The sequence below is a fragment of the Microbacterium tumbae genome (assembly GCF_054780175.1).
This window is the reverse complement of the sequence record NZ_BAAGWV010000006.1, coordinates 1-49,061: the sequence shown is the minus strand read 5'-3', so window position 1 is coordinate 49,061 and position 49,061 is coordinate 1. Positions and strand designations below refer to the sequence as shown.

Annotated in this window: 46 protein-coding genes, 1 tRNA gene and 1 rRNA gene; 31 read left to right on the top strand and 17 right to left on the bottom strand. The window is 69.3% G+C overall.

Translation table 11 applies throughout. The annotated features are described in order from the left end of the window. Nucleotides 1-5 precede the first annotated feature (5 nt). The 19 genes from rrf to ACYVGQ_RS18585 all read left to right on the top strand — a co-directional run bounded on the left by rrf (nt 6) and on the right by ACYVGQ_RS18585 (nt 18,536). Nucleotides 6-122: ribosomal RNA gene (gene rrf, locus ACYVGQ_RS18675) — 5S ribosomal RNA — on the top strand. Between the two features lie 80 nt (nt 123-202). Next, complete coding sequence (locus tag ACYVGQ_RS18670; protein WP_460786194.1) at nt 203-1,243, top strand: hypothetical protein; 1,041 nt, start codon at nt 203-205, stop codon at nt 1,241-1,243. Then, nucleotides 1,129-2,079 (top strand): hypothetical protein, encoded by a 951-nt coding sequence (locus ACYVGQ_RS18665; RefSeq protein WP_460786193.1) that lies wholly within the window; start codon nt 1,129-1,131, stop codon nt 2,077-2,079. Before ACYVGQ_RS18670 ends, ACYVGQ_RS18665 begins: the two co-directional genes overlap by 115 nt. Then, nucleotides 2,079-3,110, top strand: a complete 1,032-nt coding sequence (locus ACYVGQ_RS18660) for an HAD-IIA family hydrolase (protein WP_460786192.1) — start codon at nt 2,079-2,081, stop codon at nt 3,108-3,110. Before ACYVGQ_RS18665 ends, ACYVGQ_RS18660 begins: the two co-directional genes overlap by 1 nt. A 9-nt stretch (nt 3,111-3,119) precedes the next feature. Next, on the top strand, nt 3,120-3,296 hold the full coding sequence (locus ACYVGQ_RS18655) for a hypothetical protein (RefSeq protein WP_460786191.1): 177 nt from the start codon (nt 3,120-3,122) through the stop codon (nt 3,294-3,296). Continuing rightward, entirely contained in the window at nt 3,293-4,090 is a 798-nt protein-coding gene (locus ACYVGQ_RS18650) for a TlyA family RNA methyltransferase (RefSeq protein WP_460786190.1), read from the top strand. The genes ACYVGQ_RS18655 and ACYVGQ_RS18650 overlap by 4 nt, the downstream gene beginning before the upstream one ends. Next, nucleotides 4,087-5,007: an NAD kinase gene (locus tag ACYVGQ_RS18645; RefSeq protein WP_460786189.1), complete on the top strand. Its 921-nt coding sequence runs from the start codon at nt 4,087-4,089 to the stop codon at nt 5,005-5,007. Before ACYVGQ_RS18650 ends, ACYVGQ_RS18645 begins: the two co-directional genes overlap by 4 nt. Beyond that, nucleotides 5,004-6,695, top strand: coding sequence for a DNA repair protein RecN (recN, locus tag ACYVGQ_RS18640; protein WP_460786188.1), 1,692 nt, complete (start codon nt 5,004-5,006; stop codon nt 6,693-6,695). The genes ACYVGQ_RS18645 and recN overlap by 4 nt, the downstream gene beginning before the upstream one ends. A gap of 17 nt (nt 6,696-6,712) precedes the next feature. Beyond that, on the top strand, nt 6,713-8,407 hold the full coding sequence (locus ACYVGQ_RS18635; protein WP_460786196.1) for a CTP synthase: 1,695 nt from the start codon (nt 6,713-6,715) through the stop codon (nt 8,405-8,407). Next, nucleotides 8,400-8,996 carry an NUDIX domain-containing protein gene (locus tag ACYVGQ_RS18630; protein WP_460786187.1) on the top strand — a complete coding sequence of 199 codons (597 nt, stop codon included), beginning with the start codon at nt 8,400-8,402 and terminating at the stop codon, nt 8,994-8,996. The genes ACYVGQ_RS18635 and ACYVGQ_RS18630 overlap by 8 nt, the downstream gene beginning before the upstream one ends. Nucleotides 8,997-8,998: 2 nt before the next feature. After that, complete coding sequence (gene xerD, locus ACYVGQ_RS18625) at nt 8,999-9,901, top strand: site-specific tyrosine recombinase XerD (RefSeq protein ID WP_460786186.1); 903 nt, start codon at nt 8,999-9,001, stop codon at nt 9,899-9,901. Nucleotides 9,902-9,980: 79 nt separating this feature from the next. Further along, a complete protein-coding gene (locus ACYVGQ_RS18620; RefSeq protein WP_460786185.1) occupies nt 9,981-10,871 on the top strand; it encodes a ParA family protein in 891 nt (296 codons plus the stop codon). A gap of 283 nt (nt 10,872-11,154) precedes the next feature. Continuing rightward, nucleotides 11,155-11,916: a segregation and condensation protein A gene (locus ACYVGQ_RS18615; protein WP_460786195.1), complete on the top strand. Its 762-nt coding sequence runs from the start codon at nt 11,155-11,157 to the stop codon at nt 11,914-11,916. Beyond that, nucleotides 11,906-12,523, top strand: a complete 618-nt coding sequence (gene scpB, locus ACYVGQ_RS18610) for an SMC-Scp complex subunit ScpB (protein ID WP_460786184.1) — start codon at nt 11,906-11,908, stop codon at nt 12,521-12,523. The genes ACYVGQ_RS18615 and scpB overlap by 11 nt, the downstream gene beginning before the upstream one ends. An 81-nt stretch (nt 12,524-12,604) precedes the next feature. Beyond that, nucleotides 12,605-13,384: a pseudouridine synthase gene (locus tag ACYVGQ_RS18605; protein ID WP_460786183.1), complete on the top strand. Its 780-nt coding sequence runs from the start codon at nt 12,605-12,607 to the stop codon at nt 13,382-13,384. After that, on the top strand, nt 13,381-14,499 hold the full coding sequence (locus ACYVGQ_RS18600; protein WP_460786182.1) for a prephenate dehydrogenase: 1,119 nt from the start codon (nt 13,381-13,383) through the stop codon (nt 14,497-14,499). The genes ACYVGQ_RS18605 and ACYVGQ_RS18600 overlap by 4 nt, the downstream gene beginning before the upstream one ends. Next, nucleotides 14,492-15,178: a (d)CMP kinase gene (cmk, locus tag ACYVGQ_RS18595; protein WP_460786181.1), complete on the top strand. Its 687-nt coding sequence runs from the start codon at nt 14,492-14,494 to the stop codon at nt 15,176-15,178. Before ACYVGQ_RS18600 ends, cmk begins: the two co-directional genes overlap by 8 nt. Next, a complete protein-coding gene (gene der, locus ACYVGQ_RS18590; protein ID WP_460786180.1) occupies nt 15,168-16,691 on the top strand; it encodes a ribosome biogenesis GTPase Der in 1,524 nt (507 codons plus the stop codon). Before cmk ends, der begins: the two co-directional genes overlap by 11 nt. A gap of 267 nt (nt 16,692-16,958) precedes the next feature. After that, complete coding sequence (locus tag ACYVGQ_RS18585; RefSeq protein ID WP_460786179.1) at nt 16,959-18,536, top strand: stealth family protein; 1,578 nt, start codon at nt 16,959-16,961, stop codon at nt 18,534-18,536. On the opposite strand, the gene ACYVGQ_RS18580 is transcribed toward ACYVGQ_RS18585, so the two are convergent. Beyond that, nucleotides 18,499-19,413, bottom strand: a complete 915-nt coding sequence (locus ACYVGQ_RS18580) for a phosphodiesterase (RefSeq protein WP_460786178.1) — start codon at nt 19,411-19,413, stop codon at nt 18,499-18,501. The genes ACYVGQ_RS18585 and ACYVGQ_RS18580 overlap by 38 nt on opposite strands. A 250-nt stretch (nt 19,414-19,663) precedes the next feature. Between ACYVGQ_RS18580 and ACYVGQ_RS18575 the strand changes: the two genes are divergently transcribed. After that, nucleotides 19,664-20,740: a Glu/Leu/Phe/Val dehydrogenase family protein gene (locus ACYVGQ_RS18575; protein WP_460786177.1), complete on the top strand. Its 1,077-nt coding sequence runs from the start codon at nt 19,664-19,666 to the stop codon at nt 20,738-20,740. Here ACYVGQ_RS18575 and ACYVGQ_RS18570 read toward each other — a convergent pair. Beyond that, complete coding sequence (locus ACYVGQ_RS18570) at nt 20,737-21,294, bottom strand: phosphorylase family protein (RefSeq protein WP_460786176.1); 558 nt, start codon at nt 21,292-21,294, stop codon at nt 20,737-20,739. The two genes, ACYVGQ_RS18575 and ACYVGQ_RS18570, sit on opposite strands and share 4 nt — an antisense overlap. Nucleotides 21,295-21,372: 78 nt before the next feature. Here ACYVGQ_RS18570 and ACYVGQ_RS18565 point away from each other — a divergent pair, with 78 nt between their 5' ends. Beyond that, entirely contained in the window at nt 21,373-22,266 is an 894-nt protein-coding gene (locus ACYVGQ_RS18565; protein ID WP_460786175.1) for an NUDIX domain-containing protein, read from the top strand. Between the two features lie 379 nt (nt 22,267-22,645). On the opposite strand, the gene ACYVGQ_RS18560 is transcribed toward ACYVGQ_RS18565, so the two are convergent. Continuing rightward, nucleotides 22,646-23,023, bottom strand: coding sequence for an RNA-binding S4 domain-containing protein (locus tag ACYVGQ_RS18560; protein WP_460786174.1), 378 nt, complete (start codon nt 23,021-23,023; stop codon nt 22,646-22,648). Continuing rightward, nucleotides 23,020-23,682 (bottom strand): lysoplasmalogenase family protein, encoded by a 663-nt coding sequence (locus ACYVGQ_RS18555; protein WP_460786173.1) that lies wholly within the window; start codon nt 23,680-23,682, stop codon nt 23,020-23,022. Before ACYVGQ_RS18555 ends, ACYVGQ_RS18560 begins: the two co-directional genes overlap by 4 nt. Nucleotides 23,683-23,736: 54 nt before the next feature. Between ACYVGQ_RS18555 and ACYVGQ_RS18550 the strand changes: the two genes are divergently transcribed. Further along, nucleotides 23,737-24,984 (top strand): cytochrome P450, encoded by a 1,248-nt coding sequence (locus ACYVGQ_RS18550; RefSeq protein ID WP_460786172.1) that lies wholly within the window; start codon nt 23,737-23,739, stop codon nt 24,982-24,984. 4 nt (nt 24,985-24,988) lie between these two features. Here the strand turns inward: ACYVGQ_RS18550 and ACYVGQ_RS18545 are convergent, their stop codons facing one another. The 10 genes from ACYVGQ_RS18545 to ACYVGQ_RS18500 all read right to left on the bottom strand — a co-directional run bounded on the left by ACYVGQ_RS18545 (nt 24,989) and on the right by ACYVGQ_RS18500 (nt 37,284). Further along, a complete protein-coding gene (locus ACYVGQ_RS18545; RefSeq protein ID WP_460786171.1) occupies nt 24,989-25,891 on the bottom strand; it encodes an NAD-dependent epimerase/dehydratase family protein in 903 nt (300 codons plus the stop codon). Continuing rightward, entirely contained in the window at nt 25,888-27,453 is a 1,566-nt protein-coding gene (locus ACYVGQ_RS18540; RefSeq protein ID WP_460786170.1) for a class I adenylate-forming enzyme family protein, read from the bottom strand. Before ACYVGQ_RS18540 ends, ACYVGQ_RS18545 begins: the two co-directional genes overlap by 4 nt. Beyond that, nucleotides 27,450-29,402, bottom strand: a complete 1,953-nt coding sequence (locus ACYVGQ_RS18535) for a cytochrome P450 (protein ID WP_460786169.1) — start codon at nt 29,400-29,402, stop codon at nt 27,450-27,452. The genes ACYVGQ_RS18540 and ACYVGQ_RS18535 overlap by 4 nt, the downstream gene beginning before the upstream one ends. Continuing rightward, on the bottom strand, nt 29,399-30,400 hold the full coding sequence (locus ACYVGQ_RS18530; protein ID WP_460786168.1) for a 3-oxoacyl-ACP synthase III family protein: 1,002 nt from the start codon (nt 30,398-30,400) through the stop codon (nt 29,399-29,401). Before ACYVGQ_RS18530 ends, ACYVGQ_RS18535 begins: the two co-directional genes overlap by 4 nt. Nucleotides 30,401-30,502: 102 nt before the next feature. Then, nucleotides 30,503-31,561 carry an aldo/keto reductase gene (locus ACYVGQ_RS18525; RefSeq protein WP_460786167.1) on the bottom strand — a complete coding sequence of 353 codons (1,059 nt, stop codon included), beginning with the start codon at nt 31,559-31,561 and terminating at the stop codon, nt 30,503-30,505. 1 nt (nt 31,562) lies between these two features. Further along, nucleotides 31,563-33,599, bottom strand: coding sequence for a transketolase (tkt, locus tag ACYVGQ_RS18520; protein WP_460786166.1), 2,037 nt, complete (start codon nt 33,597-33,599; stop codon nt 31,563-31,565). Nucleotides 33,600-33,634: 35 nt separating this feature from the next. After that, nucleotides 33,635-34,459, bottom strand: coding sequence for an alpha/beta fold hydrolase (locus ACYVGQ_RS18515; protein ID WP_460786165.1), 825 nt, complete (start codon nt 34,457-34,459; stop codon nt 33,635-33,637). Beyond that, nucleotides 34,456-35,292, bottom strand: coding sequence for a sugar phosphate isomerase/epimerase family protein (locus tag ACYVGQ_RS18510; protein WP_460786164.1), 837 nt, complete (start codon nt 35,290-35,292; stop codon nt 34,456-34,458). Before ACYVGQ_RS18510 ends, ACYVGQ_RS18515 begins: the two co-directional genes overlap by 4 nt. Continuing rightward, on the bottom strand, nt 35,289-36,329 hold the full coding sequence (locus tag ACYVGQ_RS18505) for a Gfo/Idh/MocA family protein (protein WP_460786163.1): 1,041 nt from the start codon (nt 36,327-36,329) through the stop codon (nt 35,289-35,291). Before ACYVGQ_RS18505 ends, ACYVGQ_RS18510 begins: the two co-directional genes overlap by 4 nt. Beyond that, nucleotides 36,322-37,284 (bottom strand): ROK family protein, encoded by a 963-nt coding sequence (locus ACYVGQ_RS18500; RefSeq protein ID WP_460786162.1) that lies wholly within the window; start codon nt 37,282-37,284, stop codon nt 36,322-36,324. The genes ACYVGQ_RS18505 and ACYVGQ_RS18500 overlap by 8 nt, the downstream gene beginning before the upstream one ends. A gap of 122 nt (nt 37,285-37,406) precedes the next feature. Between ACYVGQ_RS18500 and ACYVGQ_RS18495 the strand changes: the two genes are divergently transcribed. Continuing rightward, entirely contained in the window at nt 37,407-38,171 is a 765-nt protein-coding gene (locus ACYVGQ_RS18495; RefSeq protein ID WP_460786161.1) for an SDR family NAD(P)-dependent oxidoreductase, read from the top strand. Nucleotides 38,172-38,240: 69 nt separating this feature from the next. Here ACYVGQ_RS18495 and ACYVGQ_RS18490 read toward each other — a convergent pair whose 3' ends face one another. Together ACYVGQ_RS18490 and ACYVGQ_RS18485 are read right to left on the bottom strand one after the other, a co-directional pair. Then, nucleotides 38,241-39,032: an SDR family NAD(P)-dependent oxidoreductase gene (locus ACYVGQ_RS18490; protein ID WP_460786160.1), complete on the bottom strand. Its 792-nt coding sequence runs from the start codon at nt 39,030-39,032 to the stop codon at nt 38,241-38,243. A 35-nt stretch (nt 39,033-39,067) separates the two neighbouring features. Beyond that, nucleotides 39,068-39,871 carry a DeoR/GlpR family DNA-binding transcription regulator gene (locus ACYVGQ_RS18485; RefSeq protein WP_460786159.1) on the bottom strand — a complete coding sequence of 268 codons (804 nt, stop codon included), beginning with the start codon at nt 39,869-39,871 and terminating at the stop codon, nt 39,068-39,070. Nucleotides 39,872-40,213: 342 nt separating this feature from the next. On the opposite strand from ACYVGQ_RS18485, the gene ACYVGQ_RS18480 reads away from it, so the two are divergent. The 7 genes from ACYVGQ_RS18480 to ACYVGQ_RS18450 all read left to right on the top strand — a co-directional run bounded on the left by ACYVGQ_RS18480 (nt 40,214) and on the right by ACYVGQ_RS18450 (nt 48,130). Next, a complete protein-coding gene (locus ACYVGQ_RS18480) occupies nt 40,214-41,584 on the top strand; it encodes an ABC transporter substrate-binding protein (RefSeq protein WP_460786158.1) in 1,371 nt (456 codons plus the stop codon). A gap of 81 nt (nt 41,585-41,665) precedes the next feature. Further along, nucleotides 41,666-42,589, top strand: a complete 924-nt coding sequence (locus ACYVGQ_RS18475) for a carbohydrate ABC transporter permease (RefSeq protein WP_460786157.1) — start codon at nt 41,666-41,668, stop codon at nt 42,587-42,589. Beyond that, the gene (locus ACYVGQ_RS18470) at nt 42,586-43,416 is read left to right on the top strand and encodes a carbohydrate ABC transporter permease (protein ID WP_460786156.1); all 831 of its coding nucleotides are present in this window, start codon (nt 42,586-42,588) and stop codon (nt 43,414-43,416) included. The genes ACYVGQ_RS18475 and ACYVGQ_RS18470 overlap by 4 nt, the downstream gene beginning before the upstream one ends. 22 nt (nt 43,417-43,438) lie before the next feature. Continuing rightward, on the top strand, nt 43,439-44,497 hold the full coding sequence (locus tag ACYVGQ_RS18465; protein WP_460786155.1) for an NAD(P)-dependent alcohol dehydrogenase: 1,059 nt from the start codon (nt 43,439-43,441) through the stop codon (nt 44,495-44,497). Then, a complete protein-coding gene (locus ACYVGQ_RS18460; RefSeq protein WP_460786154.1) occupies nt 44,494-46,146 on the top strand; it encodes a ribulokinase in 1,653 nt (550 codons plus the stop codon). The genes ACYVGQ_RS18465 and ACYVGQ_RS18460 overlap by 4 nt, the downstream gene beginning before the upstream one ends. After that, the gene (locus tag ACYVGQ_RS18455; protein WP_460786153.1) at nt 46,143-47,381 is read left to right on the top strand and encodes an ROK family protein; all 1,239 of its coding nucleotides are present in this window, start codon (nt 46,143-46,145) and stop codon (nt 47,379-47,381) included. Before ACYVGQ_RS18460 ends, ACYVGQ_RS18455 begins: the two co-directional genes overlap by 4 nt. Then, nucleotides 47,378-48,130, top strand: coding sequence for an SDR family oxidoreductase (locus ACYVGQ_RS18450; protein ID WP_460786152.1), 753 nt, complete (start codon nt 47,378-47,380; stop codon nt 48,128-48,130). The genes ACYVGQ_RS18455 and ACYVGQ_RS18450 overlap by 4 nt, the downstream gene beginning before the upstream one ends. Before the next feature lie 188 nt (nt 48,131-48,318). Here the strand turns inward: ACYVGQ_RS18450 and ACYVGQ_RS18445 are convergent, their stop codons facing one another. Beyond that, entirely contained in the window at nt 48,319-48,537 is a 219-nt protein-coding gene (locus tag ACYVGQ_RS18445; protein WP_460786151.1) for a hypothetical protein, read from the bottom strand. 260 nt (nt 48,538-48,797) lie between these two features. Between ACYVGQ_RS18445 and ACYVGQ_RS18440 the strand changes: the two genes are divergently transcribed. Then, a tRNA-Pro gene (locus ACYVGQ_RS18440) sits at nt 48,798-48,871 on the top strand. The last annotated feature ends 190 nt before the right edge of the window (nt 48,872-49,061 follow it).

Below are 49,061 nucleotides of genomic sequence, written 5' to 3'. Positions count from 1 at the left end.
AGTGTTTCGGCGGCCATAGCGTGAGGGAAACGCCCGGTCACATTCCGAACCCGGAAGCTAAGCCTCACAGCGCCGATGGTACTGCAGGGGGGACCCTGTGGGAGAGTAGGACACCGCCGGACTTCTTCTGTGAAATGGCCACCCAAGGTTGGGTGGCCATTTCGCGTTAACGAGAAGTTGAAGAGAGCAGGGATCATGCCGGATGAGGAAGAGCGTCGACCACGGCGCCATGACGACGATCGTTCGAGCCCGCGGGACGGCCGTCCGGACCGCCCGCGCCCTGATCGCTCTGCTTCTTCGGATCGCTCTCGTCCCACGTATCGTGAGGGCGGTCCCCGTCGTGAGGGCGGGTATGCGTCTCGTGACGGCGGGCCCGGTCGTGGCGGAGATCGTCGCGACGATGGCTACCGTGGCGACCGCACTCCGCGTCGTGAGGGCGGCTACCCGTCGCGTGAGGCTGGTCCTCGTCGTGACGGTGCCCCGCGTCGCGATGGTGACCGCCGCGACAATGGCGCCCCTCGTCGTGAGGGTGGGTATGCGTCGCGTGATGGCGCTCCGCGTCGTGAAGGCGGCTACCCGTCGCGTGACGGTGCTCCGCGTCGTGAGGGCGGCTACCGTGGCGACGGTGCTCCGCGTCGCGATGGCGGCTACCGCGACAATGGCGCCCCGCGCCGTGAGGGTGGGTATGCGTCGCGCGATGGCGCTCCGCGTCGTGAAGGCGGCTACCGTGGCGACGGCGCCCCGCGCCGTGAAGGTGGTTACCCGTCGCGTGATGGCGCTCCGCGTCGTGAGGGCGGCTACCGCGGCGACGGTGCCCCGCGTCGTGAGGGCGACCGCCGCGACAATGGCGCCCCTCGTCGTGAGGGTGGATATGCCTCTCGTGATGGTGCCCCGCGTCGTGAGGGAGGCTATCCGTCGCGTGATGGCGCCCCGCGTCGTGAGGGTGGGTACCCGTCGCGTGACGGTGCTCCGCGTCGTGACGGCGGCGACCGCCGCGACAGTGGCGCCCCTCGTCGTGAGGGCGGCTACCGCAGTGACGGTGCTCCGCGTCGTGAGGGCGGCTTCCGTCGTGACGACCGTGACGGCCGTGACCGGAAGCCCTACCCGCAACGCGGCGGCGCTGAGCGCGTGCGCGATGTGCGCGCCGGCGACGACCGCCCGCGTTACGACGCGCCTGCGATCCCTGACGACATCACGGCGAAGTCCCTGCATCCCTCGGCCCGCAACGAGCTCAAGACGCTGAGCAAGGAGAACGCGGAGCAGGTCGCCCGCCATCTCGCCATGGCCTCGCAGCTGATCGACGAGGATCCGACGCTCGCTCATGAGCACGCGCTGGCGGCATCTCGCCGTGCCGGTCGCATCGCTGTCGTGCGCGAGACCCTCGGCATCACCGCGTATGCGACCGGCGACTTCGCGCTCGCGCTCCGCGAGCTGCGCACCTACCGGCGGATCTCAGGCAAGGAGGACCAGATCGCGTTGATGGTCGACAGCGAAAGGGGCGTCGGACGCCCCGATCGCGCGCTCGAGACCGGGCGTTCTGTGGACCGCGGCAGCTTGGACATCGAGGTGCGCGTCGCCTTGGCGATCGCGATGTCCGGGGCACGTCTGGACCTCGGGGAGACCGAGCTCGCGCTCGGTGAGCTCGAGATCCCCGAGCTTGACCCGGATCGCGCCTTCAGCTGGAGCCCCGCGCTCTTCGCCGCCCGTGCCGCGGTCCTCGAAGACCTCGGGCGCGATGAGGAGGCGGATTTCTGGGCGAAGCGTGCGGAGGTCGCGCTCGAGGCACTGGGACTCGATGAGGCCGGCGATGAGGAGATCTTCATCGAGGACACCCTGATCGAGGACGGCGACATCTCCGACGAGAACGAGATCGGCAGCATGGATTCCGCCGTCGGGGATGCGGATTCCGGCGACGCCGACAGCTATATCCTGGATGCGGATGCGGATGCGGATGCGGATGCGGATGCGGATGCGGATGCGGATGGAGCAGCCGCGGTCACGACCGAGGACGAGATCGCGGCGGAGGTCGCGGAGCTGCTGGACGAGGACGACCACGCCGATCCGGAGCAGAACGACTGATGGGGCTGTTCTCGAAGAAGCGCTTCACGCCGCTCGAGGGCATCGAGGTCGTCCTCGCCGACCTGGACGGCGTCGTCTACGCGGGCCCAGGCGCTCTCCCGTACGCTATCGACAGCCTCAACGCCGTGACGGCGGAACGCCGGCTCGGCTACATCACGAACAACGCGTCGCGCACGGACGCGTCCGTCGCGCGGCACCTCACCGAGCTCGGCCTGACCGTCTCGGCGGAGGAGGTCGTCACCAGCCCGCAGGCGGCCATGCGCCTTCTCGCATCCATCGTGCCCGCCCCCGCGACGCTTCTGGTCGTCGGGGGAGAGGGACTCGTCGTCGAGGCGGAGAAGGCCGGCTACACGGTCACCCGCAGCGCGGAGGATGCCCCGGACGCCGTCGTGCAGGGCTTCGCCCCTGACGTCTCCTGGACCGACCTCGCCGAAGCGGCTTTCGCGTTGAAGGTGCCAGAGGAGGAGGGCGGTATCCCGTGGATCGCGACCAACAACGACTGGACGATCCCTCGAGAGCGCGGTGTGGCCCCCGGCAACGGCACCCTGGTCTCCGCTGTGCACACCGCCGTCGGCCGCCTCGCCACCGTGGCGGGCAAGCCGGAGGTGCCGATCTTCGAAGAGGCCGTCGCCCGCTTCGGAGGGCGGCGGACGCTGTTCATCGGCGATCGGCTCGACACCGATGTCCTGGGGGCGAACCGCGCCGGTATCGCATCCGCACTGGTGCTGACCGGCATCGACCGACCCAAGCACGTGCTCGCCGCTCCCGAGGGGTCCCGCCCGACCTTCGTCCTCGGCGACCTGCGCGACCTGCACGAGCCCTATCCGGAGGCGACGCGCAAGGACGGCGCCGTCACAGTGGGCGACGCGACGGTGCGGGTGAACGGCGGCGACGTCGAGATCCTCGCAGAGGGCGCACGCCAGATCGATCTGCTGCGCGCCGGCGCCCTGGCCGTCTGGGAATCGGGGACGCCGATCTTCGTGCTGCGGGTGCCAGAGCGCCTCTACGACGATCCGTTCCATCGGCCGTAGGCTGAGGGAGTGAGCGACGACACCACGAGCAGCCCCGCGGACGGACTCTGGAGTCGTCTGCGCCTGATCGAGGGCCAGCCGCTGCCCGCACGCGCCGACGCGTACGCGACGCTGCACGAGGAGCTGTCGCGCCGTCTCGAGGCGGGCGCCAAGCTGGACCAGCGAGAGAAGACGTCGGAACGGTGACCCGTCTCGACGCCGCCCTCGCGGCCCGTGGACTCGCCCGCTCCCGCACGCATGCCGCCGCCCTCATCGCGGATGGACTCGTGTCGGTCGCAGGGCGCCCGGTCGTGAAGGCCTCCTTCGCCGTCGGCGACGACGCCGAGATCGCGGTCGCCGTCGTCGACCACTATGTGAGCCGCGCCGCGCACAAGCTCATCGCAGGCCTGGACGGCTTCGGCGTCCCCGTCGCCGGTCGCCTGGCACTCGACATGGGCGCATCCACCGGCGGCTTCACGCAGGTGCTGCGCGAGCGCGGCGCGGAGAAGGTGCTCGCGGTCGACGTCGGCCACGATCAGCTCGCGGCCGACGTCGCGGAGGACGCCGGGGTGATCGTCGTCGAGGGGTACAACGTGCGCCACATGACGCCCGAGAGCCTCGCCGAGGTCACGGGGGAGCGCAGAGCGCCCGATCTCATCGTCGGGGATCTCTCCTTCATCTCGCTCACGCTGATCTTCCCCTCGATCGCGGCGGTGGCGGCATCCGGCGCGGACATCCTGCTGCTCGTCAAGCCGCAGTTCGAGGTGGGGCGCACCGCCGTGCGCGGAGGGCTGGTCACCGACGGTCCGACCAGGGCGGACGCGGTCGCCCGCACCGTGTGGAGCGCCTGGGACGACGGTCTGGGCATGCTCGGCATCCTGCCGTCGCCGATCCTGGGCACGCACGGCAACGCCGAGTACCTTGTTCACATGGCGCCGGGGCGGGGGAGCTCTCCGGCAGAATGGACGAGACGGATCGACGAACTGGCAGGAGGACGATGAACGAGCGCAACATCCTGGTCGTCGCCCATGCCGGCCGTGAGGACACGGTCGCCGCCGCCCGCAGGGTCATCGACTCGCTTCGCGACGCCGGCGCGCGTCCGGTGCTGTCCGCGGACGACAAGGCGGAGCTCTCCGCGGTCGACGGCGATTTCAGCGACGTCGACGAGCTGGGAGCGACCGTCCTCGCCGACGAGCTGGAGCTCGCGATCGTGCTCGGCGGAGACGGCACGATCCTGCGCGCCGCCGAGCTCGTGCGCGACAGCGGCGCCCCGGTTCTCGGCATCAACATGGGGCACGTCGGATTCCTCGCCGAGATCGAGCGTGACGACATGGATGCCGCGGTGCGCCGCGTCATCGATCGCGACTACGAGGTCGAGGAGCGGCTCGCGCTCTCGGTGCGGGTCAAGGACGCCGCCGGCGCCGTCGTCTACGAGACCTGGGCCCTGAACGAGGCCACCGTCGAGAAGGCCAGCCGCGAGCGCATGATCGAAGTGGTGGTCGAGATCGAGGGCCGGCCGCTGACCAGCTACGGCTGCGACGGCATGGTCGTCTCCACGCCGACGGGGTCCACGGCCTACAACTTCTCCGCGGGCGGACCGGTGATCTGGCCGGGCGTCGAGGCGATCGCGGTGATCCCGCTGTCCGCGCACGCCCTGTTCGCCCGTCCGCTCGTCGTCAGCCCGGACGCCTCGGTCGCGATCGAGATGATGGAGCGCACGAGCGGCATCGGCATCCTCTGGTGCGACGGTCGCCGGTCGCACGAGCTGCCCCCTGGCGCACGGGTCATCGTCCGTCGCTCGTCGCGGCCCGTCCGGCTGGCACGGCTGCATCCGGCCGCGTTCACGGACCGGCTGGTGCGCAAGTTCCGCCTGCCCGTCGACGGGTGGCGGGGCAGCGACGCGGAGAGCGCATCGTGATCGAGGAGATCCGGATGCAGCACCTCGGCGTGATCGCGGATGCCGTGCTTCCGCTCGGGCCCGGATTCACCGCGATCACCGGTGAGACCGGAGCGGGCAAGACCATGGTCGTCACCGGGCTCGGCCTGCTGCTCGGTCAGCGCGCCGACTCCGGCGCCGTCCGCGCCGGGGCTGCGCAGGCGGCAGTGGCCGGCGTCTGGGTCGTTCCCGACACGGGCGCTGTGGCCGACATCGTCGCGGATGCCGGCGGAGAGCTGGAACCGGCGGACGCCGGCGCCTCGGAGCTCTACGTCTCCCGCACGCTGAGCGCCGAGGGGCGCAGCCGCGCGAGCGTCGGAGGGAGGGCCGCGCCCGCCGGAGTCCTCTCCGCCCTCGCCGAGGAGCTCGTGGTCGTGCACGGCCAGTCCGAACAGCTGCGATTGAAGTCCGCCTCTGCGCAGCGCGATGCCCTCGACCGCTTCGGCGGCGCGCCGATCGCGGCGGCTCTCGCCGCCTACGGCGCGGCGTTCGAGCGCTGGCGCGCTCTCGACGCGCGGCTGAGGGATCTCACCGACAATCGCGACCGCCGCGCCGACGAGGCCGCGCGCCTGCGCGAGGCGCTGGCGCTGATCGAGGCCACGGACCCGCAGCCGGGGGAGGACGAGGCCCTCGCCGAGCGCGCGGAGCGTCTCGCGAACTCAGAGGAGCTGCGGCAGGCGGCGGCGCTCGCGCACGGCGCCCTGTCCGATGAAGACGGAGACGCGGACGCATCCGGTCTCCTGGCAGAGGCGCGCCGCATCCTCGAACGGGTGACCGATCCCGCCCTCGCCGGCATCGCGGAAGGACTCGCCGAGGTCGGCTACCGTGTGGCGGACCTCGCCGGGCAGCTCGCCGGATATCTGGCGGACCTCGACGAGTCCGGGCCGCACGAGCTCGCAGCGGTCGAGGAGCGCCGTGCCGCCCTCGCCACGCTGGTCAGGGCGCACGGCTCGCTCGACGCCGCCCTCGACCTGTGGCAGTCCGGTTCCGCACGGCTCGCCGAGCTGGACGACGACACCGACCGCGTGGAGCGGCTGGAAGCCGAGCGGTCCTCCGCCCGCGCGGCGCTCGATGAGGCCGCCGAGGCGCTCACCGCGGTGCGGAGCGAGGCCGCCGTCCGGCTCGGCGTCGCCGTCTCCGAGGAGCTGCACGCCCTCGCCATGCCGGATGCGACCCTGGAGGTCGCGGTCTCGCCGGGGATGGAGAGCACCCATGGGCGCGACGACGTCGCCATCCTGCTCGCTCCGCACCCGGGAGCGGAGCCGCGCTCCGTGGCGCGCGGAGCATCCGGCGGAGAGCTGTCCCGCGTGATGCTCGCGATCGAGGTCGTGATCGCCGGAGCCGATCCCGTCCCGACCTTCGTCTTCGACGAGGTGGACGCCGGCATCGGAGGAGCGGCCGCGATCGAGGTGGGACGGCGACTCGCCCGGCTCGCCGAGACCTCGCAGGTGATCGCCGTCACCCACCTCGCGCAGGTCGCCGCCTTCGCGAACAACCATCTCTCCGTCGTGAAGTCCAACGATGGCGCGGTCACCGCGTCCAGCGTGCGCCGACTGGAAGGTCAGGACCGTGAGGCGGAGATGGCGCGCCTGCTGTCCGGACTCGCCGATTCGGACGCCGCGCTCACCCACGCCCGTGAGCTGCTCAGCCTCGGCGCCACCGCGAACTGATAGGATTGAAGCCCGTGATGAACTCTTCCGACGCGGGGCCCAAGAACGACACCACCAAGCACATCTTCGTCACCGGCGGTGTCGTTTCGTCTTTGGGCAAGGGGCTCACCGCAGCCAGCCTGGGCAATCTCCTCACGGCGCGCGGTCTCCGCGTCGTCATGCAGAAGCTCGATCCCTATCTGAACGTCGACCCTGGAACCATGAACCCGTTCCAGCACGGCGAGGTCTTCGTCACGGACGACGGCGCCGAGACCGACCTCGACATCGGCCACTACGAGCGCTTCCTTGACATCAACCTGTCGCAGGCGGCCAACGTCACCACCGGCCAGATCTACTCGCAGGTGATCGCCAAGGAGCGCCGGGGAGAATATCTCGGCGACACCGTTCAGGTCATCCCGCACATCACCGACGAGATCAAGCGCCGCATGCGCCTGCAGGCCCATGAAGAGCCCCGACCGGACGTCATCATCACCGAGGTCGGCGGTACCGTCGGCGACATCGAGTCGCAGCCCTTCCTGGAGGCCGCCCGGCAGCTGCGCCATGAGCTCGGCCGCGACAGCGTGTTCTTCGTGCACGTCTCCCTCGTCCCGTTCATGGGAGCGTCGGGCGAGCAGAAGACCAAGCCCACCCAGCACTCCGTCGCCGCTCTCCGCCAGGTCGGCATCCAGCCCGACGCGCTCGTGCTGCGCAGCGACCGGCCGGTGAGCGAGTCCAACCGCAACAAGATCGCCCTGATGTGCGATGTGGACGTCGAGGGCGTCGTGAACACGGTCGACCTCCCGAGCATCTACGACATCCCCTCGACCCTCAACGAGCAGGGCCTGGACAGCTACATCGTCCGCCGCCTCGGCCTGGACGCCAAGGCCGCCGACGTCGACTGGACGCGCTGGAACAAGGTCCTGCACGCGGTGCACAACCCCAAGCACGAGGTCACGATCGGCCTGGTGGGCAAGTACATCGACCTGCCGGACGCCTACCTCTCCGTCACCGAGGCGCTGAAGGCCGGCGGCTTCGCCCAGGAGACCAAGGTCAGCATCCGCTGGATCCCCTCCGACCTGTGCGAGACGCCGGAGGGCGCGAAGACGCAGCTCGGCGCGCTGGACGGCATCTGCGTTCCCGGCGGCTTCGGCATCCGCGGCATCGAGGGCAAGCTCGGGGCGCTCCGGTTCGCGCGCGAGCAGGGCATCCCGACTCTCGGCCTCTGCCTCGGCCTGCAGTGCATGGTCATCGAGTACTCGCGCAACGTCGCAGGCATCGCGGATGCCTCGTCGAGCGAGTTCGACCCAGAGACCACTGCGCCCGTCATCGCGACCATGGCCGAGCAGGTGGACATCATCGACCACGGCGACCTGGGCGGCACGATGCGCCTCGGCCTGTACCCCGCGCGCCTCGCCGAGGGATCCATCGCCGCGGAGGTGTACGGGACGACGGAGGTGCAGGAGCGCCACCGCCACCGTTACGAGGTCAACAACTCCTATCGCGAGCGGATCGCGGGAGCGGGTCTCGTCTTCTCCGGACTCAACACCGATCTCGACCTCGTCGAGTTCGTCGAGCTTCCCCGTGAGGTCCACCCGTACTACGTGGCCACCCAGGCGCACCCGGAGCTGCGCTCGCGTCCGACGGATCCGCACCCGCTCTTCCGCGGTCTCGTCGGTGCGGCGATCGAGCGGCACCGCTCCAGCGAGCTGTTCGACGTCGAGTCCGATGACTGATCCCGCACCCATGACCGCGCTGCGCGACGAGGCGTTCGAGCCGGAGGTGCTTCAGAGCGACCTCGTCTACAAAGGCTGGGTGTGGGACGTCCGCTCCGACCGTGTCGCCTACGGCGGCGGTGAGATCATCCGTGAGTACGTCGCGCACACCGGGGCGGTCGCCGTCGCCGCGATCGATGACGAGGGCAGGGTGCTGCTGATCCAGCAGTACCGGCATCCGATCCGGCATCGCGACTGGGAGCTTCCGGCCGGGCTGCTCGACATCCCGGGGGAGGAGCCGCTCCGCGCCGCGCAGCGCGAGCTGGCCGAGGAGGCGGACCTCGTCGCGTCGCACTGGGAGCCGCTGGTGTCCACCTGGACGACCCCCGGCGGCAACGACGAGATGATCCACGTGTTCCTCGCGACAGGCGTCTCGTCCGCCGCGGAGGCGCACGCGCGCGAGGACGAGGAAGCCGACATCCGTGTCGAGTGGGTTCCGCTGTCGGATGCCGTGGATGCCGTCCTGGCGGGGCGCATGCACAACGGCATCCTGTCCATCGGCGTGCTCGCTGCCGAGCGACGGCTCCGGGGCGCGAGCACCGGGCGGTAGCCGTGCTCGTCGCGCGCGCGATCGACGCCTATCTCCGGCACATCACGATCGAGCGCGGGCTGTCGGCGCACACGGTCGCAGCGTATCGCCGCGATCTCGGGGTGTACGCGGCGTGGCTGGCGGATGCCGGCATCGACGACACCGCGGCCGTGACCGGCTCCATCGTCAGCCGGTTCATCGCGGATCGATCCGCCGCTGTCCCACCGCCGGCGGCGACGAGCCTTGCGCGGCTGCAGTCGTCGGTGCGGGGCCTGCACAGATTCCTGGTGCGGGAGGGGATCGAGGTCGAGGAGCCGACAGGGCGGCTGCGCCCGCCGAAGGCGCCGCAGCGGCTGCCCAAGGCGCTCACCATCGATCAGGTGGAGCGCCTGCTCGCCGCCCCCTCGCCCGACGAGCCGATGGGCATCAGGGACCGCGCCCTGCTCGAGCTGCTGTACGCGACCGGCGCGCGCGTCTCTGAGGCTGTCGGCCTCGATGTCGACGACCTGGCCCACGGCGAAGTCCTCCGGTTGCGGGGCAAGGGATCCAAGGAGCGGATCGTGCCGGTGGGATCCTATGCGCGCCGGGCGGTGGACGCCTACCTGACGAGGGTGCGGCCGGGGCTCGCGGCGAAGGGGAAGGCGACGGCGAGGCTCTTCCTCGGCGCGCGCGGTGCTCCGCTGTCCCGGCAGAGCGCATGGCTCGTGATCCGCGCGGCGGCAGACAAGGCGCAGATCACCTCCGAGGTGTCGCCGCACACGCTGCGCCACTCCTTCGCGACGCATCTGCTGCAGGGCGGCGCCGACGTGCGCGTCGTCCAGGAACTGCTCGGGCACGCCTCTGTGGCGACCACTCAGATCTACACCCACGTCTCCGTCGATACGCTTCGCGACATCTACGCGACCTCCCATCCGCGTGCCCGCTGATGTCGATCGCGGCGGGGGAGCACCGACTTCCCCCTTGTCCTCGCTAGAATCGACCGAGCACGAAGGAGCAGGAGAACCGGTGGCTGAGAACGCGGCGAAGTCCAAGGGCAAGGCGTCGAAGGGCGACGAGACCCCGATCGGACCCACCGGGCGCCCCTATCACGGCTTCCCGACGCCCGCGCCGTTGGAATCCCATGGGCCCGCCCGCATCATCGCGCTGTGCAACCAGAAGGGCGGCGTCGGCAAGACGACGACCTCCATCAACCTCGCGGCCGCTCTCGCCGAGTACGGTCGCAAGGTGCTCGCCGTCGACTTCGACCCGCAGGGCGCGCTGTCGGCGGGGCTGGGCATCCAGACGCACGACGTGCCGACGATCTACGATCTGCTGCTGGACATCAAGCGCGATCCGCGCGAGGTGATCGTGCACTCCTCGACGCCGGGCCTCGACGTGATCCCCGCGAACATCGACCTCTCGGCCGCCGAGGTGCATCTCGTCAACGAGGTCGCCCGCGAGACCATCCTGTCGCGGGTGCTCCGCCAGGTCGCGGGGGACTACGACGTCATCCTCATCGACTGCCAGCCCTCGCTCGGGCTTCTGACCGTGAACGCGCTCACCGCCAGCCACGGCGTGCTGATCCCGCTCGAGTGCGAGTTCTTCGCGCTGCGCGGCGTCGCGCTGCTCATCGAGACGATCGACAAGGTCCGCGACCGCCTGAACCCGGCCATCACGCTCGACGGTCTGCTCGCAACCATGTACGACCCGCGCACGCTGCACTCCCGTGAGGTGCTCGAGCGCGTCGTCGAGGCCTTCGGCGACGACGTGCTGGAGACCGTGATCGGTCGCACCGTCAAGTTCCCGGATGCTTCGGTCTCGGGCGTCCCCATCACCGAGTTCGCGCCCGAGCACGCCGCAGCGCAGGCGTACCTCCGACTGGCGCGGGAGCTGGTCGCCCGTGGCGCCGTCGCGTAGCGACGGCGCCACCCCGCCGGAGGCGGGAGAGGGCACTGCACCTGAGGTCGTCGGCTCGGCCGACGACCGGTTGGCGCGTAGCGACGGCGAGTCGCCGGTTTCCTCCTCGTTCGTTGAGCGAGCCGGAGGCGAGTCGAAACGGGGTTCGGCGGGGGAACCCGTTTCGACTCCGTCGGCTGCGCCGTCGTCGCTCAACGAACGGGAGGAGCAGGCGTCGTCGTCGTCGCTCGACGGGCGGGAGGGCGAGGAGAGCGAGCGGGACGACGCCGGCTTCCGCGTCTCCCTGAACGGCTTCGACGGCCCCTTCGACCTGCTGCTGAATCTCATCTCGAAACACGAACTCGACATCACCGAGATCTCGCTGAGCAAGGTCACCAACGAGTTCATCGCCTATCTCGCCGAGCTGGATGCCGAGGAGGAGCTCGACCAGGCATCCGAGTTCCTCGTCGTGGCTGCGACTCTGCTCGACATGAAGGTCGCGGGTCTCCTCCCGCAGGGTGAGCTCGTCGACGCCGAGTCCGTGGCGCTGCTGGAGGCGCGGGATCTGCTCTTCGCGCGCCTGCTGCAGTACCGCGCCTTCAAAGAGGTCTCGGCCTGGTTCGCACGGAGCCTCCGACGGGAGGATCGCCGGCATGTCAGAGCGGTCCGGCTCGAGGAGAGGCATCGCCGCCAGACGCCGGAGCTCGTCTGGGCGCTCAGCGTCGACGACTTCGCCGCCCTCGCTCTGCTGGCCTTCGCACCCAAGGAGATCCCGCACGTCGGTCTCGACCATCTGCACGCGCCGCTCGTCAGCATCCGCGAGCAGGCGGCGATCGTGGTGACCCTGCTGCGGAACACCGAATCGCTGACGTTCCGCGAGCTCGTCGCGGGCACCTCGGAGCCAGGGATCGTCGTGGCCCGGTTCATCTCGGTGCTCGAGCTCTACCGGCACGCGGCGCTGTCCTTCGAACAACTGGAACCGCTCGGCGAGCTGACGCTGCGCTGGGCAGCCGACTCCTGGTCGGACGAGATGCTGGCGACCCTGGGAGCCGACTATGACCGATGACGTGACCACACCGCTCGACCCCGCGGAGACGGCCGAGGCGATCGGATCCGATGCGCCCTTGACGGAGAAGCTGGAGGCGATCCTGCTCATCCTGGAGGAGCCGCTCGGACTCGTGGCGCTGGCAGCCGCCGTCGGCGCGCCCGTTCCCGCCGTGCGGCAGGCGATCGAGACGCTCGTGGAGGACTACGACGGTCGAGGGCGCGGACCCCGGCGCGGCTTCGAGCTGCGCGAGGTCGGCGGCGGATGGCGGCTGTACGTCCGCGACGACCACGACGACCTCGTCGCGGAGTTCGTGGGCGGGCAGGCCCCCGCCCGACTGTCGCAGGCGGCACTGGAGACCCTCTCGGTGATCGCCTACAAGCAGCCGGTCACCCGCGGCCAGGTCGCCTCCATCCGCGCGGTGAACGTCGACTCCGTCGTGCGCACCCTTCTCGCCCGCGGCCTCATCACGGAGCTGTTCGCGGACTCCGAGACGGGGGCGATCAACTACGGCACCACGGACGCGCTGCTGCAGAACCTCGGCATCAACTCGCTCGACGAGCTCCCGCCGATCTCCCCGCTGCTCGACGACGGCTCGAACGGCTTCGACGAGAGCGGCATCCGATGACCCTCCGCCCGTTCGAATCGCGCGAATGGACGCATTCCGGGGCCGAAAGCATACATTTGCGCGATTCGAACGAGGAGCGGCATGACTGAGCCAGAAGGCATCCGCCTGCAGAAGGTCCTCGCGAACGCCGGCGTCGCGTCGCGCCGCGTCGTCGAGCAGTACATCGTCGAGGGGCGCATCCGGGTCAACGGCGCGGTGGTCACCGAGCTCGGCACCCGCATCGATCCGGAGAAGGATCTCGTCGACGTCGACGGCACCGCGGTGCAGCTGGACGTCTCCAAGCGCTATGTGATGCTCAACAAGCCGACCGGCGTCGTGAGCACCATGCGCGATGAGAACGGCCGGCCTGACCTCCGCGGCTTCACGAGGGAGTATGAGGAGCGGCTCTACAACGTGGGCCGTCTGGACGCCGAGACGAGCGGTCTGCTGATCCTCACGAACGACGGCGAGCTCGCGCACGTGCTCGCGCATCCCTCCTTCGGCGTCACGAAGGTGTACATCGCCAAAGTCGAAGGTGCTGTGACGGCGCAGACGATCGCGCAGCTGACGCGCGGCATCGAGCTCGAGGACGGGCCCATCGCGGCCGACAAGGCGCGCCTTCTCGACACCTCGCGCGGCTCGAGCCTGGTCGAGCTGACCCTGCACTCCGGCCGGAACAGGATCGTCCGCCGGATGATGGCGGCGGTCGGGCATCCTGTCACCGAACTCGTCCGGCGCCAGTTCGGTCCGCTGCACCTGGGAACGCTCCCGGCGGGGAGGTCCAGGGAACTGACTAAAATCGAACGTGGCGCGCTGTTGACTCTCGCGCGCCGTGATGCCCCTGCGGATGCGACGCCGGGAGACGTGCAGGAGAAGCAGTGAGCGAACAGGTCCGTGGTGCCGTTGTGCCCCCTCGGCTCTCGGGGACCGTTCGCGTCGTCGGCTCCGGCCTTCTCGGGGCGAGCATCGGCCATGCGCTGCGCGCCAAGGGCGTCGACGTCGTGCTCGCGGACGCCTCGCCGGCGCAGCTGCGCCTCGCGATCGACTACGGGGCCGGGCGACCGGAGCGGGACGACGACCGGCCGTCGCTGATCGTCGTGGCCGTGCCTCCGGACGTCACCGCCGACGTGATCCAGGCGGAGCTCACGCGTTTCCCCGAGGCCGTCGTCACCGATGTCGCGAGCGTCAAGCTCGAGCCCTTCCGCGCCCTCAGACAGCGAGGCGTCGACCTCACCCGCTACATCGGCTCGCACCCGCTCGCCGGACGCGAGCGCGGCGGCGCGATCTCGGCCCGCGCCGATCTGTTCGTCGGCCGCCCCTGGGTGGTGTGCCGCGACGAGGACACGCGTCCCGCCGATCTGGCGCTGGTGGAGGCGCTGGCCCTGGACGTCGGCGCGATGCCGTTGGAGATGACGCCCGAGGAGCACGACCGCTCGGTCGCCCTGACCTCTCACGTGCCGCAGGTGGTGGCGAGCCTGCTCGCCGGCCGGCTGGCCACCGCCGACGAGGGCGCCCTCCGCCTGGCGGGGCAGGGCGTGCGCGACACGACGCGGATCGCGGCCTCTGCTCCCGAGCTCTGGGTGCAGATCCTCGGTGCGAATGCGCAACCCGTCGTCGAGGTCCTCGACCGGCTGGCGGATGATCTTCGCGAGGTCTCTGACGCTCTGCGTGACCCGGCTGCGCCCGGCGCCCGGCGCACGATCGCCGACGCCATCCGGCAGGGCAACGAGGGCGTCGAGCGCCTGCCCGGCAAGCACGGTCAGAACCGCCGCTACGAGCAGCTCGTCGTCATGGTCGATGACACCGCCGGCCAGCTCGGACGGCTCTTCGGCGAGCTCGGCGAGCTCGGCGTCAACGTGGAGGATCTGCGTCTGGAGCACTCGCCGGGCGCACAGTTCGGCCTCGCCGAGATCAGCGTGGCCCCCGCCGCGCTGAACGGCGCGATCGCCGGGCTGCAGGAGCGCGGGTGGCGGATCGCGGGGACGACCAATGACTAGTGCGGGCAAGTTCATCGCGATCGACGGGCCCGCAGGTTCGGGTAAGTCCAGCGTCGCCAAGGCCGTGGCGCGTGCGCGCGGATACGGATATCTCGACACCGGCGCCGCGTATCGTGCACTGGCCTGGCATGTGCTCGACCGTGGCGCGGACACGGCGGATGCCGAAGCCGTTCGTGCCGCGGCATCCGATTTCGGCCTCCGCATCGGACTCGACCCCGATGACCGCTCGGTGCGCGTCGGCGATGCGGACGTCACCTCGGCGATCCGCGAGAGCCGGGTCTCCGCGGCGGTCAGCGGCGTCGCGCGCGTGCCGGAAGTGCGCGCCCAGGTGAACGAGCTGTTCCGTGCGCTCGTGGCCGCGGCGCCCTTCGACGCCGTCGTCGTGGAGGGGCGCGACATCACCACCGTCGTCGCCCCCGACGCCCCGGTGCGCATCCTCCTCACCGCTGCTCCCGAGGTGCGCGCCGCGCGCCGTGCCGGAGAGCTCGCGGGTGAGAACGCGGCCGTGGTCGCCGAGGCCCTGCACCGCAGGGATGCCGCGGACAGCACCGTCGTCGACTTCCTCAACGCCGCGGACGGCGTCGAGGTCGTGGATTCGACGGCCCTCGATTTTTCCCAGACCATCGACGCCGTTCTCGCGGTGATCGACCGAAAGCAAGGAGCGGGACATGTCCGCTGAAGACGAGTACGAGGGCGGCCCCGACCACCTCGAGGAGAAGCTGAGCGAACTGGACGAGGAGCTCGCCGATCAGCGGGCGGACGCACTTCGCGCCGGCCTCGCCGAGTACGACCTGGACGACGAGGACGCCGTGCTCCTGGCCGGCCTCGCCGACGGCGAGAACGGGATCGAGTTCTCGCCTGCGCTGCCGGTCGTCGCGATCGTCGGCCGGCCGAACGTGGGCAAGTCGGCGCTGGTGAATCGCATCCTCGGCCGCCGTGAGGCCGTCGTGGAGGACACCCCCGGCGTCACCCGCGACCGCGTCACCTACAAGGCGGAGTGGAACGACCGGCGCTTCTCGCTGGTCGACACCGGCGGCTGGGAGCCCGACGCCCGCGGCATCGACCGTTCGGTCGCCGCGCAGTCCGAGATCGCCATCGACCTCTCCGACGTCATCCTCTTCGTCGTCGACGCGATGGTCGGCGCCACCTCGACCGACGAGCACGTCGTGCGGCTGCTGCGCAAGAGCGGCAAGCCGGTGTTCCTCGTGGCGAACAAGATCGACGACGCACGGCAGGAGCCCGAGGCGGCCCCGTTGTGGAACCTGGGGCTCGGCGAGCCGCATCCGGTCTCGGCGATCCACGGGCGCGGCGTCGCCGACCTGTTGGATGCCGTCCTGAAGAAGCTGCCGGAGGTGTCCGCCGTCGCCAAGCAGGAGATCGGCGGACCGCGTCGCGTCGCGATCCTGGGCCGTCCGAATGTCGGCAAGTCCTCGCTTCTGAACAAGGCGGCAGGGGAGGAGCGGGTCGTCGTGAACGACCTCGCCGGCACCACGCGCGACCCGGTGGACGAGGTCGTCGAGCTGGGCGGCCGGCTGTGGCGCCTCGTCGACACGGCCGGCATCCGGCGCCGCGTGCACCTGCAGCAGGGCGCCGACTTCTACGCCTCCCTCCGGACGTCGGCCGCGCTCGAGAAGGCCGAGGTGGCCGTCGTGGTGATCGACGTCTCGCAGCCGATCAGCGAGCAGGACATCCGCATCATCGATCTCGTGCTGGAGTCCGGCCGCGCGCTCGTGCTGGCGTTCAACAAGTGGGACCGCCTGAACGACGCCGACCTGGAGAACCAGGACCGCCGCCGCTACCTGGAGCGGGAGATCGAACAGGACCTCGCGCACGTCGCCTGGGCTCCGCGCGTGAACATCTCGGCGAAGACGGGGCGGCACCTCGACAAGCTCGTCCCCGCGCTGGAGACCGCGCTGGAGAACTGGGACCGCCGCATCCCGACAGGCAAGTTCAACGCGTTCCTCTCGGAGCTCGTCGCCGAGCATCCGCACCCGCTCCGCGGAGGCAAGCAGCCGCGCATCCTGTTCGGCACGCAGGCGTCCACCCGCCCGCCGACGTTCGTGCTGTTCACGACCGGCTTCCTCGACCCCGGATACCGGCGGTTCATCCAGCGCCGCCTGCGCGAGCTCTACGCGTTCGATGGAACTCCGATCGTCATCAGCATGCGTGTGCGGGAGCGGCGCCAGCGCTAGTCCCACCCTCAGGATCGCACTGTAGAGTGGGGCGGGAGATCGACGTGAGATCCGCCACCGCCCGGCCTACGACATGACCGCTCGTCTGGGCAGGGAGGGGACGCACCCGCGAACGGGTTCCTTCTCCGCTCATCCGACGAATCAGCGCTCGTCGGCTCGCCGCGGCAGGTGACGCCGCGCTCGTAGCTGTTCCGCACGACCGCGCCGTCCAAGACGGAGAGCATCCGCTCGACGTTGGGCCGTGCGCGCGATTCCGCAGGAGGACGCATGACGACATTGACCCCGCTTCCCTCAGAGCGTCGCCCCGACGACCGACTGCTCGGTCGTTCCGACATCCGGCTGGATCGCGGGATGCTCCATCTCGTCCACGATTCGCTCTCCCCGGAGCAGGCGCGGACGGAGGATCTGCTGATCATCGCCGGTGTGCTCGAGCGCGCGGGGGTGGAGCTGCTCCTGGTGCGGCACGGGATTCGAACGCCCGCTGTCGTGATCGATGCGGCCCGACGCGATGACGCCATCGCGGCGCTGCAGGCGGGCTGTGAACGCGAGCCGTTCTACGTCAAACCCCGGGGGCTGTCCGTCGTCGCCCTGGCGGATCTGGATCTGCGCGTGGCGGGCCCGAGCAGCCTCCGTCTTTTCCGGCCGCGCATTGCGGGAGGGCTCCGCTACGGGGTGTCCGCGGGCGTCCGGGTGGAGTTCTGGCAGTTCGGCGAGCACACGATCGATGCGCCCGCCGCCAATGCGCTCACACGCCGGGTCATCGCCGCCGAGGAGGCGGCGTACACGACCGTCTCCCGCTACGGGCGGACCTGGCGGACGCTGGCGGGCATGTTCGACACGCATCCGGGGGAGTTCACGCAGGACGTCGACATGGTCTTCACCTGGGTGGACGGCTCATCGAGCGAGTTCCAGCGTCAGCGTGCGGCGCAGATGGCCGAGTACGTCGTGGGCGAGGGGGATGACGGCTCCGCGCGCTATCGGCACGTCAACGAGCTGCGCTACGCGCTGCGCAGCGTGCACATGTACGCGCCCTGGGTCCGTCGCATCTTCATCGCGACGGACTCCCCGCGGCCGGACTGGCTGGCCGATCACCCGAAGGTCACGCTCGTGCGCAGCGAGGAGTTCTTCGCAGACCCCGACGCGTTGCCGACGCACAACTCGCACGCCGTCGAAGCGCAGCTGCACCGCATCGACGGCCTCGCCGAGCACTTCCTGTACTCCAACGACGACATGTTCTTCGCGCGTCCCGTCGAGCCGGAGCTGTTCTTCTCCCCGGCCGGGGTGACGAAGTTCGTCGAGTGCGACGTCCGCATCGGGACCGGACCGTCCGCGCCGGGGCGCAGCGGTCACGACAACGCCCTCCGGGTCAATCGAGCCCTTCTGCAGGAGCGCTTCGGGCGGACGATCGTCCGCGACCTCGAGCACTGTGCGACGCCCTTGCGGCGCAGCATCATGGTGGAGATGGAACGAGAGTTCGCGGAGGACTTCCGTCGCACCGCCGCGTCCCGGTTCCGCAGCGCCACCGACATCTCGGTGACGAACTGCCTCTATCACTACTATGCGCTGTTCACCGGGCGGGCGATCGCCAGCACGGAGCCTCGCACGCGCTACTTCCAGACCACGCAGGCCAAGCCGTTGCGCCGGGCGTCACGGCTTCCCTCTCGCCGTGACGTGGACATGTTCTGCCTCAACGACGGCGGCGAATCGGATGCGGTGCCCGAGCGGATGCGCGTGCAGGTCGTCACCGAGCTGCTCGATCGCCTTTTCCCCGTCCGCGCGCCGTGGGAGCGGGAGGACGGGGCGGCCGTTAAGCCCCCGCGGAGACGAGTCGTCGTACGTCGCTGACCTCGTGAGCCAGCCCTGCATCGCGCAGGCGACGCCGGACCTCGACGGCGTCGATGTGCTCGAGCGGCTTCGGCGCGTCCACGGCGACGACCGAATGCACGATGGTGTCGTCGAAGACGTGGATCAGGTTGAACGCCTGCGACCCATCCTGCGGACGGGTTCCGCCGACGGGAACCGTCAGATCCTGCGCGTAGCAGGTCGACGAGGCCACCGAGACGGGGATGCCAGCGAAGGTCGCGAAGGTCGAGTAGTGCAGATGCCCCGCGATGATCGCACGCACGTCGGTGTCGCGCACCACATCGGCCAGCGCACGCTGATCACGCAGCTCCACGGTGGAGGCGAGAGGGAGCACGCTCGGCACCGGTGGGTGGTGCATGGCGAGGAGCGTGCCCAGCGGAGCCGGTGCGGACAGCTGTTCCGCGAGCCAGTCCAGTTGCGCTCGGCTCAGCTCGCCATGGTGATGTCCGGGGACGCTCGTGTCGAGGGTGATGAGGCGCAGTCCGTTGAGCTCGTCGACGCGATCGACGGGTGCGGACGGATCGCCCGTGGAATCGCCGTCGAGGAGCGCGCTTCGGAAGGCCCTTCGGTCGTCGTGATTGCCCATCACCCAGAACACCGGCGCTCCGAGCCGTGCGGCGAACGGCTCCACGAGCTCGCGCAGCAGCTCATAGGCACCCTGCTCGCCGAGATCGGCGAGATCGCCCGTGAAGACGATCCCGTCCGGCTGGACATCGGATTCCTGCATCGCGCGGAGCGCGAGCTCCAGTCGCGCGGCGCCGTCGACGCGGTCGAACAGCATCGGCGTCGACGCGCGCAGGTGGGTGTCGCTGATGTGGAGCAGGACTCGTTCGGCCGGAGGGTGCTCCGCCTGGCGCATGGCTCATGTCTCCCGAATGGCCCGCTCGGGCGTCGGACCGTCAAGGCGATGGTACCGGCATGCTCCCCACCGCGGGGTGAACGCGCGGTGAATGCTCCGAGATTCCCCGCTTCGGTCCCGCGCGGCGGTGAAACGTGCGCTCCCACGACCGGTTGATCGCCGCAGCCGGAGATGATGCAATGAGAGATGGACGTCGCAAAGCCGCGGAGTCCGGAGCGCGCGCCCACAAGGCCGGTCTGAAGAGGACACGATGAAGAACACCCTGCCCCTGCCCGATTTCGCCCACGAGCGCGTGGAGGTGATCACGGGACGGCGCAGCGGTCTTTTCATCGCCGTCGCCCTGCACTCGTCCGTGCTCGGCTCCGCTCTCGGAGGCGCGCGCCTGTGGACCTATCCGCACTGGAGCGACGCCCTCGGCGATGCGCTGCGACTGTCCGCGGCGATGACGCTGAAGAACGCCGCCGCCGGCCTGGATGCGGGCGGCGGGAAGTCCGTCATCGGCCTCCAGGAGGGAACGGTGCTGGACGCGGGGCGGCGTCGCGCCGCGTTCCTCGATCTCGGCGACGCGGTCGAATCGCTCGGCGGTCTGTACCGCACCGCGGAGGACGTCGGCTCGACGACCGAGGACATGCTGACGGTCAGCGAGCGGACCTCTCACGTCGTCGGGCTCCCCGATGCCGTCGGCGGCTCCGGTGAGCCGGCCGGTCCCACCAGCCACGGCGTGTACGAGTCCTTGCGCGCGGTGCTGGAGCGCGTGACCGGTTCACCCGAGGTCTCAGGGCGCCGCATCACGATCTCGGGGCTCGGGCAGGTCGGCGGACGCCTCGCTGTGCGCCTGTCCGCCGAAGGGGCGCTCCTGACCGCGACCGATGTGAACCCGGCGCGCCGGCAGTTCGCGAACGACCTCGGCATCGCCTGGGCGGAGCCGGGCGCCGAGCACCTCGTGCCGGGCGACGTGTTCGTCCCGGCCGGCATCGGCGGTCTGCTCACCGACGAGGTCATCGACGCGCTGGAGGTCCGAGCGGTCTGCGGTCCGGCGAACAACCCGCTGGCCTCGCACGACGGCGCCGACCGCCTCGCCGCCAGGGGGATCCTCTACGCGCCGGACTTCGTGGTGAACGCCGGTGGCGTCATCTACCTCGACCTCGAGGCGAAGCGCCTGGGCACGCGGGCGGAGATCATGGAGCGCGTGGCGGGGATCGGCGACACCGTGCGCAGCATCCTGACCGATGCCGAGGAGCGCGGGATCACCCCGCTGCGGGCCGCGGAAGAGCTCGCGGAAGCCCGGCTGCGCGCGGGCCGGGCGCCGGAGAGCGTGCTCTCCTAGGCGCCGATCTCGTCGGCCAGCCGATCCCAGAGCTGCCGGCTGCAGGCGGCGACGGCCTCTTCCCAGATCTGGTTGGCGCCGTCCTGGGCGTTGTCCGAGACGGCCTTCCAGATGCGGATGGGCACCCCGAACTGCTGCGCGACCCAGGCGTAGACGTATGCCTCCATGTCGACCAGCCGTCCGCCCAGCGCCCGGATCGCGAGGACGGTGTCGGCGTCGTCCACGAAGCTGTCGCCGGTGGCGATCACCACGTCACCGTCCCCGAGCGCCAGACTCTGCGGCATGGAGACGTGGTGACCGGCGACGCCGTTGTCATCGATCACGTCGTACTGGAACGCCGTGTCCACGACGTGGACCCCCGGCGCGATGCCCGGGTCGATCGCGCCCGCGGTGCCGACGACGAGGATCTCCTCGTAGTCCGCGGCGTCCAGGGCCCTGGTCAGGCCGTAGGCGGCCTTGATCTTCCCCGGTCCGGTCACCAGCCGCTCATAGCCGGGCACCTGCTCGGGGAAGGCGACGAGTTCGGAATCGAGGGCGGCGAGGAGAAGCTTCACCGGACCATCCTCGCAGAGCGTGTGACGCTCCGGGTCACACGGCGTGCCAGGGCCCGGATGCTGTGAAAAGCTGGAGTCGTGACCATCGTGCCTCCGACTCCCGGCGAGCCGCGGTGTCCGGACGGGCCGCGGAACCCCGGCGACGCCTGGGTCGTCGCGGACACGGGGGAGCGGTACTGGGGGCGGTTCGGAGCCGCGGGACTGCTCGCCGTGGACGCCGTGCGCGGCATCCTGCTGCAGCACAGGGTCGCATGGAGCCACTTCGGCGGCACGTGGGGGCTTCCGGGCGGGGCGCTGCACGAGCACGAGTCCACGATCGCCGGCGCTCAGCGCGAGGCCGCCGAGGAGGCGGGCATCCCCGCCGGTGCCGTCGTCCCGCGATGCACCAGCGTCTTGGATCTGCGGATCTGGTCGTACACGACCGTCGTCGCCGACGTGGTGCATCCCTTCGAGCCGGTCATCAGCGATCCGGAGAGCGTGGCCCTCGAGTGGGTGCCGGTGACGGAGGTCGCCGAGCGTCCCCTGCATCCCGGCTTCGGCTCCGCCTGGCCGGTGCTGCGCGAGCTGCTCCCGGTTCGTCCCGCGGTCGTCGTGGACGCCGCGAACGTCGTGGGCTCGGTGCCGGACGGCTGGTGGCGGGATCGCGCCGGCGCCGCGGCGCGGCTGCACGCCTCCCTCGCGGGGCTCGCCGTGCCCGCCGCCGAGCTCGGGCTGGAGGGGACCGCGTGGTACCCCGAGGTCTCGTTCGTCGTGGAGGGTCAGGCCCGGTCCTTCGAACCCGATGCGGATGCCGTGCACGTCGTCCGCGCCCCTGGCGCCGGCGACGACGCGATCCTCGCCGAGGCGGAGCGGCTCGTCGAGGCAGGACGTGCCGTCACGGTGGTGACGAGCGATCGCGGCCTGCGCGCCCGCGTCGAGGCCGCAGGCGCCCGCGTGCAGCCGGCCGGATGGCTGACTTCTCTCGTTCGCTGAGTCATTGCTCGGATCATCGGGCCGCCCCGCTCACCGAGTGAGGACGGCGGGACCGGTGGGTTTTCCTCGTTCGTTGAGCGAGGAGGCCGGGGCTGGTCGGTCTTCCTCGTTCGTTGAGCGAGGAGGCCGGGGCTGGTCGGTCTTCCTCGTTCGTTGAGCGAGGACGGCGGAGCCGACCGAGTCGAAACGGGGCTCGGCGGGAGCTGCGTTTCGACTCGCCTCCGGCTCGCTCAACGTGCGGGTGGGGACGGCTCGCTCAACGTGCGGGAGGGGACGGCTCGCTCAACGTGCGGGAGGGTGCGGTTCGCTCAACGTGCGGGGGACGAACGGGGGACGAGCGGGGAAGCCCGGGCGCGCACGATGCGTGGAGGAGAGCGGTTCAATCCCGCCCGCGGAGCCGGTCGATGTCGCGGCGCTCGCGCTTGGTCGGTCGCCCTGCACCGCGGTCCCGCACCGCGATGACGGCCTGGGGCTCCCTGAGCGGCGTGCGCTCCTCGTAGGCGAGGGCCGCGAGGGGCGCCCCGACGCGCTTGACGAGCGTCTGACGCACGGCGAGGATGCGGTCGAAGCCGCTGATGCGCACGCGCACCTCGTCGCCCGGCTTCACGGTCTGCGCCGCCTTGGTCTTCTCGCCGTTGACGCGTACATGCCCGGCGCGGCATGCCGTGGTCGCCGCCGAGCGCGTCTTGTACACGCGGACGGCCCAGAGCCAGCTGTCGACCCGTACCGGCTTGGCCTGCGCCGAAGCATCCGTCATCGTTCCGCCTCCGTGGTGCGCAGTGTGGTGAGGACGCCCGCGACGAGGAGTCCCTGTCCGAGCGTGTAGGCGAGCATGACCGCCGGACTCGTCCAGTCGGGCATGATGTCCGGCAGGAACAGCCGGAAGGCGAGGATCGTGTCGCTGACGAGGAAGGACACCGAGCCGGCGACGATCACGGGGCGGCAGCGCGCGGCGGAGGCCGCCGTGCCGCCGAGGAGCAGGCCGTAGGCGGCGACGGCGGGGAGCAGCGCACCGGTGTGCGGGCCGAGCACGGCGATCATGGCGATCCACCAGACGGCGTAGGCGAGCGCCCACCACGGCATCCGACGCCGGTTCCGCAGCCGCAGGAACAGGACGATGTACGCGATGTGCGCGATGCCGAAGAAGCCGAGCATCAGCGGCAGCTCGGGCCCGCCGGGGAAGAAGGCGCCCGCGCCGTCGCCGAGCCAGGAGAACACCAGCGCGGCGCCGAGCAGCAGGAGCGCCCATCGTGGCCGCAGACGGGCGGAGAGCACGACGGGCAGAGCCAGCAGCGGCATGAGCAGCAGCTTGGTCGGCCCGGCCAGCTCGCTGTCCGTCGCGAGCGCCCCCGCATGCACGAGCGACACGAGGGCGTAGGGCAGGAACCCCCACAGCGGAAAGGAGCGGCGTCGCATCCTCCCATCGTAGATTCCTCGTGCCCGGATGCCGTCGTCCGCTAGGGTGGCGTCGTGCCCGTCGCCGAAGACCTCGCCCCTCCTGTCCGGGAACGCCGCCTGCGTCTCGTGCGCGACGGCTGGGGCTCCTCGCCGGAGGCGCACGAGCATCGTCTGCTGCGCGCCGCTCGTCCTGCGCTGCCGGTGCTGAACTGGCTCGGCCAGTTCGCCCGTCCTCTCCTCAAGGCGCCGGGGCTCGGCTGGATCACCGCCGACCCGCGCACGGCGAGGGCGCTGCTGAACGACCCTGAGCATCTCACTCTGCTCAGCGAGGGCGGGGTCGGGCACCTGTGGGCCCAGATCCTCGGCGACTGGGTGACCGAGCTCTTCGACGGACCAGGACATCACGATCTGCGGACGCGGAGCAGGGAGCTGTTCACGGAGAAGAACAGCAGGGCATTCGTCGATCATGCCTGGGGAGACCGCCTGACCGCCGCGAGGTCGGCGTTCGAGGCGGGCGAGGACCTCGATCTGGCCGATCTGAGCCGGGTGCTCGTGGGTCAGATGGTCTCGGCGCTGCTGGGCACGCCGGTGGATGCCGAACGCGGCGACGACGCATACCGGGAGATCTTCGCCACCGGTGAGGAGCTTGCGAGCATCGCGCTGGGCACGACATCGGACACGCGCCTTCCGCCGCACAGGATCGCGGCGGCGAGGACGATCGTGGAGCGCCTGACCGGGCACGTGGACGCCGCGTTCCCGGCGGCTCCCGTCGACACCGTGATCGGCCGCTGCCGCGAGCTCGGCCTCAGCCTGCAGGAGACCAAGGGCCTGGCCACGCTCCTCATGGTCGCCGGCACCGAGACCGCCGCCTCCGCAATGGCGCGGATGGCGGCTCTTCTCTTCGACAGCGGCGAGCAGCATCGTCTGCTGGCCGCTCCCGGGCATCGCGACGACGCGGTGCGGGAGGCTCTGCGCGTGACGAGCCCTGCGCCGCTCATCGGACGTGCCGTCCTCGCCGACCTCGAGATCGGCGGCCGCACGCTGCGGGCCGGGGATCGGGTCATGATCCTCACCTGGACGGCCAACAACCTCGTCGGAGGCTTCCGCATCGATCGCCCGTACGTGCCGCAGAACCGGCAGCTCTGGTTCGGGGCGGGGCGGCATCTGTGCCTGGGCGGGCCGCTCGCGAAGGCGGAGATGGCCGCCGTCCTCGAGCTGCTCCTCGGTGACGGGCGACCGTTCGAGATCGTCTCGCGCGCATACGGCCGCCGGGTGCTGATCCCGGCCTATGCGTCCCTCGTCGTGCGGAAGGCCCGCTGAGCGGTCACCAGCGTTCGGCGCCGTCCAGGGTGGTCGCGAACGGCGCGTATCCGAGCCGTTCGCGGGCCGCGGTGAGGTCGAAGGTGCGCTCGACGCCCAGCTGGCTGACGGCATAGCGCGTCAGCCGCGGGCGGGTGCGCAGGATCCGCGCCGACGCTTCCGCCATCCCGGCGACGGTCGAAGCGGCGCCGACGGGGATGCCGACGATCCTGGCCTCCACTCCGCGCCTGCGCAGGAACTCGGCGATCACGTCGCCGAGGAGCACCGGTTCGGCGTCGGCGACGTTGTAGACGCCGGACGGGCCGGTGAGCGACAGCCGGACCGCCTGCACGAGGTTGTCGACATGCGTCAGGGAATGCCGCACTGCTCCGCCCGCGGGAAGTACGAGCCGACCGCGGCGGACGGCGGCGACGACGCGAGGGAGGAGCGTGGTGTCGCCGGGGCCGTACACCGCGTGCGGGCGGAGGATCACGGCATCCGCGCCGTCGAGCTCGCGCTCGGCGAGCGCCTTCGTCGCGGAGTACGGGCTGAGATGGCGGGAGGGCGGTGGAGCGTCCTCGCGCAGCAGGATGCTGGGGGAGAACGCGTCGTAGACGCTGGATGACGACAGGTGCACGATGCGCGCGCCGGGGAAGGCCTCGCGCACGCGGCGGGCGCCGTCCCTGTTCACGCGCAGCGCCTCGTCCGCCGGAGCCCAGTCGTCCGCGAGCGCTGCGCTGTGCACGACGGCGTCGATCTCGACGACCGGCGGGGCGTCGGCGAGGTCCCAGACGAGATATCTGCCGTGCGGATGGCCCCAGCCTTCCGGGCGCCGGCCGAAGCCCGTGACGGCATGGCCGTCGTCCGCCAGCGCGGTCGCCACGGCTCCGCCGATGAAGCCGCTCGCGCCGGTGACGGCGATCCTCATCTCGCGTCCCGGAGGTGCGCGGCGACCAGAGCGGCAAGGGCCTTCCGGTCGAGCTTCCTCGCCCGTCCCGACCGCGGCAGCGCGTCGGCGACGAGGATGACGTCGGGGAGGACGCCGGCGTCGATGAGCCCCGGCAGCGCGCGACGCACGGAGGCGATGAGCGGATGCGTCGTCGAGAGCCCTGCGGGCGGATCCTCCGCGGGCACGATCACGAGGGCGATCCGGTCGTCGCCGATGTCGTCGGGGAATCCGCTGAGCACGACGTCCGCGACGCCGGGGAGCCCCGCGACGATCGGCTCGTAGAGCCCGGGGTACACGTTCTGCGTGCCGCGGATGAACATGTCCTTCTTGCGGCCGAGCAGCGTGAGCGCGCCGTCCTCGATGCGGGCGAGGTCCCCGGTGCGGATCTCGGCGAGCGGGTGCTCCGGAAGGTCGGTGAGATAGCCCCTGGCGAGGCCTTCCCCGGAAAGGATCAGCTCGCCGTCGTCGAGGCGCGCGGTCACGCTCGGGACGATCCTTCCCACGGCGTCCCCACCGTCCGGCGTCACGCCCGCGGCGAGCTTCGCGGGCCCGTCGGCGATCGCCACGGGGAGGATCTCGGTCATCCCGTAGATCGCACGGATCGCCGCGTCGGGGAAGCGCGAGCGGATGCGCTCCAGCAGGGGAAGGAGCACGGGGGCGCCGCCGAGCACCACCGTGTCGAGGCGAGGCGGTGCGATCTCCGGCCGCGCGTCGATCGCGCGCAGGATCGCGTCCATGGCCGCCGGGGCGGCGAAGAGGAGCTCGGTCTCGGGGAGCAGGGCGAGGTAGTCGTCCGGGCGGGCTCCGGGGCTCGTGCCGACCGGCGGCATGCTCCAGTGGGCCCCTGCGATGAGGGCGGGGATGCCGACCATGAGCTGATCGGTGAGCACGCGGTGGCCGGGGCGGATGCCGACGCCGGCGGCGAAGTCGCTGAGGCCGGCGCCGAGCGATCCCCGGGTGTGCACGACGCCTTTGGGGGCGGCGGTGGTGCCGCTCGTGAAGACGATCAGCGCCTCGTCGTCGGCATCCCCGTCCGGCGTCGCCGTGACCGGATGCCGGGTGAGGCCGCCCAGGGGCAGGGCCGCGCGCGGAACGCCGGGAAGCCATCGGCCGGCGCGGATGTGCCTCGCCTCCGGCACGAGCTTCGCGTAGGGGGCGAGCTCCAGTCCGCGGCGGCGGGCGATGCGGCGCAGCGGAGCGCTCGAGGCCAGGTAGAGCAGCGACTCGGCGGCGACCCAGCGGGGGGACGCGAGCCGGGTGCGCGAACGGAACAGCGCCTCACCGGCTCCCGGGTCGGCGAAGACCACCGTGCCGCGGGCGAGCACGATCCCGAGGGCCAGGACGACGGCATCCGGCCCCGGCCGCACCGAGAACAGCACCCGGTCGCCGGGGGCCATCCCCTCCGCGAGAAGGGCGGAGGCGACGGAGCGCACGCGTGTCGCGAGGTCTCGATAGGAGAGCGTCCTCCCGTTCGCGGTCAGCGCCGGGGCGGCGGGGCGGGCGCCGGCGCTGTCCAGGACGGCCTGCACGAGGTCGGTCATCCGCCCTGCACCACCAGACGCGAGTAGGCGGGGATCAGCACGTTCCTGGTGGCACGCCGTTCGACGACACGGAGTCCGGAGGTGGAGAGCAGCGGTGCGAGAACTGTGCGGATCTGGGCCATCGCGAGGGGAGCGCCGATGCAGAAGTGCACTCCGGCTCCGAACCAGAGCTGCTTGAGCTGCGCGGCAGGATTGCTGGCTGGGTCGAACTCGCCGAGCGCCCGGTCGGCCCAGTACGTCCCGAGGAGGATGCGCTCTCCGGCGCGGACCTCGACGTCCCCGATCCGTGCCGGGCGTGCGGCCGAGCGGATCATCATGGGCGTCGGCGTCGTGACGCGGAGCGCCTCAGCCACGGCGGCGTCCGTCAGGGAGGGGTCGGCGGCGAGGCGGGAGTGCCAGCCCGTGTCGGCGAGGATCGCGGCGAGGCGCGGGAGGAAGGACACCAGCGTCTCGGTGCCGGTGAGGACGAAGGCGCCGACGGCGCCGAGGGCCTCGACCTCGTCGAGACCCAGAGCACGCATCCGGCCTGGAACCGTCGATTCGTCGCCGGCATACGCTCGCGCGGCGTGGACGTCCAGCTCCTGCAGCACCCTCCTCGCGTGTGCGAGCTGGCGCGGCGTCAGGCTCGGGCGCGCGAGGGAGACGTAGCCGGTGATCTCGGCGGAGCGTCGGAAGAAGTCGTCGTCCACCACGTCGTCGTCGAGACCGACCAGGCGGCTGATCACGGCGCTCGCCGCCCAGCGGGCGTGCGCCACGATGTCGACGGCCTCTCCGGCGGCGAGGCGTTCGGCGAGGCGTGCGGTGCCTGCGCCGATGGCATCCGTCACCAGGGCGTCCACGAAGGAAGGGGAGAACAGCGGCGCGAGCTTGCGGCGCAGCTCGCGATGGTCCGCTCCCTCCATGTTCAGGAGCACACGGGGGCCGAGAACCGGCGTCCACAGCTCTCCGGAGGAGCCGGGGCCGGTCTTGCGGAACGACTCCGTGTCCATCAGGGTCTCGCGCAGCAGCTGAGCGTCCTTGACGACGACGCCCAGGCCGGGCAGGCGCGTGACCGGGCCGGGCACGGCATCCAGCAGCGGGAAGGCGAGCGGATGCGCGGCGCGCAGCAGGCGTCGTTCGTGGCGACGCGCGAGCGCGATCGAGGTGCGCGGCGGGCGGACGATCTGCGCGGGGTCGCGGATGTCGACGACGGCGGGGCGGTAGGCGTGGTCCTTGTACCAGAGCAGCGTGTTCGCCAGCCCCCAGGCCTGCACGCGGCGGCTGGAGCCGTAGACGACGACATCCGTGCGGCGGGCGTAGGCGCGGGTGAGCCGGCGGACCGCGTTCACGAGCGCGCGATCCTCGTGGAGGTCCTCGATGCGGGTGCGGGGGAAGCCGCCGGCGCGTTCGTAGAGATCGGCGGTGATCCCGACGTTGCAGCCGGCGGCCATCATGTAGGGACCGAGGTAGGACGCGTCCTGGTTGCCGGGGCGGATGCGGCCGAAGGCCTCGGCGACGTGCACCGCCCCGCGCAGGGCTGCTCTAGTCGGCCAGCCGAGTCCTTCGTCGGTGCGGGGGACGAGCTCGCCGCCGACGAGCTCCAGCCCTCGTCCGCCTTCGGATCTCGGCGTCAGCGAGCGGCGGATGGACGCGGTCCAGTCGGCGCGGGGCAGGCAGTCGGCGTCCGTGCGGGCCAGGAGCTCGGCGCCCGCCGCGATGGCGGTGCGCATCCCCGTGTCGGCCGCGGCACCCGTGCCCTTCTCCGGTTCGCGGACGATCGTCCAGCGGGTCATGCCGTACTCGGCGATGAAGGCGCGGATGACGTCGGCGGAGGAGTCCGTGGATGCGTTGTCCACGAACACGACGTCGAAGTCCCCATCGTTCTGGAAGGCGAGCGCCTGCAGCGTGGTGCGGATGCCTGAAGCTTCGTTGTAGACGGGGACGACGACAGCGAGCGGATGTCTCGTCACAGCCGCACCACCATGAGTCCGAGGCTGATGCCTCCGGCGAGACCGATGAGCAGGACGAGGCTGCCAGGGCCGACCATGCCCCGTTCCCTGGCGAGCTGCAGCTGCAGCGGGAGGGTGACGGAAGCGAGGTTGCCGTGGTCTCCGACGGTGATGACGGTGCGGTCGTCCGGTACGCCGAGCCGTTCGAAGATCGGCGGCAGGTAGGGGACGGCCACCTGGTGGATGGCGACGAGGTCGAAGTCGGCCGGAGTGAGCCGGTGCTCGCGCAGGAGGGCGAGCACCGGCTCGGGGCCGAGGTCGAGGAAGGCCTGCTGGAGGCCGGCGCCGTCCATGTCGAAGTAGGTGCTCTCGGGGTCGTGGCCGCCCATCGTCCCGCCGCCGGGCAGGGTGCCGACCTGCCAGTGCTCGGAGACCGCGTGGAAGGCGGATGCCTGGATGCCGCGGTCGCCGGTGTCGTCGGCTTCGAGGATCACGGCCGCGCCGCCGTCGCTCATGACGTAGCCGGGGAAGGAGCGGATGAACTGGTCGCGATCGCGCAGCTGCCACCGGACGGCGGCGGTCGGGGCCTCGCCGCTCGCGATGAGGATGCGGCGGTGGACGCCGACGCGGATGAGGCCGTCGGCGACCTGCATGGCGTTGATGACCGAGTTGCAGGCGTTCTTCACGTCGAAGACGGGGGCGCCGAGCCCCAGCTTCGCGTTGACGATGTGGCTCGTCGCCGGCTCGACGAGACCCTGGCTCGCGCTCGCGAAGATCAGCAGGTCGACAGGGCCGGGCGACTGCTCGAGGGCGTCGCGTGCGGCGGCGACGGCGAGGTCTGACGCTTGCCAGCCCTCCGGGCGCTCGTGCACGTGGGTGATGCCGGTCATCCGGGAGATGAGGCCGGTGGGCAGCGGGAAGCGGCGGTTCAGGCGACGCAGCTCGGCTTCGGTCTCGGCCGTGGACCGCGTCCGCTCGGGCAGATGCGTGGCGACGGCGGCGATATGAGTGGAGCGCACGGGGCGAGCATAGCGGCGGGCGGGCGGGGATCCTGGGAGCGGGCGTGTCAGGACTCGACGGTGGCCTCCTGGACGGTGGCGTCCGGACAGCCTCGGCGCTCCTCAGTCCTTCCGTCGGAGCGCCTCTGCGGGGGCGATGTCGGCGGGACCCAGGCGGTCGGGCGCCGAGCGCGCGTGATGCCAGTACGGGTAGATCAACGCGGGAGCGCTGATCGAGTCGAGTCGTTCACGCTCGCTCGCATCGAGTTCGAGCTGTGCCGCTGCCAGATTGCTCACGAGCTGCTCGGGAGTGCGTGCGCCGATCACGAGCGAGGAGATCCCCGGTCGGCCCTTCAGCCACGCCAGGGCGACCTGGGCAGCGGTCGCGTCACGTTCCTCACCGATCTCGATCAACACCTCGACGATGTCGTAGAGAGCCTCCCGGTCCCGCACCGGCGGCTCGCCCCATGTGCTGAGATCGCGAGAGCCTGGGGACAGAGTGACGCCGCGCCGGTGCTTGCCGGAGAGGAGACCTCCCGCCAGCGGGCTCCATACGAGCACTCCGACGCCCTGGTCGACGGCGACGGGGAGGAGCTCGTACTCGGCCTCACGAGCCTGCAGGCTGTAGTGGATCTGCTGCGAGACGAAGCGCTGGTAGCCGTGGGTCGATGACGTTCCGAGTGCCTTCATCAGCTGCCAGCCCGCGTAGTTCGAGCAGCCGATGTAACGCACTTTCCCCGAGGCGATGAGGGCGTCGAAGGCGGAGAGCGTCTCTTCCAGCGGTGTGATCCCATCCCACTCGTGGGTTTGGTACAGGTCGATGTGATCGGTCTGCAGACGCCGCAGACTCGCTTCGCACTGGGCGATGATGTGCGCGCGGGAGAGACCCGAATCGTTCGGGCCGTCTCCCATGCTCATGCGCACCTTCGTCGCGACGACGGCGTGATCCCGTCGTCCGCGCAGAGCCTCGCCGAGGATCTGCTCCGACAGGCCGTCGGAGTACATGTTGGCCGTGTCGAAGAGGTTGACGCCATGATCCATCGCGATGTCGATGAGGTGACGCGCGTCATCCGTCGTCGCGGATCCGGTGTTGGAGAAGGCGCCCTGCCCGCCGAAGGTCATCGTGCCCAGGGCCAGTGTCGAGACCCTGAGTCCCGACCGTCCGAGGTAGCGGTACTCCATGTCAGCTCGCGACGTGCTCCACGGCCGTCAGCACCCGCTCGAGGGTCATGCCGCGCGCGTGCATCGCCTCGTCCGCAGGGGCCGACAGCCCGAACTCGTCGATGCCGACGACCACCCCGCTGGCGCCGGCGACGTCATGCCAGCCGAACGATGCCGCAGCCTCGACCACGACGCGAGCGGTCAGCGAAGCGGGCAGCACCTGTTCGCGGTACTGCGCATCCTGCTCGGCGAACCATTCACGGCTGGGCATCGACACCACTCGCACGGCGACGCCACGGGACTCGGCCTGCTCTGCCGCGGTGAGCGCAAGGGCCACCTCGCTGCCGGTCGCGACGATCACGACGTCGGGAGATTCCGGATCCCGCACGATGTATGCGCCGCGGTCGACTCCTTCGCGCACGGCATCCAGGGGGAGCGGGAGCACGGGCACGCCCTGGCGTCCGAGCACGATGCCTGCGGGCGCGCTGCGACGGAGGATCGCCGCCCACGCGGCGACGGTCTCGTTCGCATCAGCCGGTCGCACGAGGGCGAAGCCGGGGATCGCGCGCAGAGCCGCGAGGTGCTCGATCGGCTGGTGCGTCGGGCCGTCCTGACCCAGGGCGACCGAGTCGTGCGACCACACGTAGGTCACCGGCAGTCCCATGAGTGCGGCGAGTCGGATCGCCGGTCGCTGGTAGTCGCTGAAGACGAGGAAGGTGCCGGCGTACGGCATCCATCCACCTGCGAGTGCGATGCCGTTCATGGCCGAGGCCATCGCGTGCTCACGCACACCCCAGTGCACGTTGCGTCCGGTGAGGTCTCCGAGTCCGGATGCCGGAGGAAGGAACGAACCGCCGCCGGCGATCTCGGTGCGGTTGGGCTCGGCGAGATCCGCGGATCCGCCCCAGAGTCCGTTCATGGCGGCGGCGATCACCTGGATGGCCGCGCCGGAGGCGTCGCGCGTGGAGGCGGTGGTGCCGGCGTCGAACACGGGCAGTCGATCGGCGAGGTCAGTGGGGAGCTCGCGTGAGAGGAAGGCGCGGTGCGATTCAGCGCGCTCCGGGTCGGCCTTCTGCCAGTCGGCGAAGGTCGCCTCCCATTCGCGTCGTGCGTCCTCGCCGCGCCCGAGGACCGCACGAGCGCGGCTCAACACGTCGGGATCGACGGCGAACGGCGCCTCATCGACGTCGAGCACGCGTCGCAGCGCCTCCACCTCAGCGGCTCCGAGCGGTGCTCCATGCGAGGCGGCGGTGCCGACGGCGTTCGGTGCCGGGTAGGCGATCTGCGACTTGATGATCACGAGACGCGGACGATCCGATGTCGGGGCTCCGAGCAGGGAGTCCAGACGATCGACGTCGACCTCGCCGTCTGCGCGCAGGGCGACGCGCGACACATCCCATCCCTGTGACTCGAAACGCGCTCCGACGTCTTCGTTCGAGGTCAGCGATGAGCTGCCCTCGATCTGAATGTCGTTGGCGTCGTACACCACGGTGAGGTTGTGCAGGCCGAGGCGCCCGGCGAGCGCTCCTGCTTCGTAGGAGATGCCCTCCTGCAGGTCACCGTCAGACGCGAGCACCCACACGTGCCGATCGAACGGCGAGGAGCCTGCGTCTGCGCCGGGGTCGAAGACCGCGCGCTCGTGGGCGAAGGCCATCGCCATGCCGACGGCGTTGGCGAGTCCCTGCCCCAGCGGCCCTGTGGTGGTCTCCACTCCGGCGGTGTGACCGAGTTCCGGGTGCCCGGGAGTGCGCGAGCCGCGAGTGCGGAAGGCGCGGAGGTCGTCGAGGGTGACGTCGTAGCCGCTGAGGAACAGCTGCACATAGAGCAGGATGCTGGCATGTCCGCAGGACAGCACGAAACGGTCTCGTCCGGCCCAGTTCGGTTCGGCCGGATCGTGTCGGAGGTGACGCTGGAAGAGCAGGGTGGCGACGGGCGCCAGCGAGAGCGCAGCGCCCGGATGCCCCGACCTCGCCTGTTCGACGGCATCGACGGCGAGCAGACGAGCGGTCGTGACGACGTCGTCGTCGATGACGGGAAGGGCTGAATGTGTCGTGTCCATGAGCTTTCCGTGTGCTGGTGCTGGTCGAGAGAGGGCTACGACGCCCAGGCGCTCAACGAGCGCTGCGTGACGTCGACGGAGCCGTTCTGGTAGTCGGTCGGCTGCCGATCGCGGGAGGGGAGCTCGGCCAACGCCGAGTCGGTGATGTACTCGTGCCACAGATGCGCAGTGCGCAGGGGATGCACCGGATCGGCTGCGGCGCCGACCACGGTCACGGGGCACGGTGGCGTCCAGGAGCCGCCGCCCAGGGGGAGCGAGGCGTTCGCGGGCACGTTCTCCAGACGCACGACGCGCTCTACGGCGCGCAGCTTGGTGAACTGCTCGCGGATGCTCGACGCACCCTGAGGCGAGACGTCTGCGATCTGTCGATACAGCGGGGAGCGCTCCATGGCGCGGAGGCCCTCGGCTCCTTCCGACCGCAGGAGCGCTGCCACCTCGCGGAAGATCTGCAGATGCGCGGGCCACGGCTCACTCTCGAACGCAGGGCGGATCAACAGTGAGCCACGCAGATCGTGATCGGCGCGCTCGAGCAGCCGCAGTGCCACCGCAGCGCCCATGGAGATCCCCGCGACGATCAGCGGCCGGTCGGCGAGTCCCCGAGCCTCGAGCAGCGCGGTCGCGTCGTCGGCGAGTCCATCGAGAGAGAAGTCCTCCGCCTCCCCGATGACGTTGCTCTCGCCATGGGCGCGCTGATCGGGGGCGATCACGGTGACGTTCTCCGGCGTGCCCGTCAGGAGCCCGAGGGGCTGGTTGCGGTCTCCGCCGAGTCCGTGGAGCATCAGCAGGACGGTCTCGCCATTGCCGACGCGAGTGACGGTGGCGTCCGCCGCGTAGTCGCTCGCGGTTGCGCCGGCGCTCACGCGGCGCCCGCGACGAGTGCTGCGACGGCGTCGATGTTGTCGCTGTCGGCATCCTGGATGATGACGGGGACGGGGATCGGCAGCGCCGCAGTGAGTTCGCGCACGAGTGCGAAGTCGAGTCCAGAGGCCCCGGCGAGGCGTTCATCCCACGTGACCACGTCCTTGGCATGCTGACAGATGGCGAAGCCGCCGAGTCGTTCGTAGGCGTCGCGCAGAATCGCCTCGCGGTCGCCGGGAGCGGCGTCTCCGACGAGGTTGGCTGGGTCGAGGATGAAGCCGATGCGGGAGGAGCGCTCGCCGAGTTCATCGAGCAGTCGCAACGCCGCAGCAGTGCCCGAGATGACGTTGCCCGGCTCAGGCTCGACGGCGAGGAGCACGCCCGCCTCGTCGGCGGCGTCCAGCAGCGGCACGAGATTCGCCATCAGGTCCGACCATGCCTCAGGTGTGTCGTTGTCGGGGTGCGCGCGCCACATGTTCTCGGCGTCACGGCTGCCGGTGCAGAGCGTCACCGCCGTCACGCCGAGCTCGGATGCGCGGCGGATCAGGCGCGCCAGGTCGGCGGTCAGCGCCTCGGCGCGTTCCGCGTCGGGGTCGATCATGTTGTACGACCCGGAGAGCCCCCAGATCGAAAGCCCCGCCGACTCGAAGTCGGAGCGGATCGCGCGCAGATCGAGCGCGTCGAGGGCATCGTGGTCGGGGATCGTCGGCTGGCCGATCGAGGAGAGATTCAACTGCACGGCGTCGAACCCGTGACCGGCGATGGTCGCGGCCAACTCCGCGGAGGGCTGGACGGGGAAGCAGCGGGCGAAGACGCCGGTGGCGAGCTGGCTCACAGTTCGACCCGTGCCCCGTCGGATGTTGCGCTCTCGACGGCGGCGGCGATCATCCGCACGACGAAGACACCATCGGCGGGTGACGGGCTCTCCGCGATGTCCTGCACGATCGCCTCCGCGAAGTCTTCGAGCTGGAGCTTGAACGCGTTCGTGTCGGTCGGGTGCGGACGCAGGGACTCGCCGGTCTCCTCGAGGTACACCTCGACTTCCGAGGCGCGCTTCCAGAACGGCTGGAAGGTGCTCGTGCGGATGAAGCCCTTCTCGCCGGCGAGCTCGAGCCCCTCGGACCAGTCGCCGTGCACATCGACGGTCATCTCGAACGATCCGACGCCGCCCGAGGCGAGTCCGACGACGCCGTGCCACGTGTAGTCCTCGCCGACCTGTGCACCGTGCACGCTGATCCAGCGAGGGCGCCCGGTGAAGTGCAGGAGGGTGTCGAACACGTGCGCGCCGTGGGTGGCGATGAGGTAGCCGGCGCGGTTGCCGCTGGCCTTGAACGTGTTCTCGACCGTGCGCACGGCCTCGTCGACGATCATCGCCGGGAAGAGAGTCGCCTCGATCGGCGCACGCTGCGCCGGCACGCGGTATACGGAGTGGTACGACACGGCACGGCCGATTCGCGACAGGTGGCGGTGCGCGAAGACGATGCCGGGATCGTGCCGCTTCATGGCCCCGGTCTGCAGGCGCAGGTTGTGCTCTGCGGCAAGCTGAGCCATCTCCTCGGCCTCGACCTCTGTCGACGCGAGCGGCTTCTCGACGAGCACGTGCTTGCCTGCGCGCAGCGCCGCCATCCCCAGCGGGTGGTGGAATCGGTCGGGGGTGGCGATCACGACGGCATCGATGTCGTCGGCGAGGAGCTCCTCGAGCGAGGGCGCACTGGTGACGCCATAGCGCTCGGCAACGCGCGAGGAGAGGAGGGGGCTCGGGTCGAAGATCGAGACGAGAGTCAGGCGGTCGGTCTTCTCCAGCCCGGGGAGGTGAGCTGCCTGTGCGATGCGGCCCGCGCCGATCAGTCCGATGCGTACGGGGTCAGTCATGGGTGTTGCCTTCCGATGCGGTGACGTTGTCAGAGGGGTTCAGGTGGTCCTGTGCCGACAGTGCAGCGCCGATCGCGGCCGCGAACGGGCCGACAGCGTCGAGTTGCACGGGCGGAGGCTCGGTGAGTCCGGCGAAGGACCAGTGCCGCGCGATGTGCTCGCGGATCCGGTCGATGAGAAGATCCGCCGAGGCATGGGCGATGGTGCCGCTGAGGAACACGACGCGCGGCTCGATGGTCACGCACAGTGCGCGAATCGCATCGGCCACGGCCGTAGCGGCGTCGTCGAGAAGGGCGAGCGCTGAGGCGTCTCCGGCATGAGCCGCTTCGATGACATCGCGTGCGGTGATCTTTCGGGCGGTTCCTGCAGGCGATGCGAGCATCGCGCGCTCGGCGATGCCCTTCCCGCCGGCGAACTGCTCGAGGCACCCGGAGCTCCCGCAGACGCACCGGCGATCCGACGGTTGGCGCACGGGGAGGTGACCGAGTTCGGTCGCGAGTCCGGTGATTCCACGGATCGCTCGCCCCGCGCTGATGATCGCTCCACCGACGCCCGTGCCCAGAGTGAGCAGCACCGCATCGTCGACGTTCGCGCCGGTGTCTTCCCGATACGCGGCCACGACCGCGCGGAGGGTGGCTTCGCCGTCGTTGATGATCTGCGCGGGGAGGGAGAGGCGCTGTGCGACGGCTCCGGCGAGGTCGCCGAAGATCTCCAGGCTTGCGCCGCCGGTGACGTTCCCATCGCGTGCGACCAGGCCGGACACCGACACGCCGACCGCGGGAACGGATGCGCCATCAGCGCGCTCGAGGAGGGCGAGCGCCGTGGCTGAGAGCTCGTCTGCAAGGCGTTCGACACCGCGAGCCGAGTGCTCGTGCCACGACCTCTCGCGCACCGTGCCGGTGTCGTCGAGGAGCACGGCGGCGATCTTCGTGCCGCCGATGTCGAGTCCGATCATCACTGATTCCTCACTTTCGAAATGGAGCGTATCAGCTTTGTATTAGTTTCGTCTGCTTGTCATTGGAGTTTCACTGCGCCATGATTGTCTGTGCAACCGTTTTGTATCAAAGGAGTCGGATAATGGTGTCGTTCTCGCTCGAGGGGAAGTCGGCGTTCGTCACGGGCGCCGCGCAGGGCATAGGTAACGGAGTCGCGAACGGGCTCCTCGCTGCAGGAGCGGATGTCGCGATCGTCGATCTCGCCGTCGCCGACCCGGAGGCCGCCGCGGCCCGGCTGAGCGACGTCCACGGTCGTCGCGTTCACCACTACGTCTGCGATGTCACCGACCCCGAGGCCGTGGCGGAGATGATCCCTGCTCTGGCAGGCCGACTGGGCGGGCTCGACATCGCGGTCAACAACGCCGGCGTCGGCAATGCGGGCGCGGCGGTGGAGACGAGCGACGAGGAGTGGCGTCGCGTATACGGCGTGAACGTCGACGGTCTCTTCTACTGCTGCAGGGAAGAAGGACGCTGGTTCATCGAGAACGGCGTTCGCGGGTCCATCATCAACACGGTGTCGATCTCGTCGTACTTCTCGGTGCCCCAGTATCAGGCGCCGTACAACTCGTCGAAGTCCGCTGCCTGGGGTCTCACCCGCACGCTCGCCTACGAGTGGGGGCCGCACGGCATCCGTGTGAACTCGGTGAGCCCCGGCTTCACGATCACCCCGATGGTGGAGACCGAACGGATGAAGCCGCAGCAGGAAGGCTGGAAGAAGATGGTGCCGATGGGCAAGCTCGCTCAGGTCGATGATCTGGTCGGCGCCTACGTCTTTCTCGCCGGCGATGCCGCAGGGCACGTCACCGGAGCCGACATCGTCGTCGATGGCGGCATGACGCTCTGCTGAGATATCTGGGCACAGGGTTCGGTGCGAAGATCGGCCGGCTCCCCGAGGGAGCCGGCCAATTCTCTGCACTCAGTGCGATGACGTGAACGCGCCCTCGACGGGCAGCACGATGCCGTGGACGTACTCGGAGTCGTCGCTCATGAGCCAGCAGGCGGCGCTGGCGATCTCGCTGATCTCGGCGTAGCGTCCGGCGGGGATGTTGGCCAGGACCTTCGCGCGGTAGCGCATGGGGTCGTCCGGCGTCTGCATGCGTTCGGTGGCGTGCATCATCGGAGCGTTCACGGGGCCGGGAGCCAGGGTGTTCACGCGCACGCCCAATCCGGCGACCTCCGCAGCTGCGATACGGGTGATGCCGACGACGGCGTGCTTGGAGGCGCCGTATGCGCCGTGCTCCGCGTGGCCGGTGATGCCGGCGACGGATGCCGTGTTCAGGATGTTGCCCGAACCCTGCGCGATCATGTGGGGGAGCGCGTAGTGCAGGCCGTGGTAGACGCCATCGACGTTGACGCCCATGACCTTGCGCCAGACGTCGGGCTGGTACTCGACGAAGGGCACCATCGTGCCGTTGATCGCAGCGTTGTTGAAGAGAATGTCGATCCGGCCGAACTCCGCGATGGTGAAGTCCACATAGGCCTTCACCTGCTCGTGATCGCTGACGTCGGCCTGGAACGTGCGTGCCGCTCCACCCGCGGCGACGATCGCGTCTGCGGTCTTCTGCGCGGCGTCGAGGTCGAAGTCCACGACCACGACGGCCGCGCCCTCGGCCGCCAGTCGCTGCGCCGTGACCGAGCCGATCGCTCCACCGCCACCGGTCACGACGGCCGACTTCTCTGCGAAGCGACCCGGGATCGTCATACTCATTTCTCTCCTTCGATTGTGAGGGGGTCAGGCGCGGATCAACCCGATGCTCGAGCCGGTTCCGCGACGGTGACGGTGATGGTGTGCCGATGCGCCCACTCCGTCAGCTGTTCGTCCGCCTGGTCGGTGACGATGACGTCGACATCCGACAGCGGGCACACTTCGATGAAATCCGTGAGGCCGACCTTGGAGTGATCCATGGGGATCACGACCCTGGTGGCGCGCTTCGCGGCGGCGGCCTTGATCTCGGCCTCGCTGATGTCGGCGCCGAATGCGCCGTCCGCGTTCACCCCGGTGACCCCGATGAACGCGATGTCCACGCGGAACTGCTCGAGGCTCTTCATGGCCAGCGGACCGACGAAACAACGACCCTGCGGGCGGAAGCGTCCGCCGATGACCACGGGGTGCTCATCGAGCCGGTTGCCGAGAACCTCGGCGATGGGGAAGGAGTTCGTGATGACCTTGACGTCACGAGGCACGCCCTCGGCGCGGTCGGCGAGCAGCAGCGCGAGTTGGATGGTGGTCGTGCCGCCGTCGAGGAAGATGGCGGCACCGTCGTCGATGAGATCGAGGCAGGCGCGGGCGATCCGCTGCTTCTCGGCGACGAACTTCCGCTCGCGCTCTCCTAACGGGATCTCTGTCATCGGACGCCGTGCCACGGCACCGCCGTGCGCGCGACGAAGGAGGTCGCGCGACTCCAGATCTGCGATGTCTTTGCGGATCGTGGGCTCGGTCACGCTGAACTGCTGGGCGAGCTCAGACGTGCGAACGCGACCGCGCTCGGTGACCAGACGCCAGATCCTCTCCCTTCGCTCCATCGCGAATGTGTCCCGTGCAGACATCGGCACCTCTGACATCGTGGTTCCCTTCCCGGAGAGATCGCTCGAACGGCCTCACCTTACCGGCGGATCACGGGTTACTTTCGGGCGCCAGCTTGACAATCATGATTCTACTATGGTTTGGTGCCTAGAAGCAAAGTAAAACAAAAGTAGTCGATCTAAAACGAAACTGTATCTAACGGCGGAGCGTGCTCCGCTGGCGGACTCTCGCACGATTCTGATCGACTACGGTGTTTACGAGCCAAAGCAATAACGAACTGAACTACTGTCAGTCCAAGTCTGATTGACTTTTTTCGTTAGAAACGTTTACTCTGCAAACAACAATGGCGTTACAGGAGGCAATCCATGACAACGATGCGCAAGAAGGCGATCTTCGCCGTCGCTGCTGTTTCCACGGTCGGCATGGTGCTGACCGGCTGCTCGGGAGAGCCGTCGGGAGGCGATTCCGGAAGTGACAAGATCGTCATCGCGTCGGTCAACAACGGTCCAATGATGACGATGCAGGAGATGGCACCCGCCTTCACCGAGGAGACCGGTATCGAAGTCGAGTTCGTCATGCTGACGGAGAACGACATCCGCTCCAAGATCCAGCAGGACGTCGCCGTCAACGGCGGGCAGTTCGATGTCGTCACGCTCGGAACCAGCGATGCATCGACCTACGTCGAGTCGGGCTGGACCGAGCCGATCGAGCCGCTGCTCGAGGGAATGTCCGCAGATGAGAAGGAGGCGTACGACGCCGACGACCTCATCGAGGGCACGCTGGCCGGCTTCACCTCCGAGACCAAGGGCCTCGGAGCTCTTCCCCTCTACGGTGAGAGCACGATGCTGATGTACCGCGCCGATCTCTTCGAGGCTGCCGGGCTGACGATGCCAGAGGAGCCCACCTGGGATGAGGTCTACGACTTCGCAACGCAGCTGAACGACCCGGCGACGGGAACCGTCGGCATGGCGCTGCGCGGCAAGGCGGGCTACGGCGAGAACATGTACGTGTTCAACACGATCATGAACGCCTTCGGCGGACAGATCGCCGACATGGACTGGCAGGCCGCCTACGACACCCCGGAGATGGCTGAGGCCTGGGAGTTCTACCGCAAGCTGCAGAAGGACGCGGGCGCACCCGAGGTCACCTCCAACGGCTACACGGAGACGCTCAACCTCATGTCGAGCGGCAAGGCTGCGATCTACTACGACGCCACCGTGTCGGCAGACGTCTTCGAGAGCGACGACTCCGCAGTCAAGGGCAAGATGGGCTACGCCATGTCCCCGTCGGGCCCCGGCAAGGGCAACACGCAGACGATCGGCGGCTGGGGCCTCGGCCTGACCACCTCGTCGAAGAACAAGGACGCGGCGTTCCAGTTCATGACGTGGGTCACCTCGAAGGACTACGTCCAGCTCGTGGCCGAGGAGAAGGGCTGGCTCGACGTCCTCACCGGCGCCCGCGCCTCCACCTACGAGGCTCCCGAGTACCAGGCCGTCGCACCTTACGCTTCGCTCGTGCTGAACTCGCTGGAGAACGTCGACTGGACCCACCCCGCCGTCGGTGACACGCCGTACGTGGGCAACTCGCTCCCCGCCATCGCCGAATGGGCAGGCATGGGCGAGCAGCTGGGGCAGACCCTCGCCGAGTACGTCTCGGGCAGCGGCAGCACCGATGATGCGCTCGCCAAAGCGCAGGACATCGCGAACCGTGCGCTCGAGGACGGCGGGCGTCAGTAACGATCTCGTCCCTCGGTGCGGGCAGAGCGTCGATCGCTCTGCCCGCACCACACGACCGGTGTCCCCGATAAGGAACAGTTCATGACTTCAGTGCTCACACGAGAGCGCAAGAGCGCGACCACGGACAAGAAGACCGAGCGCGCCTCCAAGAGGGTGAACCTGCTCGGTGTGCCCGGGCTGGTCATCGTGATGGTGGTCACCCAGCTGCCGTTTCTCGTCACGATCGTTCTGTCGGTCTTCGACTGGAACCTGCGCAGGCCCGATCTCCCGGTCAAGTTCAGCGGCGTCGACAACTACGTCCGCATCTTCACGGACGGCGACTTCTACACCGTCCTGTTCAACACCTTCCGCATCACGGCGTTCTCTCTCGCCATCGCGATGGTTCTCGCCTTCATCCTGGCTCTTCTCTTCGCCCGTGACTTCCCCGGCGTCGCGATCGCCCGGTCGCTGCTGATCATCCCCTACTTCGTCATGGAGCCGGTCATCGGCATCGTGTGGAAGACGCTGATCCTCAGCCCGTCATTCGGTATCAACGAGGTGATCGCCCGCTTCTTCGGGCTCGATCCCCTCTCCTTCTTCAGCGCGGAGAACGCGTTGAACACCATCATCATCCTGTGCGTGTGGCAGTGGACGCCGTTCCTCTTCCTCATCCTGCTCTCCGGGCTTCAGAGCCTGCCGGAGGAGGTCATGGAGGCGGCACGCGTGGACGGCGCGGGCTGGCTGCGTCAGATCTGGTCCTTCAAGGTTCCGCTGATGAAGCCCTACTTCCAGGTAGCCGGGATCTTCGGCCTCATCAACCTCCTCAAGGTGTTCGGCATCATCTTCGTCACCACTCAGGGAGGGCCGGGGGTCGCGTCGGCGAACCTGCCGTACTACGTCTATCGAACAGCCTTCTACGACTGGCAGGTCGGTCGCTCCGCGGCGATCTCCGTCGTGATGGTCCTCCTCACACTCGTCATCATCACCTTCTTCTTCCGAGCCCAGGGACAGGTGGGCAAGAAATGACCTCACTGAGCAACGCCACCAAGAAGACCCGCACCGTTCTCGGCGCGGCGGGTCTGTTCCTCATCGCGATCGTCTTCTCGTTCCCGATCCTCTACATGGTGTACTCCTCGTTCAAGCCCGAACAGGAGATCGCGCCGCCGTCGTGGACCTTCAACCCCACGCTCGAGAACTACCAGGCCGTGATCAACGACGAGCTGCTTCGACACCTGAGCAACTCCGTCGTCGTGACTCTGCTGACGGTGCTCTTCACGTTGCTGCTCGGCGTTCCGATCGCATACACGATCGTGTTCGGACGTCTGCGCAACCCCACGTCGCGATACAACTGGTACATCACCACGACGCTGCTTCCCGCGGTCGCCGTGATCATCCCGATCTACCTGATCGCGAACGCGCTCGATCTGCTCGACACCGTCTTCGTGCTCGTGCTCCTCTACACCTCCATCGGTGTTCCGATGATGGTGTGGATGACGACCACCTATATGACCGACATCCCCGAATCGATCCTCGAGGCGGCGCAGATCGACGGCTGCACACGGTGGCAGGCGTTCCTGCGGGTGATCCTGCCGATCATCCGCGGCGGTCTGATCTCCACGGCACTGCTGGTGTTCGTGATCACGTGGAACGAGTTCCTCTTCGCCGTGTCGTTCACCTTCACCGAGTCGGGAACGCTCCCGGTGTACATGAACCGATTCATGACGCAGCAGGGTCTGTTCTGGGGCAAGATGTCCGCGGTCGCGACGATCGCCGTCATCATCCCGATCATCCTCGGGTTCGTCGCGCAGAAGAGTCTGATCAAGGGGCTGCTCAGTGGCGCAGTCAAGGAGTGAAGCGTTCGTGACGGATGGTGTGATGAGGTCGGCAGTGATGACCGGCGTCGGCAGGATCGAGCTGGAAGAGCGACCGGTGCCGGAGATCGGCCCCGAAGATGTGCTCGTGCGGGTCGGCTACGTCGGCGTGTGCGGATCGGACATGGCGCTGTTCCAGAACGGCTTCATCGGAGAGAGCGTCGTGACGGAACCCATGGTTCTCGGGCACGAGGCCGCAGGCGTCGTCGTCGATGTCGGATCTGCCGTATCGACCCTGCGCGTCGGTGACCGGGTCGCACTCGAGCCCGGCGTCGCATGTCTGCGGTGCGCATTCTGCAAGGAGGGGCGCTACAACCTCTGCCCCGAGGTGTACTTCTGGGCGTCGCTGCCCGTCACCGAGGGTGCTTTCCAGGAGTACGTCCGGCATCCGGCCAGCTTCTGCCACCTCCTCCCCGAGGGCGTGAGCCTTCTGGAGGGCGCGCTCATCGAACCGCTGTCCGTCGCGTTCCATGCGGTGCAGCGCTCGGGAGTGGGGCTCGGCGATCGTGCCCTCGTTCTCGGGGCGGGCAGCATCGGCCTGCTCACTCTTCTCGCGCTGCAGGCATCGGGTGTCCGCGATGTCGTCGTGGTCGACCTCGTGGAGAACCGCCTCCAGCTCGCGAAAGAGTTGGGCGCCGAGACCATCAACGCGGCCGATGTCGCGGACGTCGACGCGGCGGTGGCCGAGCGCATAGGTCATAGGCCGGATGCCGTGTTCGAGACCGCGGGCAATCGCGTGACGATGGATCAGTCGATCCGTCTCGTCCGTCGAGGCGGATCACTCGTCTTCATCGGATACACGAAGGACGGCCGTGCGGATCTGAACGTCAACCTGCTCATCGACAAGGAGCTGACCCTCACCTCTGTCTTCCGCTACTGCAACACGTACCCGAAGGCCATTGCCGCCGTTGCTTCCGGAGCGGTTTCTCTGGGCAGGATCGTGTCGTCGATCTACCCCTTCGAAGATGTTCAAGAGGGTATGAGCCACGCGGTGCACGACAAGGCCGAGGTGACGAAGTGCGTCATCTGCATCGCGGGTGAAGCCGGCGAAGGCGTAGCATGACGCTCGTGGCCGGTGTGGACTACGGCAGCGACTCCGTGCGAGTCGGCGTGGTCGACGTGTCAACAGGGCGCACGGTGCTCTCGGTGAGCCGCGCATATCCGCGTTGGGCGGCAGGGCTCTACTGTTCGCCGGCCGATCACCGTTTCCGCCAGCATCCGCTCGATTACATCGAGACTCTGGAGGCGTGCTTCGCCGAGATCGCCGATGCGCTCGGTGACGGAGCGATCGCGGCTCTCGCTGTGGACGCCACGGGTTCCACCCCGGCACCTGTCGACGCCGCGGGCATACCGCTGGCGCTGCACCCCGAGTTCGCCGAGGATCCCGACGGGATGTTCTGGCTGTGGAAGGACCGCAGCGCGGTGGAGGAAGCGACGCGGATCCAGCAGGTTCTGGAGTCCGCGGATCCCGATTTCACGCAATATCAGGGCGTGTACAGCTCGGAGTGGTGGTGGGCGAAGATCCTGCGTGCCACGACGATCAACGAGCGGGTGCGCATCCGTGCCGTCTCATGGCTCGAACACGCCGACTGGCTGCCGAACATGCTCATCGGCGCCGACGACGTCACGCGATTCGGTCGCAACGCCTGCGCGGCCGGCCATAAGGCGCTGTACAACGAGCACTTCGGCGGGGCGATCCCCGCCGAAGTGCTGGGGAGACTCAGTCCCGTGCTCGCCGCCGTGCGCGACACGATGCGCGTGCCCCCGATGCCTGCGGGCACGGCGTTGGGAACGCTCAGCGTCGAATGGGCGGCGCGGCTGCGCATGTCGACCGACACGGTCGTCGGAGTCGGTTCGCTCGACGCTCACGCCGGCGGTGTCGGTGCGGGAATCGACTCACGCAGCATGGTGAAGGTCATGGGCACGTCGACGGTCGATCTCTTCCTCACCGATTACGAGGCGATCGAAGGGCGCGATCTCCACCGGCTGTGCGGCATCGCGGAGAACTCGATCATCCCGGGTGCTCTGGGCGGCGAGACGAGCCAGGCGGCCTTCGGAGACCTCTTCGCATGGTTCGCCAGGATGCTGGCATGGCCCGTCGACAACATCGTCGTGCCCCGGGTGCGAGCCGAGAGGGGAGCGGTCGAGGCCGAGGCGCTCCGCGCCGACATGTGGGGCTCCCTCCTGAGCGCGCTCGAGAGGGAGGCAGTGCAACGGGAGGACGACACCATCATCGCTCTCGACTGGATCAACGGACGGCGCTACCCCGATGTGGACGAAGACGCGAGCGCCGCACTCACTGGGCTGCGCATCGGACATGATGCCGTCGATGTGTACCGTTCGCTGGTGCGCGCCGCGGTTCTCGGTTCCAAGGCCATCCACGACGGTCTCGCGGGGCAAGGACTCGTCTTCGACAGGGTCATCCTCGTGGGCGGCATCGCCAAGAAGTCGCCGTTCATCTGCCAGAGCATGGCGGACGCGCTGAACACGGAGGTGCTCGTCAGCGAAGAGGACGAGGTCTGTGCCATCGGCTCGGCGATGTACGCGGCGACCGCTCTCGGCGCCTTCTCCTCGCTCGTCGAGGCGCAGCGCGCCATCGCCGGGGGATTCGAGGCGAGCTACCAGCCGGATCCGGATGGCGTGGCACGCTATGCGGACGCGTTCGAGGCATACCAGCACGTCGGTATGCTCTTGGGGACGGAGGACCGATGAGAGGGCCGCAGCGCATCAATCCGGATGAGTTCATCGATCTCATCCTCACCCGTGGGCCGATATCCCGCTCCGACCTCGCCCGCGAAGCCGGGGTGAGTCGTGCGGCCGTCACCCACTTCGTGCAGGATCTTGCCGCTTTCGGCCTGATCGAAGACAACATCCCGACCTTGTCTGCCGGTGGGCGGCGGGCGACGGGCATCCGTCTCGATCTGCGCCAGTACTTCATGGTCGCCCTGCGGATCAACCGCTATGAGCTGACGTTCGCCGTTTTCAACGGGTCGGGCGAGCTCATAGAGAGCCGGGAGACCGCGATCGATCCCGACATCCGCATCGAGTCGCTGCTGGATCTGGCCGAGTCGACGATCAGGGAGCTGCTCGAACCTCGTGACCAGACGTTCTTGCTGGGGATCGCGATCTCCACGCTAGGGTGGCTCTTCGAGGCGGACGGCAGCATCACCCTCCACACGGATGGATTCGACGAACTCGGAAAGCGCGATATCCGCGCGACCCTGCAGCTGCGCTTCCCCGATGTTCCGGTGCTGCTCGAACACGATGCCAAGACGAGCGCCCTCGCCGAGTACCACGATCATCTCGCGGAGACCGGGCGCAGACCCGCGTGCCTGCTGAACGTCGTCGGCGGCATCGGCCTCGGCGGCGGGATCGTGATCGACGGCAAGATCTTCCGGGGCGCGCGCGGCGTCGCGGGAGAGGTCGGGCATCTCGGCATCAACTTCAACTCCGCGATCCACACTCGCAACAGTGAGACGACCGAGTTCAACGGCCTGTTGGAGGACTATGCATCGCCGCGGGCGCTGCGACAGCACCTCACCAGTCGCCTGCTGGACTTCCCGGAGAGCCCGCTGACCGAGAACTCCACGATCGACGAGATCGGCCGAGCGTTCGCGGACGGAGATCCGCTCGCGGTGTGGGCGATCGACCGGGTGAGCAAGCTCCTGGCATACGGGCTGGCCGGACTCGTGTTCGTGCTCGACCCCGACGTGATCGTGCTCGGAGACGCCTTCCCGGCGTCGGCGGGTATTCGTGAAAGGGTGCGCGAGCATCTCGCGACGTATCTTCCCAGCACGCTCATCGATCGCATCGAGCTCAAGCAGTCGCGTCGAGGCACGGCCGGAGTCCTGTACGGCTCGTATCTGCTGCTGATGCAGTCGTATATCAGCAGCGGGACGCTGTACGAGCGCCTGGAGAGCACGGCGCGTGTCAAGGAGGAAGCATGAGTGGGCTCCAGCGCGGCGCTGTCGCGATCGTCACGGGCGCCGCAGGCGGGATCGGACTCGCGATCGTCTCGGCCATCGCCCGACACGGCGTGTCGGTGGCGTGCATAGACCGACCCGGCGCCGACTTCGGCGCTGCGACGGCGGTGTGCGCAGGAGCGGGGGTGACGTCGCTCGCGCTCGAAGTGGATGTGCGCGATCGGGAGGGCATGGCCGACGCCGCGCAGCGCGCGACGGGCCTCGGTGTGGTGCGGTATGCGGTCAACTGCGCAGGCATCGACCACCTGGAGCCGACGGTCGACACGGCCACCGACGACTGGAGCCGCGTGCTCGACGTGAACCTCACCGGCGTGCTGTTCAGCTGTCTCGCCGCCTACGGCGTGATGCAGGAACACGGCGGATCCATCGTGAACATCGGATCCGCGTCCGGTTCCATCTACAACCGCGGAGCCGTGGCGCACTCCGGCTACAGCGCCTCGAAGGCCGGTGTGATCCACCTCTCCCGCACGCTCGCCGTCGAATGGGCGTCGAACCGCATTCGCGTCAATGCCGTCAGCCCCGGATACACACGCACCGAGATGACCGCGGTGAACGCTCCCGAGCGCAACAGCTTCCTCGCCGATCAATCGCCCATGGGCCGCATGGCCGAGGTGACGGAGGTGGCGGATCCCGTCGTGTTCCTGCTCGGCGACGGAGCTTCGTTCATCAACGGAATCGACCTGCCCGTCGATGGGGGACTCACCGTCTGGTAGGTCCTGTCTGTACGTCTCTCGAAGAGGGGCCCAACTGTCTCGATGGTGCTCGAGTCGATGACGTGTTGCGTGCGATCGTGCAGCCGGAGATAGACGGTGTCTCTGCTTCCTCCGACGACGTCGCCCCCGCTCTGTCGTGCCGCGCGCAGGTGCCCGGGACCGCCGGGCCGGATGAACCGGCGATCATCTCAGCCGTCGACGGGTTCCTGGGCGGTGGCGTCGATGCCTCGGGTGCGTGCCAGCTGGGCCTGTGCGGGATTCGATGCGGATCCATCCGGCGGCCTCGCCGTCGACGTAGGCGACGAGGCCGGGTGCCGGCCCGCGGATATCTCGTCGTGGAACAGCTGCTCGCGCTGGTCGCGCGTCATGGACTCCCACTCGTTGTTGATGAGGACGGCCACATGCACTGGCCGCCGCCGCCTCCATCCGTGAGCGCATGCTGCATGTCGTTCCAGTGATCGGCGGTCGCGAGTGCTGTGGGGATCGCTGTGGACGGCCGATCCTTCGCTGTCTGCTTCTTCGCCGTTCCAAGCAGGCTGGACCGGCGTCCGACAGGGGCAAAGGCGGTGGTGCGTGTCTCGGATCGCTGGAAGCGGCCTCTCGGTTCGCATGGGAGCCGATCGTGCGGCTAAGATAGGGGAGTTGCCTGCGCGAGAGCGGAGGCCAACGGGCTGTGGCGCAGCTTGGTAGCGCACTTGACTGGGGGTCAAGGGGTCGCAGGTTCAAATCCTGTCAGCCCGACCGAGAGGTCCCGGAAACTCAAGGGTTTCCGGGACTTTTTCTGTAGGTGGATGTGATCCGGTCAGGCTTATCGGCAAGAACGTGTGGATGGGTTCGGGTGTGTCATGCGCGTCCTGCCCATCCTGAGCGGGTCCAGAGGCCTTCGGTCGGGTCGAGTCCGGTGTCGTAGAGAGCCGGACGGGGGCGCTCC

Coding starts and splice junctions, on each gene's coding strand:
- ACYVGQ_RS18660 (WP_460786192.1), top strand. CDS start 2,079: ATGGGGCTGTTCTCGAAGAAGCGCTTCACGCCGCTCGAGGGCATCGAG.
- ACYVGQ_RS18555 (WP_460786173.1), bottom strand. CDS start 23,682: ATGCGACGCCGCTCCTTTCCGCTGTGGGGGTTCCTGCCCTACGCCCTC.
- ACYVGQ_RS18605 (WP_460786183.1), top strand. CDS start 12,605: ATGACTGAGCCAGAAGGCATCCGCCTGCAGAAGGTCCTCGCGAACGCC.
- ACYVGQ_RS18460 (WP_460786154.1), top strand. CDS start 44,494: ATGACGCTCGTGGCCGGTGTGGACTACGGCAGCGACTCCGTGCGAGTC.
- ACYVGQ_RS18540 (WP_460786170.1), bottom strand. CDS start 27,453: ATGACCGACCTCGTGCAGGCCGTCCTGGACAGCGCCGGCGCCCGCCCC.
- scpB (WP_460786184.1), top strand. CDS start 11,906: ATGACCGATGACGTGACCACACCGCTCGACCCCGCGGAGACGGCCGAG.
- ACYVGQ_RS18575 (WP_460786177.1), top strand. CDS start 19,664: ATGAAGAACACCCTGCCCCTGCCCGATTTCGCCCACGAGCGCGTGGAG.
- ACYVGQ_RS18455 (WP_460786153.1), top strand. CDS start 46,143: ATGAGAGGGCCGCAGCGCATCAATCCGGATGAGTTCATCGATCTCATC.
- ACYVGQ_RS18560 (WP_460786174.1), bottom strand. CDS start 23,023: ATGACGGATGCTTCGGCGCAGGCCAAGCCGGTACGGGTCGACAGCTGG.
- ACYVGQ_RS18495 (WP_460786161.1), top strand. CDS start 37,407: ATGGTGTCGTTCTCGCTCGAGGGGAAGTCGGCGTTCGTCACGGGCGCC.
- ACYVGQ_RS18470 (WP_460786156.1), top strand. CDS start 42,586: ATGACCTCACTGAGCAACGCCACCAAGAAGACCCGCACCGTTCTCGGC.
- ACYVGQ_RS18485 (WP_460786159.1), bottom strand. CDS start 39,871: ATGTCTGCACGGGACACATTCGCGATGGAGCGAAGGGAGAGGATCTGG.
- ACYVGQ_RS18525 (WP_460786167.1), bottom strand. CDS start 31,561: ATGGAGTACCGCTACCTCGGACGGTCGGGACTCAGGGTCTCGACACTG.
- ACYVGQ_RS18545 (WP_460786171.1), bottom strand. CDS start 25,891: ATGAGGATCGCCGTCACCGGCGCGAGCGGCTTCATCGGCGGAGCCGTG.
- ACYVGQ_RS18450 (WP_460786152.1), top strand. CDS start 47,378: ATGAGTGGGCTCCAGCGCGGCGCTGTCGCGATCGTCACGGGCGCCGCA.
- ACYVGQ_RS18475 (WP_460786157.1), top strand. CDS start 41,666: ATGACTTCAGTGCTCACACGAGAGCGCAAGAGCGCGACCACGGACAAG.
- ACYVGQ_RS18505 (WP_460786163.1), bottom strand. CDS start 36,329: ATGACTGACCCCGTACGCATCGGACTGATCGGCGCGGGCCGCATCGCA.
- cmk (WP_460786181.1), top strand. CDS start 14,492: ATGACTAGTGCGGGCAAGTTCATCGCGATCGACGGGCCCGCAGGTTCG.
- ACYVGQ_RS18500 (WP_460786162.1), bottom strand. CDS start 37,284: ATGATCGGACTCGACATCGGCGGCACGAAGATCGCCGCCGTGCTCCTC.
- ACYVGQ_RS18670 (WP_460786194.1), top strand. CDS start 203: ATGAGGAAGAGCGTCGACCACGGCGCCATGACGACGATCGTTCGAGCC.
- ACYVGQ_RS18580 (WP_460786178.1), bottom strand. CDS start 19,413: ATGCGCCAGGCGGAGCACCCTCCGGCCGAACGAGTCCTGCTCCACATC.
- ACYVGQ_RS18480 (WP_460786158.1), top strand. CDS start 40,214: ATGACAACGATGCGCAAGAAGGCGATCTTCGCCGTCGCTGCTGTTTCC.
- ACYVGQ_RS18585 (WP_460786179.1), top strand. CDS start 16,959: ATGACGACATTGACCCCGCTTCCCTCAGAGCGTCGCCCCGACGACCGA.
- der (WP_460786180.1), top strand. CDS start 15,168: ATGTCCGCTGAAGACGAGTACGAGGGCGGCCCCGACCACCTCGAGGAG.
- ACYVGQ_RS18630 (WP_460786187.1), top strand. CDS start 8,400: ATGACTGATCCCGCACCCATGACCGCGCTGCGCGACGAGGCGTTCGAG.
- tkt (WP_460786166.1), bottom strand. CDS start 33,599: ATGGACACGACACATTCAGCCCTTCCCGTCATCGACGACGACGTCGTC.
- ACYVGQ_RS18490 (WP_460786160.1), bottom strand. CDS start 39,032: ATGAGTATGACGATCCCGGGTCGCTTCGCAGAGAAGTCGGCCGTCGTG.
- ACYVGQ_RS18635 (WP_460786196.1), top strand. CDS start 6,713: ATGAACTCTTCCGACGCGGGGCCCAAGAACGACACCACCAAGCACATC.
- ACYVGQ_RS18465 (WP_460786155.1), top strand. CDS start 43,439: ATGAGGTCGGCAGTGATGACCGGCGTCGGCAGGATCGAGCTGGAAGAG.
- ACYVGQ_RS18645 (WP_460786189.1), top strand. CDS start 4,087: ATGAACGAGCGCAACATCCTGGTCGTCGCCCATGCCGGCCGTGAGGAC.